Below are 55,719 nucleotides of genomic sequence, written 5' to 3' on the forward strand. Positions count from 1 at the left end.
GCGGATGATCCGCCGCGCGAGCGCGACACCGCGCACGAGGCCGTCGACATCGGCCGGATCCGACAGCGCACCGCTGTCGAACAGGATCGGCGCGGCCGGATCGTTGCCGCGCAGTTGCACGGAGCCGCGCGAGCGCGGCCTGAGTAGGCACGGGTTGATCGACAGTCCGTGGCCGGGCAGCGGCGCGCGGTCGACGTCGCCGACGAGCGTCGGCAGCACGTGGAACTGGATGTCCGGGCGGCCGCCGCCCGTCGTATCGACGAACGCGCCCGATTCGACCACGTTCGACGTCAGCAGGCCCGTGCGGCACAGCATCCACTGCAGCCCGTGCCGCAGCGCCTTCAGCCCGCGATCCTCGCCGAGCAGGCTGACCGGCGCGTGGCTGCGGCCGTAGATCGACACCTCGAGATGATCCTGATAGTTCGCGCCGACGTCACGGCTGTCGTGCAGCACGTCGATGCCGTGCGCGCGCAGGTGCGCGCCGGGCCCGATGCCCGACAGCATCAGCAGCTTCGGCGTGCTCAGCGCGCCGGCCGCGAGCACGACGTCGGCGCGTGCGGCGGCCGCGCCCGTTGCGCCGCCTTCGGTGCGCCATTCGACGCCGGCGGCACGCCGCCCGTCGAACCGGATGCGCGTCACGCGGCAGCCGGTCAGCACGCGCAGGTTCGGATGGGCGAGCGCCTCGGCGAGATAGGTGGCCGCGGTGCTGCCGCGCTGCCCGTCGAAGATCGTCGTGTGATAGAAGCCGACGCCGTGCTGCGCGGCGCCGTTGAAGTCGTCGTTGTACGCGATGCCGGTTTCCTGCGCCGCCTTCACGAACGCGAGGCTCAGCGGATGCCGGAAGCGCGTGTCGCCGACTTTCAACGGCCCGTCGGTGCCGTGGAACGGCTCGGACAGCCGCAGGTGCGATTCGGCGCGCTTGAACACGGGCAGCACGTCGTCCCAGCTCCAGCCCGTGCAGCCGAGCGCGGCCCAGTCGTCGTAGTCGTCGCGCGTGCCGCGCACGTACAGCATTGCGTTGACCGAACTGCCGCCGCCGAGCGTGCGGCCCTGCGGCACATAGGTCTTGCGGCCGGCCGCGCCGGGCTGCGGCTCGCTCTCGAACGTGACCGTGCGCCGTGTGCCGAGCACGCGGATGAACGTCGCCGGAATCCGGATGAACAGGCTGTCGTCCTTCGGGCCGTCCTCGAGCAGCAGTACGCGCCTGCCGGCCGTCACCAGCCGATGCGCGACCGTACAGCCGGCCGAACCGCCGCCGACGACGATGTGGTCGTACGTCTCCATCCCGCTTCTTCTCCTTGTTGTCGGGCGGCGGAACGCGTGCCGCCGCGCAGGAAGCCAGCTTAGCGAACGGGTTGCGGCCCCATTTGACCGGGACGGCCGCCGTGCTTGCCTCGCCCGGACACGGCGGCGGGTGGCGGCGCGCGAACGGGCGCTAGCGGGCGTCGGCGGGTGCGCGCGACGCGCTCGGCGTCTCGCCGAATCGCGCGCGGTAGCTGCGGCTGAAGTGCGCGCTGTTGTTGAAGCCCCAGCGGAACGCGATTTCGCTGACCGTCAGGTGCTTCAGCGACCGGTCGCGCAGGTCGGCACGGCACCGTTCGAGCCGCCGCGCGAGGATGTAGCGCGTGAGCGGCATCCCTTCGATCTCGAACACGCGCGCAAGCTGGCGCGGCGACAGGTTGATCGCCCGGCTCACCGATTGGCTGTCGAGATCGTCGTCGGCGAGATGGCTGTCGATGAAGGCCTTCGCGCGCGACAGCGTGTGGACGGTCGACTTGGTCGGCGACGTGTCGCCGTCGCGCAGCCGCAGCATCGACTGCACGAGCTCGAGGAGCGCGGCGGCGCGCCGTTCGCGTGCGTCGGGCGTCGGCTCGTGCGGCGCGGCGAGCAGCCCGACCACCTGCCGCACGGCCCACGACGTCACGCCGTCGTCGCGATCGATCTTGACGAGGCTGCGGTAGCGCCACGGGCCGACGCGCGCCTCGAACACGTCGCGCGGCACGTCGAGCACGGTCATCGCCATGTCGGCCGGAAAGCCGTGACCGTACGGCATCGACGTGTCGTACAGCACGAGGTCGCCGGGCGCGTGCTGCATGCAGTCGACGTCCTGGAACGTATAGCCCTGCCCCGCGTGCATCAGGCAGATGAAGATGGCGTCGCGCCGATCCGTGTGGATGTTGTGCGGCGTACGCACGACCGCATGCCGGTTCGCGACGATGTCGCATGCGCGGAACAGCCCGAGATCGCGCGTGCGCATCGACGCATCGATGCCTTCGGACGACTTTCCGCTGCATTCGATCCGCACGAGCGTGCGCGCGACATGGTCGACCCAGAAGTCGACGCGCTCGGCACCGCGTACGGCGCGCGTCGAGACCGTGGCGATCTCCGTGCTGGTATCCGGCATGACGTTCTCCCAATGACCGCCCGAGCGGCGCAGTCTCGGGCACGTCGAACGGCGCGGTCAATCCGTGAAAGACCCGGGGCCGGCGCGTCACGCGCTTGCAGCGGGGCGCGGCGGGCGGTTGCGCGATCGATGTCCGGCCGAGTCAACGGAAGCGGCCGTACGAGTCAAGACACGGCCATGATTTTCGGGCAGCCGGCCCGGGCTCACTTCGACGAAGACGAGGGCAGCCCGAGCGGCACGTCCCGCTCGTCACCCATCTTGCCGCCGCGGAACGCGACGCTCACGTAGCCGGCACGCCGTGCGTCGGTGACGTTCGCGTAGATCGACGTCATCAGCATCCCCGCGTCGCAGCCGAGCGCGATCGTGCGGTCGACGCGGCCGGTCGCGATGTTCACGGCGCGCAGCGACCGCATCGCGATGCCGCACGTGTCGGACAGCGCATAAACACCGACCAGCATGTGCGTCCTGGTGCGATACCACATCGGGATATCGACCACGCCATCGAGCTGGAGATGATCCTGGTCGTTGTCGTTCAGCCGTCCGACTTCGTTCAGCGTGATCGGGAAGGTGTTGCGGCCGTCGTCCCACGTGCCGGTCCCCGTTTTGCCGGCGAGGTTCAGCGCGATCGGGCAAGGCTTCGGCCGCGTCGGCGACGCGGCCGGCACGACCGGCGAGTCGGCCGTCGACGCGGGCTGCGATGCTTCGCACAGCGTCATGCGGCCGTCGGGCGTGCGCCGACCCTGCAACGGGATCGGCTTGCGATGCGCGTCGTAGTAATAACTGCCGTCGACGCGCCAGCGGCCTGCGTCGTTGCGGTTGATGGCGTCGTAGGTCTGCAGCGATACGTGAACGGGTGCGTGGCCGATCGTGCCCGTGTAGTTCGCGATTTCGTACCAGCCGGCGACGGACACGGCCGGCGCGCAGGCGAGCAGCGCGGCGATCGCCGCGGCGAGCGGGCGGGAGAATCGGGCGCGACGCGGGATGCGGTTCATCGGCGGTCCGGGTGCGTGGGATGCTCGCCATTGTATCCATCCGTGATTCCGCGATTGTCCGTGTCCGCGCGGACGGTGATACCGGCGTACATATGACACAGGCCGGCCGTGCAACCGCGCGAATCGCGCGACTTCTCCGGCCGGCCTGCTGCCGCAACGGGTCTCAGGGCGCGCTGGCCTCGTCGATCTGGTGGATATCGTCCTGATCGAGTTGCAGGCGGATCGCCTCGCCGAGCAGGTCGAGCTGCGCGAGCGACGTCGCGCTGGCGATCGGCGCGGTGATCGTCGGCCGCGCGATCTGCCACGCGAGCGCGATCGCGGCCGGCTGCGTGCGGTGCTTCGCCGACACGGCGTCGAGTGCCGCGAGGATGCGCAGGCCGCGTTCGTTCAGATAGCCGGCGACACGATCCCCGCGCACGCTCTTCTTCAGGTCGGCCTCGCTGCGGTACTTGCCCGACAGGAAGCCGCTCGCGAGCGCGTAGTAGTTGACGACGCCGAGCTTCAGGTCGCGCACGACCGGCTCGAGATCGCGTTCGTAGCCGGCGCGGTCGATCAGGTTGTACTCGGGCTGGATCACCTGGTATGCGGGCAGCCCGTCGCGCTGGCTGATCGCGGCGGCTTCGCGCAGGCGCGCGCCGCTGTAGTTCGACGCGCCGATGATGCGCACCTTGCCGGCGTCGATCAGCGTCTGATACGCGCCGAGCGTCTCCTCGAGCGGGGCCGTATCGGCGAGATCGCGATGCGAGAAATACAGGTCGATATAGTCGGTCTGCAGGCGGCCGAGCGAATCGTCGACGGCTTTCAGGATGTTGTCCTTCGTCAGCCCCGCGCGCGCGGCCAGCAGGCCGACCTTGGTCGCGATCACGACCTGCTCGCGCTTGCCGGAGCGCTTGAGCCACTTGCCGATGATGGTTTCCGATTCGCCGCCGCTGTTGCCGGGGACCCAGGCCGAATAGACGTCGGCCGTGTCGATGAAGTTGATGCCGGTGTCGGCGAGCGCGTCGAGCAGCGAAAACGACGTGCTTTCGTCGACGGTCCAGCCGAAGACGTTGCCGCCGAACGCGAGCGGCGAAACCTGGATGGTCGATGTGCCGAGGGTGCGGTATGCCATGTTCCTCTCCGATAACTGCGGGTGACGGGATTGAACTGCGGATGGGGCGATACGAATGCGGCGGGACGGCGGCGTGCGCGATGCGGTTCCGCCGTTGTCGCGGGACACCGGACATTCTCGCCGATCGCTCCGGTTCGTGCAGCCGGTGCGTCGCCGCGATGATGGATGGCTCGCGGCAGATGACGGATGCGTCGTCCGTTACGTGAGCGTTTCGTGCGGCTGCGTTCGATCGGGAGCGAATTTTTTACGGCGGCGTGTGCGACGAGGAGGCAGGCTGCGCGGGCGGGGTGCCGGCGCGGTGGGAAAGACGGGCGGCAGTCGGCCGCCCGTCCGAGGGGGAGCCGTCAGCGCAACTGCACCGCCGCGAGAAACAGCACCATGCCGCCGATCGCGCCGTCCAGCACGCGCCACGCAACGGCCTTGCGGAACCACGGCGCCAGCAGGCGCGCGCCGTAGCCGAGCCCGAGGAACCACACGACGCTGACCGTCATCGCGCCGATCGCGAACGCGAGCCGTGCGCCTTCCGGTTCGCGTGCGCCGGCCGTGCCGATCAGCAGGAACGTGTCGAGATACACGTGCGGATTGAGCCACGTGAACGCGAGCGTCATCAGCACGATCGCGAGCCCGCCCTGCGACGGCGGCGCGACCGCGTCGCCGCGCACGTCGAGCGTGGCGTGGCCCGGCTTGAACGCGCGGCGCAGCGCGTTGATGCCGAACCAGGCGAGATACGCGAGCCCGACATACAGCACCGCATGGACGAAGGCCGGATAGCGTTCGACGAGCACCGATGCGCCGCCGACGCCCGCGCCGATCAGGATCATGTCGGACAGCGCGCACAGCAGCACGATCTTGCCGACGTGCGCGCGCATGATGCCCTGACGGAGGACGAACGCGTTCTGCGCGCCGATGGTGACGATGAGCGATCCGCACAGGGCGGCGCCGTGGGAAAAAGCGAGCCAGTTCATGATGATGGGCAGCGGGATGGGCGTAGACGAATGAATCGGGTAGCGCTAGTCTGCGGGCAGCATGAAGATAAGAGAAGCTAATTCACCTAATGCGGATTAAGGAAATCTAATGCTCGACTATGCGTTGCTCGATGCCCTCGCGGCCGTGATCCGGCATGGTTCGTTCGAACGGGCGGCCAAGGAGCTGAATGTCACGCCGTCGGCCGTGTCGCAGCGCGTGAAGCTGCTGGAGGAGCGCGTCGGCAGCGTGCTCGTCAAGCGCGGGCAGCCGTGCGTCGCGACGACGTCGGGCGCGCTGCTGTGCCGGCATACCGAACGCGTGCAGTTGCTCGAGGCCGAACTGGGCGGCCGGATGCCGGCGCTGCCGGGCCAGATCGCGAGCGCGTGGCCGACGCTGCGCGTGGCCGTCAACGACGACAGCGTCGCGACGTGGTTCATCGATGCGGTCGGGCCGTTCTGCACCGAGCGCGAGACGTTGCTCGACCTCGTGATCGACGACCAGGATTACACGGCGTCGCGCATTCGCGACGGCAGCGTGCAGGGCGCCGTGACCGCGCAGGCCGAGCCGATCCAGGGATGCCGGTCGGAACGGCTCGGCCGCATCCGCTATCGCGCGGTGTGCTCGCCGGCGTTTTACGACCGCTATTTCAGCGCGGGCATCACGCGCGACGCGCTGCGCCGCGCGCCGTGCGTGATGTTCAATCCGAAGGACGGGCTGCAGGCGCGTTTCATCCGGCGCGTGACACGCGCGGATCTCGATCCGCCGCAGCACTGGATACCGCACGTGGCAGGCTATCTGCGCGCATGCGAAACGGGATTGGGATGGGGGATGTGCCCGGACCGGATGGTCGATCGCCAACTGGCGGCGGGTGAGCTCGTGGACATGTCGCGCGGGCGCACCGTCGACATCGATCTCTACTGGCAGAGCTGGCGCCTGTCGATCGGCTGGCTCGACGATTTCAGCGCGGCGCTGAAGACGCGCGCCGCGCTGTTTCTCGATTGATTCGGCAGGCGATGCCGGCGGCGCGCGAACCGTGCGCGCCGAGCGGGATCAGACGTGCTGCAGGCCGTCGAAGTCGACGATCTGCACGTGGCGGCCCTGCATTTCGATCAAGCCGCGCTTCTGGAACTTCGACAGCGTGCGGCTGACCGTTTCGAGCGTCATGCCGAGATAGCTGCCGATGTCTTCGCGCGTCATCCGCAGGTTGAATTCCGACGGCGAGTAGCCGCGCTTCAGGTAGCGCGACGACACGTCGAGCAGGAAGGCGGCGACGCGCTCTTCCGCATTCAGCGAACCGAGCAGCATCGTTTGCGACGTTTCGCGCACGATCTGTTCGCTCATCAGCTTGTGCATGCGCAGCTGCATCGAGCCGGCTTCCGAGCACAGTGCCTTGAGCGCGCTGTACGGGATCACGCAGACGGAGCTGTCTTCCAGCGCGACCGCAGTACGCGGGTGGGTATCGTCGCAGATGCCGTCGAGGCCGAGCGCTTCACCGGCGAGATGCAGGCCCGTGACCTGTTCGCGGCCGTCGTGGCGGGTCGCGACGGTTTTCAGCGAACCCGAGCGCACCGCGTACAGGTTGTCGAATGCGTCGCCTTCGCGGAACAGCGCTTCGCCGCGCTTGACGGGGCGTGCCGCGCAGATGACCGACTCGAGGCGGCTGAGTGCTTCGGGTGCCAGGCCCTGCGGCATGCACAGGTGCCGCATTGCGCACGACGAGCAGTGCGCGGCCTGGCGAGGCGCCCAGCTACCGGTGTGCGGCGTGGCGGCGGGACGTGTGGCGACGGGCGTCAGCATGATCGTTTACTCCGGCGTTGGATCGACAGAATCATTGTCCCACCGCAAGTTGACGCTGTCGGGTGACAAAACGTCGCGACCGGCGGCGCGTGCCGGATACCGTTCAGGCAGGCTGTTCGTCGACGTTCGCGGCCGCGGGGATCAACAGCACGGGCACGGTGGCGTGCCGCACGCATTGCTCGGCGATGCTGCCGAGCACGAGGCGGCGGAAGCCGCGGCGCCCATGCGTGCCGAGCACGAGCAGATCGGCGCCGAACGCCTTTGCGCCGTCGAGGATCAACGACGAGACATCGTTGAGCGACGTCGCTTCGTTCTGCCGTGTTTCGCCTTTCACGCCGGCGGCCTGCATCAGCTTCGTGAAATCCTGCGCGAGTGCGTTGCCCTGCGCGACGAGCTGATCGCGCAGCACGGACGGATCGTAGCCGGGCACGTTGTAGTAGATCGCGGCGTTCTCGACGACGTAGAACGGTTGCAGCTCGGCGCCGTGCGCTTTCGCGAGCGCCAGCGCGGCATCGAACGCGTGGCGGGACGTATCGCTGCCGTCGACGGCAACCAGAATACGCTTGTACATAGTGTCTCCGAATAGCGGGTTGAAACGAAGTCGGCCGGATGGCCGATCGGGCTGGGCAATGCGCGATGCTGCGAGGCAGGGTAAACCAACGGCGGGGACTTTGCAGTGCGGCGCCCGCCGGGTCGCGCGGCCGCACGGCGCCTGCCGCACCGCGCGACGCGGGGTGCGTCGCGTGCGGCTCGGTCGTGGCCGCCGCGCGCGTCGGCGGCGGGAACGCATGAGGACATGCACCAGCCGGGCGCGACAGACACGTCGATGCACCGCCCGTGTCGCCATTCAATCGCAACCGGGCCGTTTCGACATGACTTCGATCAACGCATGGGCATTGGCACGATTCGCGGCATGCATGAAGCCGTGGATGCCGATGCGTGAAATCGTTCAATCGAGCATCGGTCGCGCACGCCGGTCCGCCGCCACCGGTCGCCGACCGATGCCGTTGCGCAAACGAACGATCGATTCAAACGGCGCGCCGGCTATCGCGGTACGGCCGTCAGTTCGATGATGCGTTCCGGCCGCCGTCCATGGCCGGGCCAGTACGCGCTGCCGTACATCCTGTGAACGGGGCCGAACGGCGCGTCGCCCGGAGCCGGCGCGTCGAAGCCTTTCTCGATCACCATGTAGCCCGCGCGCGGCGCGAATGCCGGATGGTTGCCGCCGGGGCGGCTGTCGAACCCGGCGAAGCCGTCGCCGGCTTCCGGCATCGCGTTGACGAGCGACGCATTGCTGCGCGTGATCTGGTCGGGCGAGATCGGCCCGCCGCCGGCGAGGCGCGACGCCTCGCGGTTCTTGCCGTCGGTGTCGACCGTGCTGTCGTGCGTGTCGTCGTTGTCGAGCTCGATGCTGCGCGGATGCACACGACCTGTTTGACCGGATGATTCCATCGCGGCTCTCCTGGCGGCGAAACGCTCCGGATCGAAGCAAATCCCGTTCCGGGCACGACGGGAAAAGGCGCGCGAGCGACCGCCGCAGCCGCGCGGCGCGCACTGATTTGTCATGATTTATTTCAGCTAGAAGACACGTTTTCTACAGAGTATGATTCTTTTCCTGCGAAGCGGCGACAGGGGATGCAGACGCGCCGCCTCTGCCCGCGCCGGGGCGCCGCAGCACCCCTTGGAGACGGGTAGTGAACAACAAAGCAAGGGACTAGAGGTGGCGGATTCATGCAAGCGACTACTGCCTTCACGCACCGCGGTTATCTGTTGAATTGCGCGCCCGCGCGCGCCAGCGACGGGTCGTTCAAGCCCTACGTCGTGATCTCCCGATCGAGCGACGGGGAGCTCGTTGCGAACCGTTTTTTTCCGATCGAGCTCCAGTTCAACGACGAAGGCGACGCGATCGCGCACGCGCGCGACTGGGCCGTGCGATGGATCGACGCGAGCAGCGTCACGATGTGACGCCGCCGCGCCGGTGCAGCACCGGCCGTCCGGTCGAGCCCCGGTGTCCCGCTCCCGGACGAAAAACGCGGTAATCTTGCGGAACCCGTCACTTTATTAGCGGCCGTGCGACCGAGCGCGGCCGCGTGCATTGGCATATGTCGACATCACCCGCCCGTCAGTGGGGCCTCGAAGAAATCGTCGCCGGCTTGCGCGAGTCGCGCGAGGAACTCCATCGCACGCGCCATCCGCGCGGCATCCGCGAACTGCCGTCGCGCGATGCGATCTGCAAGATTGTGACCGGCCTGCGCGCGTCGATGTTTCCGACGCACTACGGCGCACCGGACCTGACCGACGAAAGCGTCGATTATTACGTCGGCCACACGCTCGAAAGCACGCTGCGCATCCTGGCCGAGCAGATTCGCCGTGCGCTGCCGTTCCTGCCCGAGCATGCCGATACGCCGTTCGCCGAGCTCGACGAACGCGCGTTCGAGATCGCGCGCGAATTCGGCCGGCAGTTGCCGGCGGTCCGCGCGCTGCTCGTCAGCGACATCCAGGCCGCGTATGCGGGCGATCCGGCCGCGCAGCACATCACCGAGATCCTGCTGTGCTACCCCGGCGTGTTCGCGATGATGCACCATCGGCTCGCCCACGCGCTGCACCGGCTTGGCGTGCCGCTGCTCGCGCGCTTCATCAATGAAATCGCGCACTCGGCCACCGGCATCGATATCCACCCGGGCGCGCAGATCGGCCCGAGCTTCTTCATCGACCACGGCACCGGCGTGGTGATCGGCGAAACCGCGATCATCGGCGAGCGCGTGCGCGTGTACCAGGCCGTCACGCTCGGCGCGAAGAGTTTCCCGGCCGATGGCGAAGGCGCGCTGGTGAAGGGCAATGCGCGGCACCCGATCGTCGAGGACGACGTGGTGATCTACGCGGGCGCGACGATTCTCGGCCGCGTGACGATCGGACGCGGCTCGGTGATCGGCGGCAACGTGTGGCTCACGCACAGCGTGCCGCCTGGCACCAGCGTCGCGCAGGGCAAGGTTCGCGAAGGCGGGAGCGCCGAGAAGCCGTAACGCGGCGGGCGGCGGCGCGCCCGCTTCGCACGGGCGCGCGCCGTGTGCGTCAGTGCTTGCCGTCCGGCGAGCGGTGCTTGTACAGCACGTCCTGGTCGACGCGGATCAGGTTCTGTCCCGCATCGACGACGAAATCCACGCCGTTGTACGCATTGCCGGTCAGCAGCAGGATCGCGCTCGCGACGTCGTCGGGGCCGGCGATGCGCGCGAGCGGCGTCGACGCGCGGCTCGCGTGTTCGAAATCGGCCTGCGTCTGGTCGTCGCTCGGCAGCATCAGCCCGGGGAACACCGCGTTCACGCGCAGCACCGGTGCGGACGACAGCGCGAGCATCTGCGTGAGGTTGCCGAGCGCGGCCTTCGCGACCGTGTAGCTGAAGTGGTCGCGGTGAAAGTTTTCCTTGATCTTCTGGTCGACCACGTTCACGACGACGCCCTGCGTGCCGGCGGCGCGCGCCCGTTCGTAGAATGCCCGCGTGAGCAGGATCGGCGCGCGGCAGTTGACGGCCCATGCCTGGTCGAACGCCGCGAGGTCGAAGCTCGGGAAATGGTCCTGCCAGAACACCGACGCGTTGTTGACCAGTACGTCGAGGCGCCCGAAGCGCGCATACACCTGGTCGATCAGCGCGGCGATCTGCGCGGCATCCGACAGGTCGGCCTGCAGCGCGACCGCATCGTGCCCGCTTTCGGCGATCGCGCGCGCGGTTGCCTGCGCCGCATCGGCCGAGCGGTCGTAATGCACCGCGGTGCGATAGCCGTGCTTCGCGAAATACTCGGCGAACGCGCGCCCGGCCCGGCGCGCGGCGCCGGTCACGAGCACGACGGGCGCGTGCGCCGCTTGCTTCGTCTGCGCCATCAGGTATTCGTGAGGTTGACTGAAGAAGGATTCGCGACGATCGACAGGAATTCGCGCCGCGTCGACGGATCGGTGCGGAACGTGCCGAGCATGCGCGACGTGACCATCTCGACGCCCGGCTTGTGCACGCCGCGCGTCGAGATGCACTGGTGCGCGGCTTCGAGGATCACGCCGACGCCCTTCGGCTGCAGCACGTCGAACAGCGTGTCGGCGATCTGCACGGTCATCTTTTCCTGGATCTGCAGGCGCTTCGCGAACGCATCGACGAGGCGTGCGAGCTTCGAGATGCCGACCACGCGATGGTTCGGCAGATACGCGACGTGCGCGCGGCCGATGATCGGCACCATGTGGTGCTCGCAGTAGCTCTCGAAGCGGATGTCCTTCAGCACGATCATCTCGTCGTAGCCGTCGACTTCGCTGAACGTGCGCGCGAGGATGTCGCGCGGCTCCAGCGCGTAGCCGGCGAAGAACTGCTCGTACGCGCGCACGACGCGCGCGGGCGTATCGATCAGGCCTTCGCGTGCGGGATCGTCGCCGGCCCAGCGCAACAGCACGCGGACGGCGTCTTCCGCTTCTTCGCGGCTCGGCCGGGTGACGGCCGGCTCGGGCCGCACGGTTTTCTTTCCCTTACCCATGTAGTGGCTCCATCGAAGGCCGCCTCCGGCGGCCGATATCCGGCCATTGTTTCATGCTTTCGCGGGTCGTGCGTGCGGCCCCGCGCTCACCCTTCGTCACTTCGGCCATTCGTCCTGCTCGTCGTTGAACAGCGACGCGACGACCCCGCGCAGCCAAGCGGTGCGCGGATCGTTGTGGTACTTGCGGTGCCAGTGCTGCTTCAGGTCGAAGCGCGGCAGCGCGAGCGGCGGCTCGACGGGCACGATGAACGCGTGCTCGGCCGCATACGCATAGCCGATCGCATGTGGCACCGTCGCGATCAGGTCGGTGCGGCTCAGGATGAACGGCAGGCTCATGAAGTGCGGCGTCTCGAGCACCGCGCGGCGCTGCATGCGCTGCTTCGCGAGATATTTCTCGAGCACCTCCTGGCTGCGGCCTTCGGCGCGCACCACCGCATGCCCGCAGGTGAGGAACTGCTCGACCGTGAACGGCGGCGCCTGCTCGAACGGATGGCCGCGCCGCATCAGGCACACGAACCGGTGCGTGAACAACCGCTGCTGGAAGAAGTTGTTGCCGTCGAGGTCGGGGAAGTAGCCGACCGCGAGATCGATCGACCCGGCTTCGAGGCCGCGCCCGACTTCGTCGTGCGCGAGCGAGACCGAACGCAGGTTCGCGTGCGGCGCGCGCGTCGCGAACGCTTGCAGCAGCTTCGGCAGGAACACGATCTCGCCGACGTCCGACAGCGCGATCGAGAACGTATGCGTGCTCGCGGCCGGGTCGAAGTCGTGCGGCGCGACGAGGCCGCGCTCGATCTGCGCGAGCGCGTCGCGAGCGGCCGGCAGCAGCGCGAGCGCGCGCGGCGTCGGCTCCATCCCGCGCGACGTGCGCACGAACAGCGGATCGCCGAAATACTCGCGCAGCCGCCCGAGCGCGGTGCTCACGCGCGGCTGGCTCACGCCGAGCAGGTCGCCCGCGCGGCTCACGTTGCGCGTGTCGTCGAGCGCGACGAGGTAGGGAATCAGGTTCAGATCGAGCGCTTCCATCGTCGGGCCAGTATCGTCAAAACGTATACAACATATCTCCTGAATCGCGTTGCCGCATAGTCGGGAAAGCGCTCAAATGTGTTCCATTACTCGAACCAATGTTCAGGAGACGAACAATGCGCACCCAGGTCGCCATCATCGGCGCCGGTCCGTCCGGCCTTTTGCTTTCCCATCTGCTGCGCCTGCAAGGCGTCGATTCCATCCTCGTCGAAGCGCGTTCGCGCGAATACTGCGAGAACCGCATCCGTGCCGGCGTGCTGGAGCAGGGGACGGTCGACACGCTGAACGAAGCCGGCCTCGGCGACCGGATGCGCCGCGAAGGGCTCGAACATCACGGCATCGAACTCCTGTTCGACGGCCGGCGCCATCGCATCGACCTGTCCGAGCTGACCGGCGGGCGCGCGATCACCGTCTACAGCCAGCACGAAGTCGTGCGCGACCTGATCGCGGCCGGCGTCGAGCACGGCCACCCGATGCACTTCGAGGTCAGCGACGTCGCGCTGCACGATGTCGAAGGCGAGCACCCGTTCGTCACGTTCAAGCATGCGGACGGCCGCGCGGACCGCATCGACTGCGACTACATCGCCGGCTGCGACGGCTTCCACGGCATCGCGCGCCAGACGATTCCCGCGGAGCGGCTGAAGACGTTCGAGCGTGTCTACCCGTTCGCGTGGCTCGGCATCCTCGCCGACGCCGCGCCGTCGCTCGACGAGCTCGTGTACGCGCATCACGACAACGGTTTCGCGCTGTTCTCGATGCGCTCGCCGACGGTCACGCGCCTGTACCTGCAGTGCAAGCCCGACGAGGATCTCGCCGAATGGTCCGACGCGCGGATCTGGGACGAACTGCACACGCGCTTCTCGAACGACACGGGCTGGACGCCGACCGAGGGCCGGATCACGCAGAAGAGCGTGACGCCGATGCGCAGCTTCGTGTCGGAGACGATGCAGCACGGGCGCCTGTTTCTTGCCGGCGATGCCGCGCATATCGTGCCGCCGACCGGCGCGAAGGGGATGAACCTCGCGGTGGCCGACGTCCGCGCGCTGTCTCGCGCGCTCGGCGCACGCTACCGGACGGGCGACGCGACGCCGCTCGACACCTATTCGGCGACCTGCCTCGAACGCGTGTGGCGCGCCGAGCACTTCTCGTACTTCATGACGAACATGCTGCACGCGTCGCCGGACGATTCGCCGTTCGTCAATCGCCTGAAGTTTGCCGAACTGAAATACGTGACGCGCTCGCGGGCCGCCGCGCAGTCGCTCGCCGAAAACTACGTCGGATTGCCGTTCGACGACGCGACGGCCCCCGAGGGAACCCGCCTTGACAACGCGCTGTGCGCGCCTCTATGATCGGCCCATCGTTCGCTAATCGAATCTAGGTTCGATTAGCGAACAAATGCCGGGATCGACGTCGGCCCCGGCGCGGCACGCGGCACGCGCGTGTCCCCTCGACAGGCCGCGCATCGAGCCGCGGGTTCGTATCAGGAAGAGACATGGTCAACAAGATTTTCGAATCGCTCCAGTCGGCGGTGGCCGACATCCACGATGGCGCGACAATCATGATCGGCGGCTTCGGCACGGCCGGCATGCCGTCCGAGCTGATCGACGCGCTGATCGAGCAGGGCGCGCGCGACCTGACGATCGTCAACAACAACGCGGGCAATGGCGAGACCGGCCTCGCGGCGCTGCTGAAGGCGAAGCAGGTACGCAAGATCATCTGCTCGTTCCCGCGCCAGAGCGATTCGCAGGTATTCGACGGGCTGTACCGGGCGGGCGAGATCGAGCTGGAGCTCGTGCCGCAGGGCAACCTCGCGGAGCGCATCCGCGCGGCAGGCGCCGGCATCGGCGGCTTCTTCACGCCGACGGGTTACGGCACCAAGCTCGCGGAAGGCAAGGAAACGCGTGTGATCGACGGCAAGCCGTACGTGTTCGAGACGCCGATCCACGCCGATTTCGCGCTCGTGAAGGCGTACAAGGGCGATCGCTGGGGCAACCTCGTGTACCGCAAGACCGCGCGCAACTTCGGGCCGATCATGGCCAGCGCCGCGAAGGTCGCGATCGTGCAGGTGTCGGAAGTCGTGCCGCTCGGCGCGCTGAACCCGGAACACATCGTGACGCCGGGCATTTTCGTCCAGCGCGTCGTCGAGGTGCCGCAGGCCGCGCACGCGGCCGAGCTGGCCGCCGAACACGCCGCTTCGCAAGCTGCCTGACCGAACTTTGTATGGGACCGGAGCAAGCGCTGAAGCGTCAGCCCCGGTCGCCAGGAGACCCGACATGAAACGACTGACCCGCGATGAAATGGCCAAGCGCGTCGCCCAGGACATCCCCGAAGGCGCGTACGTGAACCTCGGTATCGGCGTGCCGACGCTGGTGGCGAACCACCTCGACCCGAGCAAGGAAATCTTCCTGCACAGCGAGAACGGCCTGCTCGGCATGGGCCCCGCGCCCGCGCCGGGCGAGGAAGACGACGAACTGATCAACGCCGGCAAGCAGCACGTGACGCTGCTCACCGGCGGCGCGTATTTCCACCACGCCGATTCGTTCGCGATGATGCGCGGCGGCCATCTCGACTACTGCGTGCTCGGCGCGTTCCAGGTGTCGGCGACCGGCGATCTCGCGAACTGGCATACGGGCGCACCCGATGCGATTCCGGCCGTCGGCGGCGCGATGGATCTCGCGATCGGCGCGAAGCAGGTGTTCGTGATGATGGAGCACCTGACGAAGCAGGGCGAAAGCAAGATCGTCGCGCAGTGCTCGTATCCGGTCACCGGCGTGCAATGCGTAAGCCGTATCTATACGGATCTCGCGGTGCTCGACGTGACGGCCGACGGCCTCGCGGTGAGCGAGATCTTCACCGACCTGTCGTTCGACGAACTGCAGAAGCTGACCGGCGTGCCGCTGATCGACGCGACGCAGAAGGCGGCTGCCTGAACCGCCGGCGTGCCGGCGCGTGCGCTCGCGCGCAGGCCGGCCCGCTTGGGTGGACAATAGGCACACGCCGTTTCCCCAATCCGATGCCATGCTTGAAGACAGCGCCCGCCTGACCTCCCTCATCTGCGGCACCGAGCCGCTCAACCGGATCTGGTCGCCCCGCGCGACGATCCAGCGGATGCTCGACGTCGAGGCCGCGCTCGCGCGCGCGCTCGCCGCGCGGCAGGTGATTCCCGCCACCGCGGTCGCGCCGATCGAACGCGCATGCGACGCCGGCCGGCTCGACGCCGACGCGCTCGCGCATGGCGCGGCGCTCGGCGGCAATCTCGCGATTCCGCTCGTCAAGCAGCTCACCGCGCAGGTGAAGGCCGACGACCCCGAGGCCGCGAAGTTCGTGCATTGGGGCGCAACGAGCCAGGACATCATCGATACCGCGACCGTGCTGCAGCTGCGCGACACGCTCGACGTGCTCGAACCGATGCTCGACGAAGCGTGCGCGTCGCTCGCGGCGCTCGCGCGCACGCACCGCGCGACGCCGATGATCGGCCGCACGTGGCTGCAGCAGGCGCTGCCGATCACGCTCGGCCTGAAATTCGCCCAGTGGCTCGACGCGCTGCTGCGCCATCGCGCGCGCTTCGCCGAATTGCGCGCGCGGGCGCTCGTGCTGCAGTTCGGCGGCGCGGCCGGCACGCTCGCGAGCCTGCGCGAGCAGGCGAGCGGCGTCACTGCCGCGCTCGCGGCCGACCTGCGGCTTGAAGCGCCGGCCGTGCCGTGGCATACGCAGCGCGACCGCATCGCGGAAGCCGCGTCCTGCTTCGGGATGCTGACGGGCACGCTCGGCAAGATCGCGCGCGACGTGTCGCTGCAGATGCAGACCGAAGTCGGCGAGCTCGGCGAACCGGCGGCCGCCGGCAAGGGCGGCTCGTCGACGATGCCGCACAAGCGCAACCCGGTCGGTTGCGCGGCGGTATTGACCGCCGCGGTGCGCGCGCCGGGCCTCGTCGCGACCGTGTTCGCGGGGATGGTGCAGGAGCACGAACGCGCGCTCGGCGGCTGGCAGGCCGAATGGGATGCGCTGCCCGACCTCGCGCGCCTGACGGGCGGCGCGCTCGCGCAGATCGCGCAGATCGTCGCGGGGCTCGACGTCAATACCGAACGCCTCGCCGCGAACCTCGACCTCACGCACGGGCTGATCCTCGGCGAAGCCGTGATGCTCGCGCTCGGCGACCGCATCGGCCGGCTCGATGCGCACCATGTCGTCGAGCATGCGTCGAAGGAAGCGGTGCGCACCGGCGCGACGCTGTTCGACGTGCTCGCCGCCGATGCGACCGTGTCGGCGCACCTGTCGCGCGACGCGCTCGCGCGGCTGCTCGATCCCGCACATTACGTCGGCGAGGCGCAGGCCTATGTCGACGCCGTGCTCGCGCTGCATGCGGGCGCGCAACAACCAGGAGAACATTGATGCCTTTCGCCACTGTCAACGGCGTGAAACTGCATTACCGGATCGACCGTGCCGCGCGCGCCGACGCGCCGTGGCTCGTCTTCTCGAACTCGCTCGGCGCCGACCTGCAGATGTGGGCGCCGCAGATCCGCCCGCTCTCGCAGCACTTCAACATCCTGCGCTACGACACGCGCGGCCACGGTCATTCCGACGCACCTGCCGGTTCGTACACGATCGAGCAGCTCGCCGGCGACGTGATCGGCCTGCTCGACCACGTCGGCATCGACTGCGCGCACTTCTGCGGGATTTCGATGGGCGGGCTGACGGGCGCCGCGCTCGCCGCGCGCTACCCGTCACGCATCGTGCGCGCGGTGCTGTCGAATACCGCCGCGAAGATCGGTTCGCCGGAAGTGTGGGTGCCGCGTGCGCAGAAGGCGCGTGCCGAAGGCATGGCCGCGCTCGCCGACGCCGTGCTGCCGCGCTGGTTCACCGACGCATTCGTCGAACGCGAGCCGCGCCTGTTCGACGCGATCCGCGACACCTTCGTGCATACCGACAAGGACGGCTACGCGGCGAACTGCGACGCGCTGAACGCCGCCGACCTGCGCGAGGAGGTGAAGGGCATCACGCTGCCGGTGCTCGTCGTGACCGGCGCGAAGGACATGTCGACGCCGCCCGACCAGGGCCGCGCGCTTGCTGCCGCGATTCCCGGTGCGCTGCACGTCGAATTCGACGCCGCGCACATTTCGAACATCGAGTGCACCGACGGCTTCAACCGTGCGCTGCTCGATTTCCTGAACGCGTGAGGTAACGACGATGGACGACCAGGAACGTTACGAAGCAGGGATGAAGGTGCGCCGCGCGGTGCTCGGCGACGCGCACGTCGACCGCTCGCTCGAGAACCGCACCGAGGTGACCGACGAATTCCAGAACCTGATCACGCGCTATGCATGGGGCGAGATCTGGACGCGCGACGGCCTGCCGCGCCATACGCGCAGCCTGCTGACCATCGCGATGATGGTCGCGCTGAACCGCGGCGAGGAACTGGCGCTGCACCTGCGCGCCGCGCGCAACAACGGCGTGACGCGCGACCAGATCAAGGAAGTGCTGCTGCAGACCGCGATCTATTGCGGCGTGCCGGCCGCGAATTCCGCGTTCCATCTCGCGGACAAGATCTTCAAGGAACAGGACGCGGCCGCGTAAGACGGCCGGTCAGGCGCGGCCGGCTGAGGGCGGCCGGCCGCCGTCGCGTGGCTTGCCATTAGCGGGTCGCGCGACGGGATCGATGAACGTGCCGGCAGAGCATCGGCACGCGGCGCACCGGATGGCCGGTGCGCGAACAAAGAAAGGGCACGGCTTCATGCCGTCTTGCTCGTACCTATATCCAGGAGACTCGCGATGAATCGCGCACCCGTGGTCGATGTCCAGACCTTCATCAACGAGCAGCCGTTCGGCGGCTTTCAATGGCTCGTGTTCCTCATGTGTTTCGTGATCGTGCTGCTCGACGGCTTCGATACGGCCGCGATCGGTTTCATCGCACCGTTGCTGCTCGGCGAATGGAACCTGACCAAACCCGATCTCGCCCCGGTGCTGAGTGCCGCGTTGTTCGGCCTCGCGTGCGGCGCGCTCGTGTCGGGCCCGCTGTCCGACCGGCTCGGGCGCCGCTCGCTGCTGCTCGGCTCGGTGTTCCTGTTCGGCGTCGCGTGCCTGATGTCCGCCTTCTCGAACACGATCGGGCATCTGACGATCCTGCGTTTCATCACCGGCGTCGGGCTCGGCGCGGCGATGCCGAACGCGGTCACGATGATGGGCGAGTTCTGCCCGGACAAGCGCCGCGCCACCGTGATCAACCTGATGTTCTGCGGCTTCCCGCTTGGCGCCGCGTTCGGCGGCTTCCTGGCCGCGTGGATGATTCCGCATTTCGGCTGGCGCAGCGTGCTGGTGCTCGGCGGCGTGACGCCGCTGCTGCTCGGCGTGCTGTTGCTGCTGAAGATGCCGGAATCGGTGCGCTTCATGGTCGCGAGCGGTCAGTCCATCGACAGGATCCGCGCCACGCTCGCGCGCATCTCGCGCGACGCGCTGAACGCCGGCTCGTTCGCGATGACCGAAGCCGCGCCGCAAACCGGCAGCAAGGGCCTCGGCGTCGTGCTGTCGCGCTCGTACATCGTCGGCTCGGTGATGCTGTGGCTCGCGTACTTCATGGGCCTCGTGATCTTCTACGCGTCGATCAACTGGATGCCGATCCTGCTGAAGGATGCGGGGCTGACGCCGAAGAGCGCGACGCTGATCTCGGCACTGTTCCCGCTCGGCGGCGTGGGCGCGGTGCTGTGCGGCGTGCTGATGGACCGCTTCAACGCGAACCGCGTGATCGCCGTGTGTTACGCGCTGACGGCGGTGAGCGTGTACGCGATCGGGCAGGCGGCCGGCAACGTTGGGCTGCTCGTGCTGATCGTGTTCGTGGCCGGCGTGCTGATGAACACCGCGCAATCGTCGATGCCGGCGCTGGCCGCCGCGTTCTATCCGACCGAAGGGCGCGGCACGGGCGTCGCGTGGATGCTCGGCGTCGGCCGCTTCGGCGGGATCGCGGGATCGTTCCTCGTCGCCGAACTGACGCGCCGGCACTTCTCGTTCGCGGGCGTGTTCGCGACGATCGCCGTTGCGGGCGTGCTCGCGTGCGTCGCGTTGCTGATCAAGCAGACGGCGCGGCCGCATGGCGTCGCGCAGCCGGCCGGCAAGATCGAGTCGCTCGGGCATTGAGCGACGCAAGGGCCGGTGCGTTGCGCCGGCCCCGCTTCCAGCGGCCCCGCTCGGGCCGCTATTCTTCCGCGTCGTGTTCCTTGACGAAATTGCGCAGATACGCGCGCAGTGCGGCCTCCCGGCCGCGATGATCGTCGTGGTTCGCGGCGCCCATCTCTTCCTCGTCGCCGAACAGTGTCGGCGGCGCGCAGTAAGTGCCGACTTCGATGTTCTCGCGCAGCACGCGGATATCGTGCGTGAGCGGGTGATACTCGGCGATCCAGTGCACGCCCTCGATGTGTTCGCCCGCCCTCAGCAGTGGCTTCATCGGCTTGTCTCCCGACAGCTGCGGCGCAACCGGCGAAGCGGTTGCGCGCGCCCGTACCAAAAGGGTACGCCTGCCTTGCGCGAATCTCAACGGGCGCGCCGTGAGCGCTTACTGCGGCAGCAGGTGCGCGACGAGCGGATACAGAGACAGGATCAGCAGCACGGCCATCGTCACGTTGAAGATGCGCAGCGCGCGGGGATTCGACAGGAAGCGGCGCAGGCCGAGGCCGAACGCGGCCCACAGGCAGATGCACGGGAAGCCGATCAGGATGAACACGACGGACATCCATGCGGCATTCATCCCGTAGTCGGCGGACAGGCGGACCGTCGTCGCGGCGGTCAGCACCATCATCCAGGCTTTCGGGTTGACCCACTGGAACGCGGCGGCTTCGACGAACGTCATCGGCCGCGGCTTGGCGCCGTGCGCCTTCACCTCGCCCGACGTGCCGATGCGCCACGCGAGGTACAGCAGGTACGCGACGCTGGCGGCCTCGAGGATCGTATACAGCAGCGGCAGGCGCTTGAACGCCTCGCCGAGGCCGAAGCCGACGCTGAGCATCAGGATCGCGACGCCCATGCTGATGCCGAACAGGTGCGGCATCGTGCGGCGGAAACCGAAGTTGACGCCGGATGCGAGCAGCATCGTGTTGTTCGGGCCGGGCGTGATCGACGTGACGAGCGCGAACAGCATGCCGGCGGGCAACGCGCTGAGGGTGAGGAATTCCATCGCGGATTCTCCATTTCTGTTCTGGACTGGGATGGAGGTCAGTTTAGCGACGGTTTTCTGTACAGTACCGGTACAGTTATGTGGATGGATGCCGGTACGGGGGGCTGCTTGGGGGCTCGGTGTGGTGCGTGTTTGTTGGCTCTCAGAAAAGATGTCCGCAGTCTCAATAAGTTGTCTTTGAATAATTGGCTACCTTTCATGCGTTGGGAATGTAACCCGTGTGGATAGGCAGAAAATGATTGGGGAATATTTTGCAATGACGGCCTACGACGCAATGTTTAGTCGATGGTGTCAGATCGATGTCGCCGCATTGACGACGCTCAATCGCCGTTTCACGTCACTTAATGCCCGGGTCCACCCCCTCTTTCTCAAACATGCTTTCGTGCCAATAGAACTGCTTTCCTTTTATCCATAAAAACTTTTTACTCTTAGACAAGACAGCTAACGGACGAAGAGGTATTTGATATCGCCAAAGCAAAGAAATCAAATCCCATAGTGAATCTCTGCTCAGTAGGCGAGCGTCAAGACAGACTTGAATTCCTCTTCCAACGCCAGTCACATCCTTCACGGGCCTTATATCCCTGAGCCCGGAAAAGAAGCGTGCCTCATCGCCGGGCGAATAAAATTTTGATAACTCAAAATCTATTTTCATTTGGTCTCTCCGTCTAACTATCGGCGCTTTCCGCCAGGGTAGACGTTCTCATAGCTACCATCCGGTGCTTGTACATCCCAGTGCGGCCCGCCGTGAGCGCCAGAGCCCCAACCGGTGGGAACCCATATATTACCGTCCGCATCAACCCAACCCGAGCCCCGACCATTAGATGACTTGCCCCACCTTGGACCTTTCTTGGGTTCACAAAATCCTTCTGCTTCGCCCGGTTTTCCCGGTGCCTTTGCGCCATTTGGATCGGATGCGTCCTTTGGTGGATCGCCCGCCGCAACGCTGACTGCCGCACAGGCCCACGGCATAATGATACAGACGGTTGGCGGAATGTTTACTTAAGGCCTTGACGATGGCGAGTTTGATGCCCCAGGGAACGGATCAACACCACCATTTTGTCGCCGCGGATAGCCAACTGGGCCGCCAGAAGCGGGAGGCACGGGCATCGGTATAGTCACCTGTAGCCCCGTCGAGTCAATGTACCGAGTTGGTTGTCCGCCCACATACGCGTACGTGTTAATGCCACCGGCTAGTCCGATGGGGTCCGATTGCAAGTAGCGCCCAATAGACAGATCGTAGTCCCGATACCAATTTTGAGCTAGTTCGGTTTCCGAATCGAAATACTGTCCCGGAAATGGGATGCTGCTCAGCGAAGTCTGAGTCGACGCCCAATTGGATCCTCTCCAGTTGACGTTCGCCCATGTCGTACCTTGTACCGCGACAGGGTTGCCGAAGGGATCAGACAGGTTATCCCACACAACGTTCGCTGAGGCATCGGTCATCTGACGGGGAGTGCTCAACTGATCGGTATGATGTAGTAAACAGCGGGAGTTGCCTTAGTCGAATCGACCATTGCCACTGGCGTATCGTCGAGCCAGATGTACTCTCGCAATGGAACACCCGCAGTATTTGCCTCCAGCAGAAGATGTCCCTCGCTGTTATAAACGAATTGGATTGTGTCTGCGCCGGCAACCTTCTGCACACGCTGCCCGAAAGCGTTGTAGAGGTACGCACCTACGGCCGTGCCGTTCAGGGATGCGCCGGCATTACGGCCGGCGGCGTTCACATTGAGCACATATGTGGCGCTGGAGTCTCGGAAATCCTGCGTTACTTGTCCACTCGCTCCGTACATAAAGGTACGTGAGCCACCTGCGGTGGTGGTTATCGAATTTAGCCTGTGGACCGGCCAACTTAAAGTCGCACTGGCAGCTGTGACGACCCTGAAGCCACATCGGCTGATGTTGGTCGCGACCGCTGGACTGTTCACATGTCGCGTGCAATCTAGCAAGGTTGAACCCATATGGCACGAGCAGTGTCGGCGGTGCAGGCCGCCGAAACGCCCGTTCATGGCGCCGCTGGCCGCCAAGTTCCATCGGGATGCCTAGGCAGGACCGTGACATTCCCAAAGACGACTTTTCTGAGAATTTCGGGGCCAAAGACACCTTTTCTGAGAGCCCACACGTGTTTGTAAAACCAGGAGATTCCGGTGCATCCCCCGATGTCGTTTTTATGGCCAGCATCTACTCCGACTACGCGGCTTCGTCAGGCCCCGGCCAGTGTGGACAGAGCCTTCTCCGATATTTCACCCAGAAAAATGATAGTTTCATATCCATAGATCATCTTTCATTGGGTGGAAGATTAAGTGGACAGACTGGAAGCAATGTCGATCGTGCTGCTCACGATCGAAAAAGGTAGCCTCACTGCGGCCGCGAAAGCCTTGAATATGCCGCTGCCGACCGTGAGCCGGAAGGTCACGGAACTCGAAGCGTATCTCGGCACGAAATTGCTGCATCGTTCAACGCGCAAGTTGACCTTGACCGATGCCGGCCAAGCATACGTCGCGTCTGCCAGACGCATCATGGAAGACATCGAGGAAACCGAACGCGCCGCGGCTGGCGAGTACACCACTCCACGGGGAGAGCTGGTGCTCACCGCGCCGGTGCTGTTCGGCCATGTGTACATCTTGCCCATCGTCACGGACTTCCTGGCTGCCTATCCCGAGATCAACGTCCGGTTGGTTCTCTCGGATCGGAACCTTCATCTCTACGATGACCACGTTGACATGGCAGTGCGCATCGGCACCCTGCCGGACAGCAACATGATTGCAACGCGTGTCGGCGCCATGGATACACTCGTGTGCGCTTCGCCGGCCCTGCTGGCTGCGCACGGCAAACCAAAACACCCGAGCGACCTGGAAAAGCTTCCGTGCGTTGTCTTCGCCGGCCCTTCCACCGCAACATGGTGGTTTCGGGATCCGTCGACCCAACGTGATTTCAACGTCAACATCACTCCGCGCCTGTCCGTGACCACCGCCGAGGCAGCGGTACAGGCGGCGCTCCGTCACACCGGTTTGACGAGGGTGTACCGCTACCACTGCGATGCCGCGCTCCGCACCGGGGAGCTTGTCCACGTCCTTCCGAAGTTCGATGTCGAGTCGATTCCTGTCAGTCTCGTCCACGGAGAGCGCGGGCTGTTGCCGCTCAAGATGAGAGTCTTCCTCGACTTCGCAACCGACCGGTTGCGCTCGGCGATGTCGGAGCTGGGTAAGGCCTGACGAGCGTTCGCTCCAAGGAGTGCGCTCTTTCCAATTCCTCAATACTTTCACTGGATGGAATGTCGGTTCTCGAAAATAGCCAATTATTGTTTTGGGTGGAAGTCACTACTATCTCTCCTACCGAAGCCACGGTGGCTCGGATTAACGGAGAAATCTCATGGCCCGCCTTGCAATCCCCTCGAAAGAAGCCGCTCCCGCCAAAGCGCAACCGATCCTCGCGAACTACGAGAAAGTTCTCGGTGTGATCCCGAACTTCTTCGCCCTGATCTCGCAATCTCCCGACGCACTGAAGGCGATCGCCGACATGCACGGCGCGCTCGGCAAGAGCCTCGGTCACAAGACCCGGGAGCGCATCCACGTGATGACCGCCGAAGTGAACGGCTGCAACTACTGCCTGTCGGCCCACACCTACCTCGGCGCCAAGCTGCAGGGGCTGACGCCGGAAGACATGGAGCTCAATCGCGACGGCCATTCGACCGATCCGAAGGCCGACGCCGCGCTGCAGTTCGCCTACAAGATCGCCATGTCGCGCGGTCACATCGAAGACGCGGATGTCGAAGCCGTACGTGCCGCGGGTTACACCGACGAGCAGATCGTCGACATCGTCGCCGAGACCGCGTTCAGCTTCATCACCAACCTCTTCAACAACACGTTCAAGACCGACATTGACGCGACGTTCCCGCCGCTTCGGACGCGGGCCCGTCAGGCCGCCTGAAGTCCGGGTGGTCCGGGCGTCCTATGAAGCGTCCGGCTGCCTGGCCTCGATGGCTGGCTGCTCCGTTCTGGCCACGCGCAATTCCCTATGCGCGCGTGGTTGGTCGGAACGCTTCTATTGATGCAATCCGCTGGATGGTCGCGCCTGGTAGCGAAGCAGCTTGGTCATCTCGGCGATGCCGACATCGCTGCAGTGAGGCATGCGGGCTACGACGACGCACCGAGCGTCGAAATCGTTGCACTCGCCGCCGTGAATGTCTTCACCCACGACCTCGACGAAGTGGCTAAAACCCACATCGACTTCCCCGTTGTGGCCGATCTGGCAGATCGACTGCATGTAGCAGAGACCCGATGAATCATGGACCATCCGCGCTTCGTTGATCCGCGTATAGCGAACGGACGAGCAAGAGTCATTTCAGATGCGACGTCTCAGTTCGCGTTTTCCAGGGTATTTGATGGCGCGATAAAGCGGGTATCAAAGCAGTGGCGGCCCGGGATGAGCGGCAGGAAGGCATTCCGCTACATGGAACGTGTGCTGAAGCCGGAACTCGACAAGCACCTGATCACGTTTCCGCTGATACGCCTCGGCGAAATGACCATGTACTGCGGATTGTTCGAGCAACGTGGCGCCACTGGCGGGCTGGATTTCTTCTTCTTCGTCTGTTCGTCGGCTGTGCGGCCGGAAGACGGTCTCATGTACCGGATCGAGGTTAGCCAGCATGCAATGCAACGGATCATTCAGCGGACGGGCCGAACCGGCGAGGACGAGATCCGCACGCGCCTCTATACCGCCATGGCAAATATCTATTGGTTGCAGCCGTGGATCTACCGGGACAAATGGTTGCAGTTGGGGCTCGCGTGCGAAGAAGGCGTATTTGTTGGCGAAGTGCGAGACGACTGCTACAGCATCAAGACGTTCATCCCGGCGATCGACAACGGCAGACCGTCGCGATGGCGCGATTTGCACGCCGACCTGTGGCCCCGGATCCAGCGACGCGTTCCCCGCGACAAGACGTACGAAGCGGATCAACGCTCGATTGGCGACTGGTACTTCTTCGCGGACGGGCTGACACGGCGTCATCCCTTTCTGCTGAGGCCTTATGTACCGGGACACGATTATCTCGACGCGGCATGGGCGAGTCGTCCGGTTTGATTCTGGAAATATCTGAAAGGTTAGCCGGAGCGTCACATGCCGCGCATGGAAAAAGGCCGTTCAATGCGTGCGATTCGCCCGCCGATGCCCTATGTCGCCCCGGAATCACCAGACGCCATCGGAAGCTGGCGACGAGACCTACTCCGGAGCGTGTTCCCTGCCTTCCTTCGAAAGTTCGAGCAACGCGGCCATGGCCCGCTTGTACGGCCCGAGATCGCCGTTTGCCGCCTGCAGGATGAGCGCTCCTTGCAGGCGAGCAACCCAGTCCTCCGCGAAATGCCGCGCCCGCGCCGGCGACATGCCACTTTCACGCGCCAGGGCTTCGATGGCGTCGATCCAGTGCGAAAACGCCAGCAACAAACCCTGTTTCGCAACCGAGCCGATGTTGGCCGTGGCGAGTTGACCGAGCACGCAGGGGGCGCGCCCACCGACGTACATCTGGTCCAGCGTGGCCACGATTTTGCGAATGCGGGCTTTCAGCGTGCCGGACGAGTGCGCCGCGTTCAGGATTTCGCTGTCGATTACCGCTGTCGCGCGCTCCAACACGGCCTCGGCCATCTGCTCCTTTCCCTCGGGGAAGTGGTGATAGAGGCTCGACTTGCCGAGACCGGTTGCGCGCGACAGATCGGCGATCGACGCCCCGTCGAAGCCGCGATCCCGGAACACCGTGAACAGCCGGTCAATGATTTCGTCTTTCGATGCCTGAGCGGTGGCCATAGATCTTTTCGCTTCCCAAAAAGTACTGATCGTTCGGTACAGGCGGAAGGGTAAGTTGCCTTGCTCGTTAAATCAACCTTGACGCCCATCATTCCCGGATGTACTGTACCGATCGTTCGGTACAGAAAACTCGGGCCGACGCCTCATTCCGTGATCCAGGAGATTTTCGATGTCCACACGCGTGACCTATCAAACCGCCTCCGTCGCCGATCGTCGTACCGGCTCGGCCCTCAATCTGTTCTACCGGGAAGCCGGCCAGAAGGACGCGCCCGCGGTGCTGCTGCTGCACGGTTTCCCGACTTCGAGCCATCAGTATCGCGGGCTGATCGAGCGTCTCGCCGACAAGTACCGGGTGATCGCGCCGGACCTGCCCGGTTTCGGTTTCTCCGACGCCCCGGAAGCGAAGGCGTTCGGCTACACCTTCGACCATCTCGCGGAAGTGATCGAGCGCTTTACCGACACGCTCGGCCTGACGCGCTACGCGCTGTACGTTTTCGATTACGGCGCGCCGGTGGGCTTCCGTCTGGCTGCGTCGCGCCCGGATCGCGTGTCCGCACTCGTCTCGCAGAATGGCAACGCGTACGAGGAAGGCCTGAGCGACGGCTGGAATCCGATGCGTGCATACTGGCAGAACCCGTCCGATGCGAACCGTGAGCAACTGCGCGGTTTCCTGACGGCCGGTACCACGCAGTTCCAGTACCGGCATGGCGAGGCGGATACGTCGCACATTGCGCCGGAGAGCTACACGCTCGACCAGCACTTCCTCGACCGCGCGGGTAACGACGAGATCCAGCTCGACCTGTTCGCCGACTACAAGGCGAACGTCGCGGCCTATCCGCGCTTCCACGAATACTTCCGCACGCATCGTCCGCCGACGCTGGCGGTGTGGGGCAAGAACGATCCGTTTTTCCTGCCGGCGGGAGCCGAGGCGTTCAAGCGCGATATCCCCGATGCCGAGGTGCATTTCGTCGATGGCGGTCATTTCCCGCTCGAGTCGCATCTGGACGAAGTGGCCGGCATCATTCGCGCATTCTTCGCGCGCACGCTGGACGTCGCACAAGGTCAGGCGCTGTTTGGCGGACTGGACGACGTGTCTGCGTCGGCGGAGGCCCAGCCGCTGTTCGACGCGATGCGCGGCGTATTCGGTTTCGTGCCGAATCTCGGCCACGCGCTTGCGGTCGAACCGCCTGTGCTGTCGGCTTACCTGCAGTGGCTCCATGCTCTCGGTGCGACGTCCCTCGATGCGGTGGCGCAGCAGGTCGCAATGGCGGCCGCGAGCCGCGTGAATGCCGCGGACTACGGCGTGGCCGTCCACGCGACGCTGGCCGGCAAGCTCGGTGTCGCCGCGGACGTGGTCGACGCATTGCGTACCGGCAGCGCGCTTGCCGATCCGAAGCTCGAAGCGGTGCGCCAGTTCGCGACAGCCATCGCATCGAAGCGCACGCAGGTATCGGATAGCGACGTGAACGCGCTGAAGGCGGCGGGCTTCGACCGCCGCGCGGCGGTGGCGATTGCGATGGCCGTGGCCGGCAAGACGCTCGTCAACACGGTCGCGCACCTGTCGAAGATCGAGATCGATGCGGGTTTCCTGCCGGACCCCGCTGCCTGACCTGCTGCGGCGGGGCGGCCGTAAATGGCCGCCCGGCAAGCAGCCTCGAGGATCGAGAGCATGTCGGGTAGTCAGCTCGACCGCGCGCGACGCGGCCGCGATGATCCCGGACACACGCCGGATCGTCTCGACGAGATCGCGTTGCTGGCGCATCTCGCTATCGACGGCGGGCCAGATGCGGCCCGCTGTCGGTTGACCGATCGCCGCCGCCGGCCCGACTTTTTCACGTCGGCCCGCCGGTCGCGCGTGCCTATTCGGTCTCCAGCGTCGACGCACCGGGAACGACGTGCGAGGGACCCGGTCGAAGCACGATCAACAGCGCACCTGCCGCCATCAGGCTCGATAGCGTATAGAGTGCCGGTGTCGTCGAATGGATCGTATCGTGGACCCAACCGATGAAATACGGGCTGACGAAGCCGGCGATCTGCCCGAGCGAATTGATCAGTGCGACTCCGGCCGCGGGTGGGCGATTGGGCAGCGACGACGTGAATGGCCAGAACATCGCGATGCCGGTCAGCGTGCCTGCGGTCGCCAGCGTCAGGCCGACGATCGACAGGATCATGTCGCCGCCCGCGCCGCCCGTGAGCAAGAGTCCCAGAAAGCCGATCAACAACGGCACCCCCAGATGCAGACGGCGCTCTTGGCGGAAGTCGGCGGAACGGCCGACGACGACCATCGAGATACTCGCCGCAAGATAGGGCACCGCGCTTGCGAGGCCGATCTGGCCCGGCTTCGTGACGCCGAGCGCGTGAATGATCGTCGGCAGCCAGAAGTTCATCGCGTAGGCGCCCATCTGGATGCAGAAGTACACGAAGCCGAGCGACAGGACTGTTCGGTCGAACAGCACATGGCTCGTCGAGCCTGTCGGGTGTGCGGGCAGGGCACGCGTGCGCGCGTCTCTGTCGAGATCCTCGCGGACCATCTGCTTTTCGGCATCAGTCAGCCAGGACACCTGTTCGACGCGATCACGCAGCACGAACAGCAGCAGGATGCCGAACAGGACGGTCGGCGCGCCCTGCAGCAGATAAAGCCACTGCCACGCGGACAGGCCGGCGCGACCGCCGGCGAAATAATCGAGCATCCAGCCGGACAACGGTCCGCCGACCGCGCCTGACACCGGAATCGAAACCAGAAACAGCGACAATACCCGGCCGCGATGCTTGGTCGAGAACCATTGCTCGAGATACAGCACGATGCTCGGAAAGAAGCCGGCTTCCGCCACGCCGGTCAGAAATCGCAGCGCATAGAACGATGCGGGTGTCTTCACCGACAGCAGGGCGGCCGACAGCGTGCCCCATGAAAGCATCAGGATGCACATCCAGCGGCGCGGCGACACGCGGCGCAATACCAGGCTGCTCGGCACGCCTGCACACACATATCCGACGAAGAATACGCCGGCTCCGATCCCGAACGCCGTGTTGCTCATTCGGAGTTGATCGAGCATCTGCAGCTTGGCAAAGCCGACGTTGATGCGATCGAGATAGTTGCACATGTAGCAGACGAACAGGATCGGGATGATGCGTAGCGTCGCGGTTCGATACGCGCGCTCGAGCGCGGCCGGCCGATGCGTCGGCGATGATGAAAAGGCGGGGGACATGTCGAATTCTCCGTGCAGGAAGCGGGCCGGAAGTGACCGGTTGCCGCGTGCATTCAGTGGCGTAGCGACGGAATCGCGTCGAGGATCTGCGGCGGGTACGCCGGACGGTCCGGCATCGCGTCTTGCGGCGGGTGGCGAAGCAGCAGCGACACCGCGTTTGCAGCCGCGCGCGCCTCGAGGTCGACCTCGAGGCCGGCCGGCAGGTCCATGTGCACCGGCAGGCCGATCTCGTACAGCACGGCCGGGCCGTCCCCCACGCGGGCACGGGTGAGCAGACCGGGAAAGCCGGTCAGTGCGCTCGCGTGCGCGGCCAGCAGCGGCGCGAGGTCGCCGCCTGCGAGGACCGTATCGAACCCGTCCGGCTCGACGATGAACCGCTCGATCGCCTGCTCGACCAGCAGATGCTCGAGCTGAACGTCCGGGTACTGCAACGCGGTCTCGGACACGATGTCGCGCCACATCCCCATCACGTCCAGGCGATCCGACCGGTCGACCGAGGTCAGGCGTCGTGAGCGAGCGCCGGCCAGCCTGAAGGCCCGGTGCGCGAGGCGACGGATGTCGCTCTCCGTATAGCGCTGCGTATACCAGCCCACGAGCTCGCGTTCGCCCGCGACGACGCCGCTCGTATGCGTGTTCTTCGTGCCGCGCGACGCATCGCCCAGAATCAGGCAATCCGTTGCGCGTGCATGCCGCGTGGACACGGGAGAAAACCGCTTCAGCTCGGCCGGGATGGAGATCGCATGAAGTTCGGTATGCAGCCCGGCTACCTTGGCGAATGCGGCGACGGCCGTCGCATGTCTCGCGCCGGGTGTGGCAAGCACGATGTCCGATTCGAAACAGGCCGAATACGCGCCGTCATCGGGCGTGCCCGCGTCGACGCACGTGTAGTCGAGCGCGCCGTTGCGCGACTTGAGATCGTCGAGCAGCGCGATCACGTGACGGACGAGCGGGGCGGCGCGATTCGCGCCGGGAATGATCAGGATATGCATGATGAGAGACCTGTGCCGTTGGCGGCATGCGTGACGATTGCTGCGTCACGCATGACGAAAGACCGAGGGGACTGGCGTGGGACGAAGGAGCGGCAGGGACGCCGATCGCCGGATAGGCGAGGGCGTGCTGCGTCACGCGCGCGGTACGCGCGTGACGAACCACTCCGGCCTTGGCGATGCAAGGCAGGGTGCGACCGCGACGGCAGTCGATTGGAAAATCAGGCGAGGGCGGCCGATTCCCGGACGAGGCCGGGCTGTTCCGCGAAGTAGTGGTCGAAGCGGTGCATGCTCGCGTCGTCGCGGAAGCTGTAGGTCTTCAGAAGCCAGCGCTTGAGCGCGTCTTCGTGATCGTTGACCTCGATCAGTTCGCGGTTGTGGAGCGCATCCTGATTCGCGAACGAGAACAAGTCGCCGGTGCGGATCTGCACGCGTTCCTTGTTGGCTTTCACGATCGCGTTTTTCAGCGACAGCAGTGCGTCGATTGCGCCGAGCGGCGCGCCCGGGGCGTAGGTGGTACGCGTGTCGTAATAACGGAAGCTGTGCGCGTTCTCGAGGATCACGTGCCGGTCCGACACCGTCTGATTCAGGTTCGAATCACGGGAGTATTCGTCGTACGGCGTGATGAAGTGCGGTTCGCGCAACAAGGCCTGATGCGCCTCGCTGATGTGATCGAGCAGCGCGCGGCCGTCGAGGAAGCCCGTGTAGATGCGATTGGCGTCGTTGCAACGCATGCCGAGCAGGCTGAGGTAGTCGGCCCGCACCGGGTGAGCCGTGCGGTCGTTGTGGAAGAACAGTTCGCCGTCCGTTTTCTGCGTCTGGGTCTGGCTATATTTCTTGTGGGCGTAGACGTCGTGGAAGAAGTCGCCGTTGTTGCGGGTCTGGTACGCGAGCAGCGGGGTCCGCGTCAGTTGGGCGAACAACTCGAGCAGCGCCTCGCCCACGTAGGACTTCTTCTTCGCGTACTTGTCCTGGACCGGATCATTCTGATCGAAGACCGGAATCGTGTCGTCGAGCGGGACATTGCGCAGCAGATGCGCGTAGCGCTTCTGGCCGGTTCGTTCGTTGCGGATGGTTTCGCAGACGTTCAGAAAGAAGACCGGAATGCTGCCGTTCTCGACCAAGGCGCCGATACCGCGATGAAACCCCGAGTAATCCTGGTAGGGGCTTTTATCGATTTTTCGTAGCGCGGTCGATAGGTCGCTTTTTTCTTGGTCGGAAAATTCAAACGTCGACTTCATAATATCCTCGATAAGGTAAGAAACTTCAACGCGAATTTCCAGCCCGGCCGGGCGGGAACACTACATCGCGCCCGGCATGAGGGTTCATGACGGGCACCGAATTCTTTGTTTCCGTATTCGAGAATTTCTGGTCGCAGGCGAGCCGGTTCCTTGCCAACGGAACGTTCTCCTGGCGACAGGCGTGCAAAAGCAGTCTGTTTTTAAACAAACATTGAATATTTAAATTTGATAATTTAAGGACTGCTTTTTAATGGAATCGTAAAGTTTCGATCCGTTTGATGGTCTTCATCTGGTTTATCTCTCAGGTTCTATTGTGGGTGGTTGGTGCGCAACGACGTGGCGCGCTTTATTGGAGTTCAGACTATCACCGGATTGCTGGAGACGTTACTCGAACATTTGTGGGCGTTGAATTGTTTCCAATGGGAAACTCTTGAACCGAATCGGCGCGACGAAAAGTCGTACGCATGCCTGATCGACGAGCGACCCGGACGGGCGAATGCGAGGAAGGGGGGATTGAGGCGGGGCTGCGAGACAGGGAAGCGCGAGGCAGCGCGGCGCCAATCGACGCGCGACGGGCGTCGATTGGCCGGCGCGTGACTAGTTGCCGAGCGCGCGCATTTCCGTCGCGAAGAAGCGGGTGAGATCCTGAACGAACATCCGGACACGAGGCGACAGGAAATTGTCTTCGCGATACAGCACGTAGGCCGTGCGCACTTCGGACGCCCAGTTCGGCAGCAGCTGAACCAGCTCGTTGCTGGCGATGGCGTCCCGCACGACGTAGCGCGGCAGGTAGGCGACGCCGACGCCGGCGACGGCCGCGTTCAGCAGCGCGACGCTGTTGTTCGAGCGCAGGATGCAGCGCACGCGCGTCTCGAGCTGGCGCTTGCCCTGCCGCAACTGCAGCGCGGTCGTGTGCGCGGGGCCGCGAAACAGCAGGAACGGGTGTCGAGCGAGATCTTCCGGGCGCGTGACCGGCGGGTGTGCGGCGATGTAATCCGGTGACGCATAGATGCCCCAATGGATGTCGGTCAACGCGTGCGTGTTGGTGCCCGGCTGCTCCGGGTTGTCGCGGCTGATCACGATCGCGACGTCGATGTTCTGCTCGCCGAGGTCGACCATCCGGTCGGTCAGCTCGAGGTCGACCTGGACGTGGATGTTGTTCGAGATGAAACGGCACAGCGTCGGCACGATCGCGTGATTGCCGAAGGTCATCGGCGCGACGACACGGAGATTGCCGATCGGCTCTTCGTGATACTGGCGCACGAACGCGTCGGCGCCGCGCACTTCCGCGAGCAATCGCGAACAGTACGCGTAATAGGTGCGCCCGACCTCCGTGACTTCGATACGCCGGGTCGTACGTTTCAGCAGCGTGACCCCGAGCCCGGTTTCCAGCCGGCTGATCTCCTTGCTGACGGCCGACTTGGACAGGCCGAGCACTTTCGCCGCCTCCGTGTAGCTCAACGTGTCGACGATCTTCGCGAAGATCGCCATCGAATTCAGTTGATCGAGCTGATTCACTTCGTTTCTCCATGGAAACAAACGCTCGAAATATAAACGATTTGTTTTCGACTGTATGCGTGCCGTGTTACTTTTTTTTGCATACGACGGCGATGCATTCATCGAGGCCGCGCCGATATCCCAATGCCAGAAAAAGGGTGAGCATGAACCACGGACAAACATTGAGCCAGAAGGTATTGGCGAAGGCGAGCGGTCGGACGCATATCACGCCCGGAGAGGTGATCTGGGCCAAGGTGGACATCCTGATGTCGCACGACCCGTGTTCGCCGGGCGTGATCAGCATCTTCAAGAAGGAGTTCGGCGCCGACGCGCGCGTATGGGATCCGGCGCGCTTCGTGATGATCCCGGATCACTTCATCTATACGGCCGACGTGCTTGCCAACCAGAACGTCCGCGTGATGCGGGAGTTCGCGCGCGAGCAGCAGATCAAGCATTTCTATGATGTCGGGACGCCGAAGTATCGCGGCGTCTGCCATATCGGCCTCGCGGAAGGCGGCCACAACCGGCCGGGCGAAGTGTTGCTCGGCACCGATTCGCACACGGTCACGTCGGGTGCGTTCGGCACCTTCGCGGTCGGCCTCGGGATCACGGACGCCGCATTCGCGCTCGGCACGGGCGAGATCCCGTTGAAGGTACCCGACACGATCCGCGTCAACTTTCACGGCGAACTGCCGCGCCATGTCCTCGCGAAAGACCTGATTCTCGCCGTGCTCGGCGAACTGACGATCGACGGGGCGACGTATCAGGCGATCGAGTTCGGCGGTGAAGTCACCGATGCGCTGTCGGTCGAAGAGCGGATGACACTCTGCAACATGGTCGTGGAATGCGGCGCGAAGAACGGGATCATGGTGCCGAATCAGGCAACGCTCGACTATCTCGCCGCGCGTAACGACATCCCGTTCGAGGTCATCACGCCCGACGCGAATGCACGGTATGCGCGCGTACTCGACATCGACGTATCGAAGCTGCAGCCCCTCGTCGCGAAACCGCATTCGCCGGACAACGTCGACAGCGTCGACAACGTCGGCGATATCCGGATCGAGCAGGCGTACATCGGTTCGTGCACGGGCGGCAAGCTCGAGGATTTCGTCGCCGCTGCGAAGGTGCTGAAAGGACGCAAGGTCGCCGTGCCGACTTTTGCCGTGCCGGCGACGAAGGAAGTCTTCCATGGCATCGTGACGACCCAGATCGGCGACACGTCGATCTACTCGATCCTGACCGATTCGGGCGTCACGCTTTCATCCGAGCCGAGTTGCGCGGCATGTTGCGGCGGCCCGGTCGACACGTTCGGCCGCGTCAACGAACCGCTGTCGGTGGCGTCCACCACCAACCGGAACTTCGTCGGCCGCATGGGCAACAAGCGCGCCAACATCTACCTCGGTTCCCCCTATACGGTGGCCGCGGCCGCGGTGGCCGGCCGGCTCGTCAATCCCAACGCATTTTTGTGAGACCCGACAGATGACCGAAAAAACGATTCGGGGCATGGCCTACGTGCTCGGCGACAACATCGATACCGACCAGATCCTGACGGCCGAGTATCTGAAGATCAATCCGTCGAGCGCGGAAGGGTATGCTCAACTCGCGTCGCTCGCGATGTGCGGGCTGCCGGAAGGTTCGATCCCGTTCATCGATCCGGCGCTTGGCAAGTCGCCGTACAGCATCGTCGTTGCCGGGCAGAACTTCGGCTGCGGCTCGTCGCGCGAGCATGCGGTGGTCACGCTCGGCGCGGCCGGTGTCAGGGCCGTGATCGCGCAGTCGTACGCACGGATCTTCTTCCGCAATTGCGTATCGACGGGGCAATTGCTGCCGGTCGCGTCGAAAGAACGGCTGTGCGAGCGGATCAGGACCGGCGACATCATCGAGATCTCGGTCGACGATCAGGTCGTCCGGATCGACGACGGCCAGCCGGGTGCGCCGATCGAGCCGGTCGGCGAGCTCGCCAACATCGTCGATGCGGGCGGATTGTTCGCCTACGCGCGCCTGGTGGGCAAGATTCCGGCGCGCGTGCCGGAAACTGCCTGATCCATCCATCCATCCGTCCGGGCCGTCGGCCCGGCGGATCGCCGGCCGTCTGTCGATGCATCCGCACGACAGACGGCCGTTTTCGTTTGACGGTTCGGGTTTCGGTTGGTGCGCGTGCGCTCGAACAGGCGTGATGCGTGTGGTGGGGGCCACCTGGCCACGCCGCCGACGGGTTCAACGGACGGACGTCGCGGACGGCAACGACGTCGTCAGCAGCGCGTTGACGTTCGCGAGTTCGGCGTCGGTCAACTGTCCGGCGGCACGGGAGAGTTCGAGCCAGTGCAGCATGTAGTCGTAGCGGGCGCGGCTGAATGCGGTGCGCGACCGATACTGCTTGTCCTCGGCGATGAGCACGTCGGTGCTGGTGCGATCGCCGATCTCGTAGGCAGTCTTCGCGGATCGGGTCGAGGTCCGGGTCGAGACGACCGCCGAGCGCAGCGCCGCGATCATGTCTCTCCCGTTGAGCAACGACAGATACGTCTGCCGTGCATCGAGGACCGCGTTTTCGCGTGCATCGAGCAACGCGTTGCCGGCGCGGCTTTCGAGCGCGAGCGTTTCGCGCTTGCGACTCTGCACGTAGCCGCCGGTGAAGATCGGGATCGTGATCTGCACGCCGATCACCGACGAGTTGCCGGCGCCGCCCGCGACACCGATGCCGTTCTGGCTGGGCAGTGTCGCCGAGTACATGTATCGCGAGTTGCCCTGGCTGCTGTGGTTGAAGGTGGCGATCAGATCGACTGTCGGCAGGTCGGCGGACTGCGCGCGGCGGGTTTCGCGGCTGGCCATCTCGCTGTCGATCTCGCAAGTGGCGACGTCGAGGTTGCGTTGCCGCGCAAGCGTGGTCCACTGGTCGAGATCGGCCGCGGCGAGCGGCGATACCGACGCATCGTCGGGCAATGCGGCCAGCGAACCGACCGGATGGCCGACCAGCTTGTTCAGGCGTTCGGTGCGGATCTGATAGTCGTTCAGCGCGCCGGCTCGCTCGGCCCGCGCGAGGTCAAGCGCGGCACGCGCCTGATCGAGATCCACGACGGTCTGCGTGCCCGCGTCGAAGGCGGCCTGGGCGATCTTGAGCTGCTCATCGAGTGCCGCCTCGTGCGCGCGCGAAAACGCGAGCTGATCCTGCGCTTGCAGCACGTCGAAGTACGCGCGCGCGACGTCGATCATCAGGGCTTGCCTGGCCTTCTCGAACACGATCTCGCTGCGCGCGACCTTCAGCTTGCCGATCTCGTAACCCTGCCAGTCGCCCCAGTGGAACACCGGTACGACGAGCGACGCGCCATAGCCATTGGTCGTGTATTCCTGGCGAGGCAGGTCGGACACGCTCGCCCAGGTCGATCCGACGCCAAGCGCCGCCTGCAGGCGCGGCAACAGCGCCGCGCGTGCCTGCGGCAACGCCTCGACGCCCGCCGCTCGCTGAGCGCGCGCGGCGGCGTAACCAGGATCGCTCGCCTGCGCGTCCTGCCACGCGCTCATCAGGTCGGTCGCATACGCGGCTTGCGCGCACGCGCCCAGCACGAGCAGCGCGCAGGCTTTCAGGGATGTCGAGAGTCGTCCGGTCATGCGATGAGGCCTCCTGAGCGTCGACCGTTCGAGGGCCGTTTGCTCCGGACTCTAACGCAGAACGGACAGCCTGCAGCGCCTGCCGAGCGTTGACTCCCTGGCGAAATGATTGTCCTCTGAGAGAAACAATCGACGTGCTGACGATCCAATTGTTCGAAGGAAAACGGGTGCGTGCTATCTTGGCCCTGCATCGAAAGCCGGGCCCGTCGCGTCGCGTTGGCCTGATGCCGCCGGCGGAATCCGAATCCGTACGCAACCGTTAGAACAGGACAGAAAAATGACAACGTTCAGCCTTACTTCGCCGGAATTCGCCGAGCAGGGCAAGCTCGCCAAGGCACACGAGTACAACGATTTCGGCGGTGACGGCGACAACCGATCGCCGGCCTTGCGCTGGATTGGCGTGCCCGCCGGCACGCGGAGTCTCGCGATCACGCTGTACGATCCGGACGCGCCGACGGGCAGCGGGTTCTGGCATTGGGTTGCGTTCGACATTCCTCCGGATACCGAAGGATTGTCCGCCAACAGCGGCGCGAAGGATGGCCGCCTGCTGCCGGCCGGCGCGATCCAGAGCACGAACGACTACGGCGTTCAAGGCTTCGGCGGCGCATGCCCGCCGCCGGGCGCGGAACCGCATCGATACGTGTTCACCCTGCACGCGTTGTCCGTCGAAAAGCTGGGTATCGACGGGACCACGCCGAACGCGGTCGCCCGGTTCCTGATTCACGCGAACACGATCGACAGCGCGTCGACGACCGCCTACTACGGACGTTGAGCGCCCGGGCCTCGATCGCACGGAATCCAACCAGAGAAAAAGGGGAAGCACGATGCGTCGCGAATCGTGGGTAGCGCTCCACGTCGATTCGGCCCGGGCGGCGTGGAAGCGTGCGTTGCCCGTGGTCGCCATCATCGTCGCGATCCTGGCGGTAGGCTGGTGGTGGCTGAAGCGGCCAGCCAGCAAGCAGGCGTTCATCAATGCCACCGTCATCGTCGTGCGCGCACCGATTGCGGGGACGTTGTCGTTCGTCCCCGGTGTCGAGGTCGGCAATTTGGCGAAAGCGTCGCAGCCGGTCGCGACGATTGCCGGCGACCTGTCGAACCCGCGTGCATCGGAGTTGCGGGTGCTCGAGCAGCAACTGAAGGTGCAGAGCAGCGATCTCGCGCAACGCGAGCGCAGCCTCGCCTTGCGGATCGCGGATCGGCAACAGCAGCAGGATCAGTACCGCAGCGAAAGCCGCAGTCAGCAGACGCTGCAGGCGCGCTACGCGGGCGCGCAGATCGCGCAGGCGCATGCGGAGCTTTCTCGCCTCGATGCAATGTCGGCGTTGTCGGAAGCCGACATGCGCCGCGCCACCGCGTTGTTCGAGAAAGGCTACCTGAGTCGCGCCGGATACGACCGCAGCATCGCGAATGCGCGGGTGAGCGTCGCGCAGGTGCAGGCGCAGCGCGCACAGGTCAGCCAGAGCGAGGCCACGTACGCCGCGGCACGCGTCGGCCTGCAACTCGACGGACCGCGCGCGCTGAGCGAGCCCGAACAGCGCAACCGGCAACTGGAACTGGAACTCGTCGATCTGCGTCAGCAGTTGCAGGAAACGAAGGCACTCGGCGCGTCGACGAACGAGGAGCTGGCCCGCGTCAGCGCCGAATACGCGCGTCAGCGCATGGCAACGCTCGTCGCGGACCGGCCGAGCGTCGTCTGGTCGCTCGATGCGCAGAGCGGCGAAGCGCTGACCGCGGGGGCGCCGATCATGCAACTGATCGACTGCAACGACGTGTGGGTCGATGCGTTTTTCGACGAATCGGACGTGCGCGACCTGAAGGTCGGCGCGCCGGTCAAGGTGTCGCTGTCGCACGATGCGCGACATTGGACGGGGGTGATCGAGACGGTCCGGTCAGGCTCCGGCCGCGTGACGGTTGGCCAGTACGTCGCGGCACCGCCGCCCGAAATCGCTCGCCGGCAACTGCCGGTCAAGGTGGTCACGGTGCGTGTGCGGGTCGACTGGAAGCGGGCGTTGCAGCCGAGCCAGTACTGCCTGGCCGGCCGCAGCGTCGAGGTGAGCATCTGACGCGCATGTCGCGGCGACGGCGAGTCGCCGCGCTGCCCACGACTTCAACCAGAGGAGACTGGATTCATGTTACCCAACGCACATGCCGCGCAGGTCTTGAAAAACGGTGGCGTATTGATGGTGCCCACCGACACGAACTATGCGTTCGCGGCGGATCCCTGGAACGAGCGCGCCTGCGCGCGTCTGTACGAGATCAAGAAGCGCGACGTCAAGAAGCCGCTGACGCTTTTCGTGTCCGACCCGCAGGAGCTGTGGGCATATGCGAGTCTCGAAGCGGAGCAGGCCGATACGGTGCGCATGCTGATGGAACGGTTCTGGCCGGGGCCGCTGAATTTCGTGTTGCCGAAGTCGGCACGCGCGCCGGATCACCGCTACCTGAAGGAGGATTCCATCTCGGTCGTCTGCAACCGGAATCCGGTGCTGAACGAACTGATCGGAACGTTCGGACGGCCGCTCGCGATGACCTCCGCGAATCTCTCGGGCGTCGAGCACGATTGCCTGATCGACTACGATCTCGCCACGCGGACCTTTCCCGATGCGGTCGACTTCATTGTCCCGCCGGCGCCCGGCAAGCCGACGACGACGAAATCGAGCACGATCGTATCGTTGCTCGACGGTACGCTGAAAGTCCTGCGCCAGGGCGACATCGTGATCGCCTAGCGATTGCGCGCGACGATGAGCGATCCGGTCCCGACTCCGCCGCCCGGCCTCCGCGACATCCGGTTGTTCGTGCTGTACCGGGTCGTCTCGCGGTTGTACTTCCATTTGCCGGTGCTGTTCCTCCACCTTTACCTGGTGGAACTCGGGTTGTATCGCGTGATTGCACTGCTGGCCATTTACGGGCTGGTGACGACCGTCACGTCGGGGCTCGGCGGAAAGCTGCTCGGCGTGATGTCGGAAAAAAAGTCGTGGCGGCCGGCGAAACCATGAAGGCAGGCGGAATCGTGCTGTTGCTCGCCGGCACGCGGCTCGCGGATGTCGACATGAACCTGCTGGTGCTGGCGCAGATCGTCGGCGGCACCGGATTCAGCGTCGCGTTGTCGACGGATTCAAGCCTGCTGCGCACGCTGGCGGGCGCGGCCGGCGACGCGACGCTGTTCATGCGCACGCAGACGCGCTCGCAAAGCCAGATGTTCATCGCGACGCTGGTGGCCGGATCGACCGGCAGCATCCTGTTCGACTATCAGCCGTTCTGGCCGTTCTATGCGTCACTCGCGGCAAGCATCGCGTCGACGCTGCTGGTGCTGATGATTCGCGAGCCGCGGGCCGAGCCGCGGCCGGCAACGGAAGCGGCGACCGAGGCGGCCGTGCTCGACCCGAGACAGCGTTTCTGGATGGGCTTTTACTCGTTGTCGCGCGCGTTCACCCTCGCTCCGTTCGTCGGTTTCCTGCCGTTCTATTTCATCATGGTCGATGTCGATCCGCTTCTGTTCGGCGCCGTGCTCGGCCTGTTTACGCTGTCTGCGTTCGCGACTTCACTGGCCGTGAACGGATTCATTGCACGCTTCGGCGTGAAAGCGCTGATGATCGCGACGCTCGCCTGCATGTTCAGCTCCATGCTCGTGCTCGGGTGCAGCGACGTGCTGGCCTACCACGGCATCGACTATTTCGTGTCGGGGCTGGTCGGCATCAGCCTGCTTGGTCTCGGCTCGGGCGGCGTGCGGCCGGCGACGATGGCGAATCTCGACCTGTCGGCGCTCGACCCGCTTGCGCGGGTCGCGATGTTTGCGCGCATGGAACGCAACTTCGGGGTGGCCAACGGGATATTGCTCGCGATCGGTGCCTATCTGCTCGCCGATGCCGGCTTTCAGGCACTGATGCTGTGGTTGAGCGGCCTGTACCTGCTTGCGCTGGGTGCGCTGTTTCATGCGAACCGGGCGGTCGACACCGGCGAGGCCACACCTTGAGTCATGCGCGCGTGCCCGTCAGGGGCGATATCGACCGGCGGGCGCACCGCATGCGAACGGCGCTCGCCGCGTGCATGCGGTGGCTTGGTGCGATGTCGATCGCGGCGACCGGCTGTCTGACGCTGACGGGCTGTGCCGACACGCCGGCCGATTCGACGGCGACGTATCGCAGCGATGCGCGCACGCTGGAGGTCGCGTCGATCGGCAGTTTCCATATCGGCGGACATGCGGCAGAGCTGTCCGGCCTGCCGTCGCGCAGCATCGTATTCTCGCCCGGGGCGCCGCCGACCGTCGTCGACCCGAACGGCACGTTCGAAGTCGGCCAGATGTATGTGCAGTACGTGAAGCTCGCCCATCCGCGCAAGGCGTTGCCCGTGTTGTTGTGGCACGGCGGCGGCCTGACCGGCGTGAACTGGGAGACGACGCCGGACGGGCGCGACGGCTGGCAGATGGCCTTCCTGCGCGCGGGCTACGACGTGTATGTCAGCGATGCCGTGGAGCGCGGGCGGGCGTCGTGGGCGCGTTACCCGGATCTCTATCCGGACGAGCCGTTCTTCCGGTCGAAGCGGGAAGCATGGCTGCTCTTCAGGATCGGGCCGTCCTATTCGGATACGCCGGCGTCGCGCGCGGCCTACCCGGAGTCGCAGTTTCCGGTCGACGCTTTCGATGCGTTCAGCAAGCAGTTCGTGCCGCGCTGGGCCACCAACGACGCATTGACCCAGGCCGCCTACGACGCGCTCGTGCAGCGCGTATGCCCGTGAGTCGTCATCGCGCACAGCCAGGCCGCGAATTTTGCGTTCGTGGCCGCATTGCACGCACCCGACAAGATCCGCGCCATCGTCGCGCTCGAGCCGACCGGTATGCCCGACACGAAACAGGCCGACCTGCACGCAATCGCCGCGATCCCGCAATTGTTCGTATGGGGTGACAACCTGGACGGATCGGCGTTCTGGCGTGGTTTGACCCGCGTGTCGTTGCGCTACGAGCGGGCGCTGGCGGAGCAGGGCGGGCGATTGGAAACGCTGTCGCTGCCGGCGCACGGTATCCATGGCAACTCCCACATGCTGATGCTGGACCGCAATTCCGACCGGATCGCCGCGATGGTGCAGGCATGGCTTGCCGTACGCCTGCCCCACGCCGACCCGTAAGCGACCGCCGCCGACAGCGTGGACTGTCCGGCGCCACCGATGACCGAATGCAACCGAGGAGCACTTATGGAAGATACGTTTCGACTGACGGGGAAGGTGTTGTACCTGACTCGCGATCCGGACACGATCGATGCGCAGTTCGCGGGGCGCGCGCTGACGCGGCAGGAGGCCGGTGCGTTGCGCGATGACGTGTCGACCGACGAGATCACGCCGGTCACCGTCATGCTGACCTACGACGAGCGGCTCGGCGAGTTTCCGTACGTCGGCTTCAAGGCGGGCGGCCGCTTACCGATCGGGAATCACGCGGTGCATGACGGCGGCTTCCAGGTGACCGTGGCCGGCAAGCGATACGGCAAGGGCTCGTCGCGCGAATCGGCACCGCTGGCCGAACTGTCGGCCGGCATCCGCCTGATCGTCGCGGAAAGCTTCGAGCGGATCTACCAGCAGAACTGCGACAACATCGGCATCCTCACCACGACCGATTTCTCCGTGCTGGACCGCCTGCTCGCGGGTGAAGCGATCCCGATCGACGTGTTCCTGCAGGGCCGGGATGCGCTCACGCAACGGATTATCCGCAGCGGCGGGCTGCTCGCCTACAGCAAGACCGTCCGATGGCCGAACGCGGACGAGCGCACCGTGCCGGCCGACGGGGGCGCGGGCGCGGGCGCAGCGCACGGGCCGCGTACGCTCGTCGAGAAGATTCTCTCACGCCACCTTCATCCGGAAATGCAGGGGGCATCGCGAGGAGACGGCGTTTTCGTCGCCGCGGACTGGCGCTTCAGCCACGACTACTTCACCGGCATGTGTGCGTATCTGATGCACCGAGCGTTCGGCAAACCGGCGCAGCTGCACGATCCGGACCGCATCATCGCGTTCCACGATCATCTCGCACTTGCGCGGCAGAGCATTCCGCACGTGAGAGACGGGCTGCTGCCCGGGATCGCGAATCTCGTCGCCGGGCACAGCGAATTCGCACGCGATTACCCGGTGCGCGCACACGGTGCGTTGCCGGACGCGCCCGGCTCGGAAGGCATTTGCCATTCGATGATGGCGGAGCAGTACGCGTTGCCGGGGCAGATCGTCGCGGGCACCGATTCGCATACGCCGCACGCGGGTGCGTTGGGTAGCCTGGCATTCGGCGCCGGCGCCACCGAGATCGCCAACAGTTGGGTCACGGGTTATGTTCGCTGCCGGATTCCGGAAACGTTGCGGATCGAGGTTGACGGCGCGCTGCGTCCCGGCGTGACGGCGAAAGACATCGTGCTCTATCTGCTGCAGATGGACGAGATCCGCTCCGGCGGCGCGATTGGCCTGGTATTTGAATACGGCGGTTCAGCCGTGCGCGCGTTGCCGGTCGACGAGCGCGCGACGCTGACGAACATGGTCGCCGAACTGGGCGGGTTCACGGGGATCGTCGAACCCGATGCACGGACCGTTGCGTTCCTGAAAGAACGTCGCGGCGTGGACTTCGTGCTCGAGCCGTGGATGAGAAGCGACCCCGATGCCGTCTACCGCGACGTGATCCACATCGATGCGCGCGAGATCGAGCCGATGCTGGCGCGGCCGGGCGACCCGAGCAACGGTGTCGCGGTGAGCGGGCTGGTCGATAACGTCGCGATCGACGTGGCTTACGGCGGATCGTGCACGGCCGGCAAGCAGGCGGACTTCGACTTTTATCACGAAGTGCTGCGGTGGGGCGTCGATCGCGGCATGCGCGTGGCACCGACGACACGCTTGTTCCTGCAGTTCGGCACGATGCACGTGCGCGAATACTGCGCGGAACGCGGCTATCTTCCCACGTTCGAGCAGGCCGGCGTGACGCTCGTGATGCCGGGCTGCGGTGCGTGCGCGAACTGCGGGCCGGGTCAATCAGCCACCAAGGACGATGTGACGATCAGTGCGATCAACCGCAATTTTCCGGGGCGCTCCGGCCCCGGGGACGTATGGCTGGCCAGTCCGTACACGGTTGCCGCGAGCGCGCTGGCCGGCCGTATCGTGACGTTCGAAGCGCTGCGCGCGCTGCACGCCGCGTGAGCAAAGCGGCTTCTTCGCGGTTGAAGCGTGCGGTTTCGACGGGGGCGTTGAACGCCGGCATCGAGTCGACCGTGGATCGCGCGATGGTGTGGGTACGGCTGGGTGCGTGTATGCCGGTATGCCAGGCGGCCGCGCAGCGCCGCCATGAAATGGTGGAGATCCATGGGAGGCGTTGCGTTGCGAGTGAGGTCGGGATTAGACGCAACCGGCACTCGATCGGGGTTACCGCCCGCCATGTCGTCGTGAGGCGGCGAACATACGCGCGTGAGGATTTGCTGTCGCGATACCGAACCGGCGGGCGGCGCGCGTAACGCATCGCGATTCGAACGCATGATTGACAGGCCGCACGAGGTTGACTAGATTCACCCCATGAACGCACGTTTCGTCACGACCACCACGACCGCCAACGGCGGGCCGGGGGGAGGTTGCACGTCGTAGATTCATGCGTCACATCATCCCCAGGAGCCCCGCCGGCAACGGACGGGGCTTTTTTCATGCTCCGTTCGACCGGCACCCCAGTCAACGGAGAACGTGATTGACGATTTCGATCATCGAGTGCTTGGCAGCAGACTCGATCTGTTTCACCAGCAGGATGAAAGTCCGGGCGCCATCTTCTGGCATCCGCGCGGCATGGTCCTTTACCGGACCGTCGAGGAATACATCCGCGCCAGGATGCGGCAAGCCGGCTTCGCCGAAGTCAGGACACCGCAGATCGTGTCGCGCGGCCTGTGGGAGCAGAGCGGCCACTGGGAGAAGTTCGGGAAGAACATGTTCTCGCTCGAGAGCGACAGCCACCCATACTGCCTCAAGCCGATGAGCTGCCCGTGCCATGTGCAGCTCTTCAGGAAGGGCGTTCGTTCGTATCGCGACCTGCCGGTCCGCTACGCGGAATTCGGCGCGGTGCACCGCGCGGAGCCGTCGGGCGCGCTGCACGGGCTGATGCGCGCCCGCGCCTTCACGCAGGACGATGCGCATGTGCTGTGCCTGCCCGATCAGGTCGAGGTCGAAGTCGCGCGATTCTGCGTGCTGCTGAAGACGATCTACGCGGACTTCGGGTTCGACGGGTTCGACGTCGCGCTGTCGACGAGGCCGGCGGTTCGCGCGGGCGACGATGCGGTCTGGGATCGGGCGGAAGCGATGCTGGCGTCCGCCGCCCGAGCGGCCGGCCTGGATTTCGCGATGCTGCCCGGGGAAGGCGCGTTCTACGGCCCCAAACTCGAGTTTCATCTGCTCGACCGTCAGGGGCGGAAGTGGCAGTGCGGGACGATCCAGCTCGACTTCGTGTTGCCGGAGCGGCTTGGCGCAACCTATGTCGCGGAAGACGGCGTGCGCGCGACGCCCGTCATGCTGCATCACGCGGTGCTCGGCAGCCTCGAGCGGTTCATCGGCATCCTGCTCGAGCATTACGAGGGATGGTTGCCGACGTGGCTGGCCCCCGACCAGATCGTCGTCGCGAACATCGGGCAGGACGAACGCGCATTTGCGGACAACACGGCGTTCGCGTTCGAGGACATCGGTTGCCGGGTGCTGCGGGATTTCCGTGCCGAGCGCTTGCCGCGCAAGATCTTCGACGCGCGGGAACTCGCCGCGCCGATCGTCGCGGTGGCCGGGCGGAAGGAAGCGCTGGCCGGCGAGGTGTCGCTGCGGATGAGGAACGGGGAGCAGCACGTGCTGTCGATCGACGCTGCGCTTGTGTACCTGAAGCAGCATGTGCGTGCACCCTCCGCGACGCGTGTGTTTCGCTCGCCGGTTTGACCCGGCGGCAGGCCCGTCCATGTGAAGAACGCGTTGGATGGGCGGGCCGATCGCCGTCGTGGTGAGCGGCTCGCGTATCGATGCGGGTGCCGGCGACGGCGCCGTGCTACCCGCGTGCGATGACCCGCGCCTTCACGCACTTGAGCCACAGCCGGGCGGCCCCGACACCGCCCGCGACCGGAATCCGCGGCAGCAGGAACGGATCGTCGGCCGCGCCGGCACATCCGCGCCGGGTCGTCGTCGCATTGTCGTATCCGGCGTCCGCGACCTGGTCGCGTACCCGCGCATCCAGGTCGCCGTACGGGTAGCAGAACGATTCGACGGGGTGGCCGCTCAATGCCTCGAGGCGCCGCTTCGACTCGCTTACCTGATGATCCGACTCGAACCCGGGCACCTGCGACAGCGCGACGTGATCGAGCGTATGCGAGCCGACTTCATGGCCATGGTCGCGCCACATGAGCATGTCCTCGCATGTCATCAGCGGTGAGCGCGCGGTGTCGTCAGCCGCATCCCAGTCGTTCTGGCCGCCGAAGCGGCCGGCGACGAAATAGCAGGTCGCGGTGAACCCGAGTGCGTCGAGCACCGGCATCGCATGGGTCAGTACGTTGCGAAAACCGTCGTCGAACGAAATGCCGAAGACCTTGCCGCTGCGCTCGCCGCGCAGATACGGCCGCAGTTCACGCACGCTCAGCCCGCGGTAGCCGAGCCGCTTGAACAGCGTCATCTGGCGGCGGAACGCGTCCGGTGCGACGCTCAGGCCGCGTAGCCGGTCGGCCGGCGGCGGCAACGGGCGTATCTGGTGATACATCAGGATCGGATGGCGCGTGGCGGAAAGAAACATCGGCAGCCCGGGAAAAACGCGGCGTTACGCGGCCTTGCGGAAGATCCGCAGGGTCTTGAATTCGCCGATCTCGACGAAATCGGCGTTTGCCGCCCACTGCGCGATGATCGGCTCGGCCTTGCGGTATGCCGACGAGCCCTTGTAGAACAACAGGTGACCATTGGGCGCGGTATGGCGTGCGAACAGGTCGAGCACCTCTTCGTCCGTTTTCGCGCCATAACGGCTGTTCGACTCGTCGCGGAATTCGCACAGATGGAACAGCGTGACGACGTCGAATGCCGGCAGCAGGCCCGAATTGCTCGTATAGATGTCGCCGAAATACGCGAGGTAGGTCTTGCTGATCTCCGGTTGCCGCGTGACGAGCTCGACGTACGACTTGTATTCCTTCGGCGATGCCGTCACGCCGAAAACGGTGTTGTTCAGGTGCGGCCGCGCGCATTCCATGCCGACATGGTGATGGCCGCCGGTGCCGAAGTGATAGATGCGCACGCCCCTGAGACGCACGGATTCCAGCCATTCGACGAAGTGCACGTCGCACGGACATTCCTGCGTCCGCAAATCCCAGTACTTCTTCCAGATATTCATTGCCATCAAGCGGACCTCATGGATGTCACCCAGCGGTAGGGGTTGTGTCGAATCGATTTCTGATAGACGGACAGCGTCGCGTCGACGAAGGTGTCGAACGAGAACTCGCGCTTGCCTTTCAGCCGCGCGCTGCGCCCCATCGAACGGACGCAGCCGGGTTCGCGCACGATCGCGCGCAGGATGGCCTCGATCGCTTCGGGCTCGCGCGGCGGGACGACCCAGCCGTCGATGCCCGGCTCGACGTTCTCGGGCAGCCCGCCCACGCGTGTGACGATCGCGGGGCAGCCGAGCGACATCGCTTCGCGGCACGCGTACGACAGGCTCTCGTGGTACGACAGCACGAACGACACGTCGACGATCGCGAACGGCGCCCGTACGTCGTCGAGGCGACCTGTGAACGCGGTGCGCGACGCCATGCCGTGCCGCGCGATCTGTTCGCGCTGCTCGCCGGACGGCTCCGCGCCGACCAGCAGCACGCGAAACCGCTCGCGCTCGCTTTCGGGCAGCCGGCCCAGCGCCGCGATCAGGTCCATCCAGCCTTTCTCCGGCGCGGTGCCGGCGCTGCTGCCCAGCACGATTGCGTCCGCGCCGGACGGCCCGAACAGCGCGATCTTGCGGCGGCGGATTTCGTCGCCGGCCAGCCGTTCGGCGGCCGGGCGGCGCACGCCGTGCTTCACGACCGTGACGTTTCCATACGGCGAACGCAGCGCGAGCATGCTCGCGACATAGTCGCTGACCGCGATGGTGTGGTCGGTGGCGAGCCGTGCGCGCAGCAGGTTGCCGAAACTGTCGGCCCGATAGGTGTTGTGCTTGGTGAGCACGACCGCGGGCCGGTAGCGGCACCCGAGCAGCGCGAGCATGACCTGCCGGTGGTCGGCGGACCCGTTCACGTGGATGACGTCGAAGCGCTCGGCGACGATGCGCCGGCGCAGCCGGACGATTTCCTGGCACAGCCGGTTCCAGCGCGGCTTGAATTCCATGTCGAAGATGGCCACGTCGGGGCTGTCGTTCAACAGACGCGACAGGCGGCTTCCCGCCGGCGACGCGACGGTCACGCGGTGATGCCGGCTCATCGCGGCGGCGAGATCGCGTACGTAGGTATCCTGGCCGCCGCCGTAGTCGCCGTGGAAGTTGGTGTACAGAATGTTCATCACGATGCCGCTTTTCCTCGATCGCCCATTAAAAGGACTACTGATGAAATGAATGGCTCAACCCGTCGGGAGCAATGACTCGAACACGGTGCCGCGTTTGCGGCTCGCGATCGCGGATCGACGCCCGGGCATGGCGCCAACGCGAATCATTTCCAAATATTACATATCGTTTACGTATCGTAGTGTCGAGGTCTGCGCATCTTTGTGAGAATGTGTCGCGATCGCTTGACCGTCTCGGCCGCCTGCGCGGAGCGTGGCGCTGACGCGTGCGTGCGCGTAACCCGTTTGCCACGGCGGCGCCGACCGATTTCTCGCCGCTCGGCCGGGCTGTTCCACGCCGGCCGGCCCTCGCCAGGGGCGTGCTGGATCGCGACAAAACCTGTTTTGCCGGCGACATCCGGACACAGATCAACCGGCGCCGCTTTCAGATTTGAAAGCCGGTGCGCCATTTGCGTTAGAATGCCCCCCCTTGTCCGCCCTGGCGACCGCCAGGGCGGACTGGTCGCCCGCGTGGCGGCACAGGTTCCGATTCGCAGCCGGACGCGAATGATTTGCCAGCCGTTAGCAACATACGTTTTGTGATTTGGATTACTAATGAAGAAGAAGCACAACATTACCAAGTACATCGTCATTGCGATGATGCTTGGTATCGCCGTGGGTTATGCATGCCACAGCGCGTTTCCCGACCCGAAGATGGCGAAGGAAGTCGCCGGTTACGTGTCGTTGCTGTCTGATGTATTCCTGCGCTTGATCAAGATGATCATTGCACCGCTGGTCTTCGCGACGCTGACCGTCGGCATTGCGCAGATGGGCGACGGCAGCGCGGTGGGCCGTGTGGGCGTCAAGGCGTTCGGCTGGTTCTTCATCGCGTCGTTCACGTCGCTGCTGCTCGGCCTGCTGACCGCGACGATCCTGCAGCCGGGCAGCCACCTGAGCCTGCCGCTGCCGCCTTCCGATGCGGCCCTCAACCTGAAGACGGGCGCCTTCACGCTGAAGGACTTCGTGGTCCACCTGGTGCCGAAGTCGATCGCCGAGGCGATGGCGAACAACGAAATCCTGCAGATCGTCGTGTTCTCGATCTTCTTTGGCACCGCGCTGTCCGCGCTCGGCGACGCGGGCAAGCGCCTGACCGGCGTGATCGAGGATCTCGCGCAGGTGATGCTGAAGGTGACGGGCGCGGTGATGTGGTTTGCGCCGGTCGCGGTGTTCGCGGCGCTCGCGTCGACGATCACGACCGAAGGGCTCGGCATCCTGCTGACGTTCGCGAAGTTCATGGCGAGCTTCTATCTGGCGCTCGCGCTGCTGTGGGGCGTGCTGACGCTCGCCGGCGTGACGTTCCTCGGCAAGCGTGCGTTCACGCTGATCCGGCTGATTCGCGAGCCGTTCCTGCTGTCGTTCGCGACGGCGAGTTCCGAGGCCGCGTATCCGAAGCTGCTGGACGCGCTCGACCGCTTCGGCGTGAACCGCAAGATCTCGAGCTTCGTGCTGCCGATCGGGTATTCGTTCAACCTCGACGGCTCGATGATGTACTGCACGTTCGCGGTGCTGTTCATCGCCCAGGTGTACGGCATTCATCTGCCGCTGGGCACGCAGATCACGATGCTGCTGATGCTGATGGTGACGTCGAAGGGGATGGCCGGCGTGCCGCGCGCGTCGCTGGTCGTGATCGCGGCGACGCTCAACCAGTTCAACCTGCCCGAAGCCGGGTTGCTGCTGATCATGGGCGTCGACATGTTCCTCGACATGGGGCGCTCGGCCACCAACGCGGTCGGCAACTCGATCGCGGCCGCGGTGGTCGCGAAGTGGGAAGGGCAACTCGGCGAACCGCGCGACGACAATGATTCGGACGCCGGCACGGTAACCGAGGTAAAGGTGCGGGAGACATCGGCATGATGCATGGCAGCGCGGCGACGCGTTGCCTGATCCGCAGTCGATGACAATCGCCGGCCAGGATTCGCGACGGATTCTGGCCGGCGATTTGTTTTGCGCAATGATTTTGCGCCGCATTCGGCGGCCTTTTTCGATTCTCCGCTAAAAGCGTTTGCCGTTTCAATCCGTCGCCGCTGGACGAGCGGCGATATTCCCGCAGGCGAACGCCCGATTCTCCCCATTCCCGTGCCGGTGCGTAAGTGAACATTCACTGTCGCGCACTCGTGCTTGCCGCAAGCACGAGCGGACCGCAATTTTTTTCGATTTATATAACGCTATTCTCGCCCTGCTCATTATCGAACGCATGCCGTACGTAATACCGATTGCGCCGGATGATTCACGGGAAGAATTTACGCATTGCGGATTTCAAGCCATCTGGCCGGCCGGTCCCTCAGGTGAATGTCTGCATCATTCAGGAGAGCAACCGTCATGGTCGCCAGCAAACGAATCCAGGCTGCGCTTGTTGCCGCGGCGATCGCCGCGATTGCGCCGGCCGCGCACGCGGGTAATACCACCGACTGGCTGGCGAACACCTACGGTACGCTCGCGGCGCACGTCGGCAACGTCGCGCGCGCGATGTGGGTCGCGCCCGAAGGCGTGATCTATACCGCGTCGATGTGGGACGAGGATGAAGGCGGTGTGGCGATCTACCAGAACGGCAAGAGCATCGGCTCGATCGGCACGCATTCGGAATTCCAGGGCAGCGCGATCACCGGCAACGCGACGTCGCTCTTCGTCGCGCTGCAGCCCGGCAAGACGTACGGCAGCGGCGCGGTGGGGCGCTACAACCGCGCGACGAAATATCGCGACCGCGTGATCCAGATCAGCGCGGCGACCAACCAGCCGCGCATCGACGTCGTCACCGGGCTCGCGACGGCCGGTTCGCTGCTCTATGCCAGCGACTTCTACGGCAATCGCGTGCGCGTATTCACCACCGACGGCGTGTGGCAGCGGGACATCGACGTGTCGGCGCCGGGCGCGCTCGCGGTGGACGGTGCGGGCAACGTGTGGGTCGCCCAGAAGAGCGCGGGCTCGATCGTCGGCTTCAGCCCGGCGGGCGCGTTGCTGAACACGATCCGGATGCCGGCCGGGTCGCGGCCGTCGGCGCTGTATTTCGATGCGGCGGCCGGCCAGCTGCTGGCGGGCGACGAAGGCCCCGACCAGAACATCAAGCGCTATACGGTGGCGGGCCGACCGGCGCTGGTCGGCACGTTCGGCGTGCGCGGCGGCTATCTCGACACGACGACGGGCATCAAGGGGCAGGTCGGCGCGCAGCGCTTCACGCGCATCGTCGGGATCGGCAAGGACACCGGCGGCAACCTGTACGTGCTCAACAATCCGTGGGGCGGCAGCTGGGATCTCGGCCGCAACGGCGCGACCGACATTCATGCGTACAGCGGCACCGGGAGCCTGCGTTATACGCTGCAGTCGTTGAATTTCGAAGGCATCGCCGCGCCGGATCCCGTCACGGACGGCGCGCTGTTCTATGGCGGCACGCACGTGTACAGCGGCACCGCGGGCGGCAAGTTCGTCGCGAACACCGTCGATCCGTTCGCGTACCCGGCGGACCCGCGCATCAACATGAGCGACACGCAGCGCGACGAACACTTCGGTCTGCTCACGTCGGTGGGCACGAACCGGATTCTCGTCGCGGCCGGCCAGAATCCGCCGGTCTTCTACTTCTACCATTTCAACGCGGCGAACGGCTATATCGCGATTCCGGACGGCTCGATTCCGGGCCCCGCATTCAACACGACGCAGCGCGTGACGAGCGGCTTCAGCATCGACAGCAAGGGCGGCGTGTGGGCGGGCCTCGACAAGACCGGCGCGATCACGCATTACCCGCTGACCGGCTTCGACGCGAACGGCAAGCCGTCGTGGGGGCCCGGTGTCGCGACGCGCATTCCGGCCAGCATCCTGCCGCTGACGCGCATCGTCTATCTCGCGGACAGCGACACGATGGTGCTCGCGCAGGGTGCGCCCGGCAGCAACGACTGGACGTCGATCGGCACGCGCATCGAGGTGTACCACGGCTGGAGCGCGGGCAACACGACGAAGCCCGATCCGGTGATCACGCTGCCGCACAGCGGCGCCAAATCGATCGACGCGGTCGGCAATCATCTGTTCGTCGGCTACTGGTTCAGCAGCAGCGGACCGCTGTGGCCGAACGTCGACGCGTTCAACCTCGCCACCGGCAATCTCGACACCACGCTGGTCAATGCGAGCCCCGCCACGGTCGATACGAGCAGCGCGATCGACGCGATGTACAGCCTCCGCGCGTACCGTCGATCGAACGGCGAGTACGTGGTGATGAAGAACAACGTGAAGGGGAACAGCATCACCGTGTACCGCTGGACGCCTTGATGTGCCGGGCGTGCGGCCGCGTTGCGCGGCGCGGCATTCCCCAACCTCCCGACGCGGAAACGCGGTTCCGTGCACAATGACAGCGGCACACGCAGGCGCTGCGTGTGCGTGCACGATGAACCGGCGCGGCGCTCCATGCCGCGCTTCTTACGCTCGAAGCGACGATAACGATGAAGATGAAGACGACACCGAACCGCCTGGTGCTGATTGCCGCGCTGGCCGGCGCACTGTGCGGCCCTGTTCACGCGCAGACGGCCGCGACCGTCGCGACCGTCAACGGCACGCCGATCACGCAGGCCGACGTCGATACGCTGCTGCGTGCGTCCGGGCAACCCGACTCGCCGCAGGTCCGGCAGGCGATCAAGAACCAGCTGATCACGCGCGTGCTGGTGCAACAGGCCGCCGAAAAGGCGAACTACGGCGACAAGCCCGAGGTCAAGGCGGCGGTGCAGCAGGCGAAGGTGACGGCCGAGGTGCAGCTGTACCTGCGCGACAACGTGAAGCCCGAGCCGGTGACCGACGAGCAGGTGAAGGCGCGCTACGACGCACTCGTCGCGACGCTCGGCAAGAGCGAATACAAGCCGCGCGTGATCGTCGTCAAGGATCCGGTGACGGCCGCGACCGTGCTGAGCGAACTGAAAGCGGGCAAGTCGTTCGACGGGCTCGCGCGGCAGTACAGCATGGCGCCGAGCCGCGACAGCGGCGGCGAGCTGCCTTGGGTGAGCTTCAACACGCCGGCGGCGGAAGGCAAGACGGGCGGGTTACCGCTGCCGGTCGCGCAGGCGCTCGAGAAACTGGCCGTCGGCGCGACGACCAAGGATTCGATTCCGGTCGACGGTGTGCGGGCGATCGTGAAGCTGGATGCGAAGCGGCCGACGCAGGTGCCGGGTTTCGAGGCCGCGAAGCCGGGACTTCAGCAGCAGCTGCAGGCGATCGCGGTCGAGAAGGCGAGCGCGCAGATGATCGGCGATCTGCTGAAGGACGCGAAGATCACGCAGTAACGCGACGGCGATATCGCGCGCGTCATGCGCGCCAGATCAGGTTCGCGCTCGTGGCGGTTTCCGACGCGAGCCGGAAGCCGAGCCGTTCGTAGAGCCTTCGCGCCGGGTTGCCGTGCAGCACGCTCAGCGAGACCGGCACGTGCTCGCGTGCGGCGTCGGCCAGCAAGGCGCGCAGCACGGCCTCGCCGATGCCGCGGCACTGGTGCGCGGGGAGGATCTGGATCTGGTGGACGTGCCACTCGACGGCGGTGCGCGTCACCTTCAGCAGGCCGATCGCGGCGGCACCTTCGCAGACGATCATCGCGTCTTCGAAGTGGGTGCGGATGCGCTGGTCGTGCGCTGCGTCGTCGGTCGGTGCGCCGACCCGCTGCAGGTGCTCGGTCATCGTCAGTCGACGGAGCGTCAGCAGGAAGGGGAGGTCGGCGGCGGAGGCAGGACGCAGATCGATCGCCGTTTTCATGATGGGTGACGGATTGCGTTGGGCATTGGAGCGGCGACGCGGATCACAGGCCGGGCAACTGAATCTGCCGGCCGGCCGGACGATGTTCGAGGACATCCGTGACTTCGTATTCGGTTTTTGCCCCGTCCGAAGTTTGCCATTGCTGCATGCGGACATTGCAGACGAGCACGTCCCCCTTGCTGAAACTGATCTGGCTGTTGTTCACGCGCGACAGGAAGCCGGCATCCGTGATCGCCGCATGAATCGTCGACGTGCCGTCGTGCAGCCGCCATTTGTTGTCGTCCTTGAACGCGAGCGACACGATCGAGAACGCCATCTTGCGATGCTCGTCGAGCAGGAGCGCATCGGCTGGCTCGGGCGCGTGAAACCACGCAATTTCGTGGCGGGCGACCGTCTCGAACACTTGCGTATCGGTGCCGGCCGCGAACATCTCGATGCCTTCGTGCGCGAGCGGCGCAAGGACCTGCGCGGTTGCGTGGCGAACGCGGACGTCGCGCAACAGCGTGAGGACGGGCAGGTCGATCTCGAGTTCGTCGCCGTCGACCTGCAGCACCGCGCCGTGGTCCTGCACCCGCACGTGCCGGATCTCGCGTCCGCGCTGCCACTTGAGGACGGCGAAAAGCCCCTTGCTCGCCTTGGGCGCGGCGATGCCGAGCGCCGTCAGGATCGTGACCGCATTGGCGAGCGCCGTGCCTTCGTTGCCGCTCAGCATGTCGCGCATGCGGCCGAGCAACGAGGTCGCGAGCGTGAAGTCGATGCCGAAGCTGCCGGTCTTGAAGCTGCCGCGCACATTCACTTGCGGCCGAACCTGATCGCCGCACAGTGCACGCGTCGACGCGTCGAGCAAATCGCCGAATGCAAGCAGCGCGGGCGCGAGTTCGCGCACGTCCATCTCGGACGATTCGAGCGCGGGGCCGTCGTACGTGACGCGAAATCGGCTCATGGCATCAAAGGGGCCGAGATCGGCCGGGCCGGGACGGTTTCCATTGCATGTGGTCATGTCGAATGCGGGCTGGAAAGGTGGACGATACCCGAAACGAGTGCTTCCGGATGTCTTTCATGATGGGGGTGAACGACCTGCCATGCGCGAATTTGGCCATTCGGCCAGGGGGACACGCGGACGTGTCCCGACAGCATCCGGCCACCCGCGAACTTTTCCGATATCTTCCCGGTCCCAACCG

General features: G+C 65.4%; 57 protein-coding genes (1 of these 57 running past the window's edge). 29 read left to right on the forward strand and 28 right to left on the reverse strand.

The genetic code is table 11. The annotated features are described in order from the left end of the window. The 5 genes from VXM69_RS02095 to VXM69_RS02115 form a co-directional block, all read right to left on the reverse strand. Positions 1-1,284, reverse strand: the 5' portion of a protein-coding gene (locus VXM69_RS02095) for a GMC family oxidoreductase (RefSeq protein WP_034189761.1). 282 nt of this gene lie to the left of the window's left edge; only the first 1,284 of its 1,566 coding nucleotides appear in the window; the start codon lies at positions 1,282-1,284; the stop codon falls past the left edge of the window. Between the two features lie 151 nt (positions 1,285-1,435). After that, on the reverse strand, positions 1,436-2,404 hold the full coding sequence (locus VXM69_RS02100) for a helix-turn-helix domain-containing protein (RefSeq protein ID WP_367188904.1): 969 nt from the start codon (positions 2,402-2,404) through the stop codon (positions 1,436-1,438). Positions 2,405-2,607: 203 nt separating this feature from the next. Continuing rightward, a complete protein-coding gene (locus tag VXM69_RS02105) occupies positions 2,608-3,396 on the reverse strand; it encodes a hypothetical protein (RefSeq protein ID WP_185733140.1) in 789 nt (262 codons plus the stop codon). Between the two features lie 163 nt (positions 3,397-3,559). Further along, on the reverse strand, positions 3,560-4,507 hold the full coding sequence (locus VXM69_RS02110) for an aldo/keto reductase (protein WP_226252439.1): 948 nt from the start codon (positions 4,505-4,507) through the stop codon (positions 3,560-3,562). Between the two features lie 344 nt (positions 4,508-4,851). Beyond that, on the reverse strand, positions 4,852-5,472 hold the full coding sequence (locus VXM69_RS02115; RefSeq protein WP_069705957.1) for a LysE/ArgO family amino acid transporter: 621 nt from the start codon (positions 5,470-5,472) through the stop codon (positions 4,852-4,854). Positions 5,473-5,581: 109 nt separating this feature from the next. Here VXM69_RS02115 and VXM69_RS02120 point away from each other — a divergent pair, with 109 nt between their 5' ends. Further along, positions 5,582-6,475 carry a LysR family transcriptional regulator ArgP gene (locus VXM69_RS02120; RefSeq protein ID WP_034189757.1) on the forward strand — a complete coding sequence of 298 codons (894 nt, stop codon included), beginning with the start codon at positions 5,582-5,584 and terminating at the stop codon, positions 6,473-6,475. 48 nt (positions 6,476-6,523) lie between these two features. Here VXM69_RS02120 and fnr read toward each other — a convergent pair whose 3' ends face one another. The 3 genes from fnr to VXM69_RS02135 form a co-directional block, all read right to left on the reverse strand. After that, positions 6,524-7,270 (reverse strand): fumarate/nitrate reduction transcriptional regulator Fnr, encoded by a 747-nt coding sequence (fnr, locus tag VXM69_RS02125; protein ID WP_034189756.1) that lies wholly within the window; start codon positions 7,268-7,270, stop codon positions 6,524-6,526. Positions 7,271-7,373: 103 nt separating this feature from the next. After that, positions 7,374-7,841, reverse strand: a complete 468-nt coding sequence (locus VXM69_RS02130; protein ID WP_034189755.1) for a universal stress protein — start codon at positions 7,839-7,841, stop codon at positions 7,374-7,376. A 473-nt stretch (positions 7,842-8,314) separates the two neighbouring features. Continuing rightward, complete coding sequence (locus VXM69_RS02135) at positions 8,315-8,722, reverse strand: DUF3005 domain-containing protein (protein ID WP_367188905.1); 408 nt, start codon at positions 8,720-8,722, stop codon at positions 8,315-8,317. Between the two features lie 279 nt (positions 8,723-9,001). Between VXM69_RS02135 and VXM69_RS02140 the strand changes: the two genes are divergently transcribed. After that, the gene (locus VXM69_RS02140; RefSeq protein WP_034189753.1) at positions 9,002-9,235 is read left to right on the forward strand and encodes a hypothetical protein; all 234 of its coding nucleotides are present in this window, start codon (positions 9,002-9,004) and stop codon (positions 9,233-9,235) included. Between the two features lie 137 nt (positions 9,236-9,372). Then, on the forward strand, positions 9,373-10,293 hold the full coding sequence (gene epsC, locus VXM69_RS02145) for a serine O-acetyltransferase EpsC (RefSeq protein WP_034189752.1): 921 nt from the start codon (positions 9,373-9,375) through the stop codon (positions 10,291-10,293). A 49-nt stretch (positions 10,294-10,342) separates the two neighbouring features. Here the strand turns inward: epsC and VXM69_RS02150 are convergent, their stop codons facing one another. From VXM69_RS02150 to VXM69_RS02160, 3 genes are all read right to left on the reverse strand, one after another. Next, the gene (locus VXM69_RS02150; RefSeq protein WP_034189751.1) at positions 10,343-11,146 is read right to left on the reverse strand and encodes an SDR family oxidoreductase; all 804 of its coding nucleotides are present in this window, start codon (positions 11,144-11,146) and stop codon (positions 10,343-10,345) included. Next, positions 11,146-11,781, reverse strand: a complete 636-nt coding sequence (gene folE / locus VXM69_RS02155) for a GTP cyclohydrolase I FolE (protein WP_034189750.1) — start codon at positions 11,779-11,781, stop codon at positions 11,146-11,148. The genes VXM69_RS02150 and folE overlap by 1 nt, the downstream gene beginning before the upstream one ends. Positions 11,782-11,877: 96 nt before the next feature. After that, complete coding sequence (locus tag VXM69_RS02160) at positions 11,878-12,804, reverse strand: LysR family transcriptional regulator (RefSeq protein ID WP_034189749.1); 927 nt, start codon at positions 12,802-12,804, stop codon at positions 11,878-11,880. Between the two features lie 116 nt (positions 12,805-12,920). Between VXM69_RS02160 and pobA the strand changes: the two genes are divergently transcribed. The 7 genes from pobA to VXM69_RS02195 all read left to right on the forward strand — a co-directional run bounded on the left by pobA (position 12,921) and on the right by VXM69_RS02195 (position 19,932). Further along, complete coding sequence (gene pobA, locus VXM69_RS02165) at positions 12,921-14,153, forward strand: 4-hydroxybenzoate 3-monooxygenase (protein ID WP_034189748.1); 1,233 nt, start codon at positions 12,921-12,923, stop codon at positions 14,151-14,153. A 143-nt stretch (positions 14,154-14,296) separates the two neighbouring features. After that, positions 14,297-15,013, forward strand: a complete 717-nt coding sequence (locus VXM69_RS02170; protein ID WP_021157587.1) for a 3-oxoacid CoA-transferase subunit A — start codon at positions 14,297-14,299, stop codon at positions 15,011-15,013. A 64-nt stretch (positions 15,014-15,077) separates the two neighbouring features. After that, positions 15,078-15,734: a CoA transferase subunit B gene (locus VXM69_RS02175; RefSeq protein WP_034189746.1), complete on the forward strand. Its 657-nt coding sequence runs from the start codon at positions 15,078-15,080 to the stop codon at positions 15,732-15,734. An 88-nt stretch (positions 15,735-15,822) separates the two neighbouring features. Next, positions 15,823-17,196, forward strand: a complete 1,374-nt coding sequence (locus tag VXM69_RS02180; RefSeq protein ID WP_059556390.1) for a 3-carboxy-cis,cis-muconate cycloisomerase — start codon at positions 15,823-15,825, stop codon at positions 17,194-17,196. Then, positions 17,196-17,981, forward strand: coding sequence for a 3-oxoadipate enol-lactonase (gene pcaD, locus VXM69_RS02185; protein ID WP_049029382.1), 786 nt, complete (start codon positions 17,196-17,198; stop codon positions 17,979-17,981). The genes VXM69_RS02180 and pcaD overlap by 1 nt, the downstream gene beginning before the upstream one ends. Before the next feature lie 10 nt (positions 17,982-17,991). Then, a complete protein-coding gene (gene pcaC, locus VXM69_RS02190; RefSeq protein ID WP_034189743.1) occupies positions 17,992-18,378 on the forward strand; it encodes a 4-carboxymuconolactone decarboxylase in 387 nt (128 codons plus the stop codon). Positions 18,379-18,573: 195 nt separating this feature from the next. Beyond that, complete coding sequence (locus VXM69_RS02195; protein ID WP_367188906.1) at positions 18,574-19,932, forward strand: MFS transporter; 1,359 nt, start codon at positions 18,574-18,576, stop codon at positions 19,930-19,932. A gap of 58 nt (positions 19,933-19,990) precedes the next feature. Here the strand turns inward: VXM69_RS02195 and VXM69_RS02200 are convergent, their stop codons facing one another. The 6 genes from VXM69_RS02200 to VXM69_RS02225 form a co-directional block, all read right to left on the reverse strand. Beyond that, entirely contained in the window at positions 19,991-20,239 is a 249-nt protein-coding gene (locus VXM69_RS02200) for a hypothetical protein (RefSeq protein ID WP_034189741.1), read from the reverse strand. 108 nt (positions 20,240-20,347) lie between these two features. Next, on the reverse strand, positions 20,348-20,965 hold the full coding sequence (locus tag VXM69_RS02205) for a LysE family translocator (RefSeq protein WP_049029386.1): 618 nt from the start codon (positions 20,963-20,965) through the stop codon (positions 20,348-20,350). Between the two features lie 337 nt (positions 20,966-21,302). Continuing rightward, positions 21,303-21,617 carry a hypothetical protein gene (locus VXM69_RS02210; RefSeq protein ID WP_367188907.1) on the reverse strand — a complete coding sequence of 105 codons (315 nt, stop codon included), beginning with the start codon at positions 21,615-21,617 and terminating at the stop codon, positions 21,303-21,305. Between the two features lie 17 nt (positions 21,618-21,634). Continuing rightward, positions 21,635-21,934 carry a polymorphic toxin type 37 domain-containing protein gene (locus tag VXM69_RS02215; RefSeq protein WP_226252436.1) on the reverse strand — a complete coding sequence of 100 codons (300 nt, stop codon included), beginning with the start codon at positions 21,932-21,934 and terminating at the stop codon, positions 21,635-21,637. Positions 21,935-21,964: 30 nt separating this feature from the next. Next, entirely contained in the window at positions 21,965-22,408 is a 444-nt protein-coding gene (locus tag VXM69_RS02220; protein ID WP_226252435.1) for an RHS repeat-associated core domain-containing protein, read from the reverse strand. A gap of 14 nt (positions 22,409-22,422) precedes the next feature. After that, entirely contained in the window at positions 22,423-22,692 is a 270-nt protein-coding gene (locus tag VXM69_RS02225; protein ID WP_367188909.1) for a hypothetical protein, read from the reverse strand. 576 nt (positions 22,693-23,268) lie between these two features. Between VXM69_RS02225 and VXM69_RS02230 the strand changes: the two genes are divergently transcribed. The 4 genes from VXM69_RS02230 to VXM69_RS02245 all read left to right on the forward strand — a co-directional run bounded on the left by VXM69_RS02230 (position 23,269) and on the right by VXM69_RS02245 (position 26,047). Then, positions 23,269-24,180: a LysR substrate-binding domain-containing protein gene (locus VXM69_RS02230; protein ID WP_124670728.1), complete on the forward strand. Its 912-nt coding sequence runs from the start codon at positions 23,269-23,271 to the stop codon at positions 24,178-24,180. Between the two features lie 157 nt (positions 24,181-24,337). Next, positions 24,338-24,895, forward strand: coding sequence for a carboxymuconolactone decarboxylase family protein (locus VXM69_RS02235; RefSeq protein WP_069705952.1), 558 nt, complete (start codon positions 24,338-24,340; stop codon positions 24,893-24,895). A gap of 117 nt (positions 24,896-25,012) precedes the next feature. Continuing rightward, complete coding sequence (locus VXM69_RS02240) at positions 25,013-25,249, forward strand: hypothetical protein (RefSeq protein WP_367188910.1); 237 nt, start codon at positions 25,013-25,015, stop codon at positions 25,247-25,249. A 3-nt stretch (positions 25,250-25,252) separates the two neighbouring features. Beyond that, positions 25,253-26,047, forward strand: a complete 795-nt coding sequence (locus tag VXM69_RS02245; protein WP_124609194.1) for a hypothetical protein — start codon at positions 25,253-25,255, stop codon at positions 26,045-26,047. Positions 26,048-26,185: 138 nt separating this feature from the next. On the opposite strand, the gene VXM69_RS02250 is transcribed toward VXM69_RS02245, so the two are convergent. Further along, complete coding sequence (locus VXM69_RS02250) at positions 26,186-26,764, reverse strand: TetR/AcrR family transcriptional regulator (RefSeq protein WP_034189735.1); 579 nt, start codon at positions 26,762-26,764, stop codon at positions 26,186-26,188. A 169-nt stretch (positions 26,765-26,933) separates the two neighbouring features. Here VXM69_RS02250 and VXM69_RS02255 point away from each other — a divergent pair, with 169 nt between their 5' ends. After that, positions 26,934-28,373 (forward strand): alpha/beta fold hydrolase, encoded by a 1,440-nt coding sequence (locus VXM69_RS02255; RefSeq protein WP_367188911.1) that lies wholly within the window; start codon positions 26,934-26,936, stop codon positions 28,371-28,373. A 250-nt stretch (positions 28,374-28,623) separates the two neighbouring features. Here VXM69_RS02255 and VXM69_RS02260 read toward each other — a convergent pair whose 3' ends face one another. The 4 genes from VXM69_RS02260 to VXM69_RS02275 form a co-directional block, all read right to left on the reverse strand. Then, positions 28,624-29,970 (reverse strand): MFS transporter, encoded by a 1,347-nt coding sequence (locus VXM69_RS02260; RefSeq protein WP_367188912.1) that lies wholly within the window; start codon positions 29,968-29,970, stop codon positions 28,624-28,626. A gap of 53 nt (positions 29,971-30,023) precedes the next feature. Beyond that, complete coding sequence (locus tag VXM69_RS02265) at positions 30,024-30,959, reverse strand: isocitrate/isopropylmalate family dehydrogenase (protein WP_049033750.1); 936 nt, start codon at positions 30,957-30,959, stop codon at positions 30,024-30,026. A 218-nt stretch (positions 30,960-31,177) separates the two neighbouring features. Continuing rightward, on the reverse strand, positions 31,178-32,080 hold the full coding sequence (locus VXM69_RS02270) for a TauD/TfdA family dioxygenase (RefSeq protein WP_226227098.1): 903 nt from the start codon (positions 32,078-32,080) through the stop codon (positions 31,178-31,180). Positions 32,081-32,794: 714 nt separating this feature from the next. Then, positions 32,795-33,715: a LysR family transcriptional regulator gene (locus VXM69_RS02275; RefSeq protein ID WP_034189731.1), complete on the reverse strand. Its 921-nt coding sequence runs from the start codon at positions 33,713-33,715 to the stop codon at positions 32,795-32,797. 143 nt (positions 33,716-33,858) lie between these two features. Between VXM69_RS02275 and VXM69_RS02280 the strand changes: the two genes are divergently transcribed. Both VXM69_RS02280 and VXM69_RS02285 read left to right on the forward strand, forming a co-directional pair. Further along, positions 33,859-35,163 (forward strand): aconitase/3-isopropylmalate dehydratase large subunit family protein, encoded by a 1,305-nt coding sequence (locus tag VXM69_RS02280; protein ID WP_367188913.1) that lies wholly within the window; start codon positions 33,859-33,861, stop codon positions 35,161-35,163. Positions 35,164-35,173: 10 nt separating this feature from the next. Beyond that, positions 35,174-35,737: a 3-isopropylmalate dehydratase gene (locus VXM69_RS02285; protein WP_049033752.1), complete on the forward strand. Its 564-nt coding sequence runs from the start codon at positions 35,174-35,176 to the stop codon at positions 35,735-35,737. A gap of 174 nt (positions 35,738-35,911) precedes the next feature. Here VXM69_RS02285 and VXM69_RS02290 read toward each other — a convergent pair whose 3' ends face one another. Further along, the gene (locus VXM69_RS02290; RefSeq protein ID WP_034189728.1) at positions 35,912-37,300 is read right to left on the reverse strand and encodes a TolC family outer membrane protein; all 1,389 of its coding nucleotides are present in this window, start codon (positions 37,298-37,300) and stop codon (positions 35,912-35,914) included. 277 nt (positions 37,301-37,577) lie between these two features. Between VXM69_RS02290 and VXM69_RS02295 the strand changes: the two genes are divergently transcribed. The 9 genes from VXM69_RS02295 to thrS all read left to right on the forward strand — a co-directional run bounded on the left by VXM69_RS02295 (position 37,578) and on the right by thrS (position 46,207). Continuing rightward, a complete protein-coding gene (locus VXM69_RS02295) occupies positions 37,578-38,072 on the forward strand; it encodes a YbhB/YbcL family Raf kinase inhibitor-like protein (RefSeq protein WP_034189727.1) in 495 nt (164 codons plus the stop codon). A 52-nt stretch (positions 38,073-38,124) separates the two neighbouring features. Further along, the gene (locus VXM69_RS02300) at positions 38,125-39,363 is read left to right on the forward strand and encodes an HlyD family efflux transporter periplasmic adaptor subunit (protein ID WP_049033755.1); all 1,239 of its coding nucleotides are present in this window, start codon (positions 38,125-38,127) and stop codon (positions 39,361-39,363) included. Positions 39,364-39,429: 66 nt separating this feature from the next. Continuing rightward, entirely contained in the window at positions 39,430-40,023 is a 594-nt protein-coding gene (locus VXM69_RS02305; protein ID WP_367188915.1) for an L-threonylcarbamoyladenylate synthase, read from the forward strand. A 15-nt stretch (positions 40,024-40,038) separates the two neighbouring features. Then, positions 40,039-40,293: a hypothetical protein gene (locus VXM69_RS02310; protein ID WP_367188916.1), complete on the forward strand. Its 255-nt coding sequence runs from the start codon at positions 40,039-40,041 to the stop codon at positions 40,291-40,293. Next, entirely contained in the window at positions 40,290-41,270 is a 981-nt protein-coding gene (locus tag VXM69_RS02315) for an MFS transporter (protein WP_367188917.1), read from the forward strand. Before VXM69_RS02310 ends, VXM69_RS02315 begins: the two co-directional genes overlap by 4 nt. 50 nt (positions 41,271-41,320) lie before the next feature. Then, the gene (locus tag VXM69_RS02320; RefSeq protein WP_367188918.1) at positions 41,321-42,031 is read left to right on the forward strand and encodes a hypothetical protein; all 711 of its coding nucleotides are present in this window, start codon (positions 41,321-41,323) and stop codon (positions 42,029-42,031) included. 39 nt (positions 42,032-42,070) lie between these two features. Then, entirely contained in the window at positions 42,071-42,418 is a 348-nt protein-coding gene (locus tag VXM69_RS02325) for a hypothetical protein (protein WP_367188919.1), read from the forward strand. A 66-nt stretch (positions 42,419-42,484) separates the two neighbouring features. Next, positions 42,485-44,452, forward strand: coding sequence for an aconitase family protein (locus VXM69_RS02330; protein WP_367188920.1), 1,968 nt, complete (start codon positions 42,485-42,487; stop codon positions 44,450-44,452). A 555-nt stretch (positions 44,453-45,007) separates the two neighbouring features. Further along, positions 45,008-46,207: a threonine--tRNA ligase gene (gene thrS, locus VXM69_RS02335; RefSeq protein WP_367188921.1), complete on the forward strand. Its 1,200-nt coding sequence runs from the start codon at positions 45,008-45,010 to the stop codon at positions 46,205-46,207. A gap of 106 nt (positions 46,208-46,313) precedes the next feature. On the opposite strand, the gene VXM69_RS02340 is transcribed toward thrS, so the two are convergent. Genes VXM69_RS02340 through VXM69_RS02350 form a run of 3 tightly spaced genes read right to left on the reverse strand, consistent with a single transcriptional unit; the run spans position 46,314 to position 48,784 of the window. Beyond that, a complete protein-coding gene (locus tag VXM69_RS02340) occupies positions 46,314-47,048 on the reverse strand; it encodes a polysaccharide deacetylase family protein (protein ID WP_367188922.1) in 735 nt (244 codons plus the stop codon). 24 nt (positions 47,049-47,072) lie between these two features. Then, positions 47,073-47,639, reverse strand: a complete 567-nt coding sequence (locus VXM69_RS02345; RefSeq protein WP_301741300.1) for a hypothetical protein — start codon at positions 47,637-47,639, stop codon at positions 47,073-47,075. Beyond that, positions 47,639-48,784, reverse strand: a complete 1,146-nt coding sequence (locus VXM69_RS02350) for a glycosyltransferase (RefSeq protein WP_367189215.1) — start codon at positions 48,782-48,784, stop codon at positions 47,639-47,641. The genes VXM69_RS02345 and VXM69_RS02350 overlap by 1 nt, the downstream gene beginning before the upstream one ends. A gap of 594 nt (positions 48,785-49,378) precedes the next feature. Between VXM69_RS02350 and VXM69_RS02355 the strand changes: the two genes are divergently transcribed. From VXM69_RS02355 to VXM69_RS02365, 3 genes are all read left to right on the forward strand, one after another. Then, on the forward strand, positions 49,379-50,677 hold the full coding sequence (locus tag VXM69_RS02355; RefSeq protein ID WP_059556376.1) for a dicarboxylate/amino acid:cation symporter: 1,299 nt from the start codon (positions 49,379-49,381) through the stop codon (positions 50,675-50,677). A gap of 465 nt (positions 50,678-51,142) precedes the next feature. Then, a complete protein-coding gene (locus VXM69_RS02360) occupies positions 51,143-53,077 on the forward strand; it encodes an SMP-30/gluconolactonase/LRE family protein (RefSeq protein ID WP_367188923.1) in 1,935 nt (644 codons plus the stop codon). A 170-nt stretch (positions 53,078-53,247) separates the two neighbouring features. Next, the gene (locus VXM69_RS02365; RefSeq protein WP_049028225.1) at positions 53,248-54,078 is read left to right on the forward strand and encodes a peptidyl-prolyl cis-trans isomerase; all 831 of its coding nucleotides are present in this window, start codon (positions 53,248-53,250) and stop codon (positions 54,076-54,078) included. Between the two features lie 22 nt (positions 54,079-54,100). On the opposite strand, the gene VXM69_RS02370 is transcribed toward VXM69_RS02365, so the two are convergent. Beyond that, positions 54,101-54,538, reverse strand: coding sequence for a GNAT family N-acetyltransferase (locus VXM69_RS02370; RefSeq protein WP_367188924.1), 438 nt, complete (start codon positions 54,536-54,538; stop codon positions 54,101-54,103). A gap of 43 nt (positions 54,539-54,581) precedes the next feature. Then, positions 54,582-55,538 carry a hypothetical protein gene (locus VXM69_RS02375; RefSeq protein ID WP_034189717.1) on the reverse strand — a complete coding sequence of 319 codons (957 nt, stop codon included), beginning with the start codon at positions 55,536-55,538 and terminating at the stop codon, positions 54,582-54,584. Positions 55,539-55,719 lie beyond the last annotated feature (181 nt).

The organism is Burkholderia sp. Ed8, from assembly GCF_040761425.1.
In the GTDB taxonomy this organism is placed as follows: domain Bacteria; phylum Pseudomonadota; class Gammaproteobacteria; order Burkholderiales; family Burkholderiaceae; genus Burkholderia; species Burkholderia seminalis.

What these genes read in the sequence shown, in the direction of transcription:
- VXM69_RS02305 (WP_367188915.1), top strand. Translation starts at nt 39,430, where the DNA reads ATGTTACCCAACGCACATGCCGCGCAGGTCTTGAAAAACGGTGGCGTA.
- VXM69_RS02110 (WP_226252439.1), bottom strand. Translation starts at nt 4,507, where the DNA reads ATGGCATACCGCACCCTCGGCACATCGACCATCCAGGTTTCGCCGCTC.
- VXM69_RS02300 (WP_049033755.1), top strand. Translation starts at nt 38,125, where the DNA reads ATGCGTCGCGAATCGTGGGTAGCGCTCCACGTCGATTCGGCCCGGGCG.
- VXM69_RS02370 (WP_367188924.1), bottom strand. Translation starts at nt 54,538, where the DNA reads ATGAAAACGGCGATCGATCTGCGTCCTGCCTCCGCCGCCGACCTCCCC.
- VXM69_RS02105 (WP_185733140.1), bottom strand. Translation starts at nt 3,396, where the DNA reads ATGAACCGCATCCCGCGTCGCGCCCGATTCTCCCGCCCGCTCGCCGCG.
- VXM69_RS02365 (WP_049028225.1), top strand. Translation starts at nt 53,248, where the DNA reads ATGAAGATGAAGACGACACCGAACCGCCTGGTGCTGATTGCCGCGCTG.
- pcaC (WP_034189743.1), top strand. Translation starts at nt 17,992, where the DNA reads ATGGACGACCAGGAACGTTACGAAGCAGGGATGAAGGTGCGCCGCGCG.
- VXM69_RS02320 (WP_367188918.1), top strand. Translation starts at nt 41,321, where the DNA reads ATGCGAACGGCGCTCGCCGCGTGCATGCGGTGGCTTGGTGCGATGTCG.
- VXM69_RS02310 (WP_367188916.1), top strand. Translation starts at nt 40,039, where the DNA reads ATGAGCGATCCGGTCCCGACTCCGCCGCCCGGCCTCCGCGACATCCGG.
- VXM69_RS02195 (WP_367188906.1), top strand. Translation starts at nt 18,574, where the DNA reads ATGAATCGCGCACCCGTGGTCGATGTCCAGACCTTCATCAACGAGCAG.
- VXM69_RS02255 (WP_367188911.1), top strand. Translation starts at nt 26,934, where the DNA reads ATGTCCACACGCGTGACCTATCAAACCGCCTCCGTCGCCGATCGTCGT.
- VXM69_RS02340 (WP_367188922.1), bottom strand. Translation starts at nt 47,048, where the DNA reads ATGTTTCTTTCCGCCACGCGCCATCCGATCCTGATGTATCACCAGATA.
- VXM69_RS02100 (WP_367188904.1), bottom strand. Translation starts at nt 2,404, where the DNA reads ATGCCGGATACCAGCACGGAGATCGCCACGGTCTCGACGCGCGCCGTA.
- VXM69_RS02205 (WP_049029386.1), bottom strand. Translation starts at nt 20,965, where the DNA reads ATGGAATTCCTCACCCTCAGCGCGTTGCCCGCCGGCATGCTGTTCGCG.
- VXM69_RS02175 (WP_034189746.1), top strand. Translation starts at nt 15,078, where the DNA reads ATGAAACGACTGACCCGCGATGAAATGGCCAAGCGCGTCGCCCAGGAC.
- VXM69_RS02350 (WP_367189215.1), bottom strand. Translation starts at nt 48,784, where the DNA reads ATGAACATTCTGTACACCAACTTCCACGGCGACTACGGCGGCGGCCAG.
- VXM69_RS02355 (WP_059556376.1), top strand. Translation starts at nt 49,379, where the DNA reads ATGAAGAAGAAGCACAACATTACCAAGTACATCGTCATTGCGATGATG.
- VXM69_RS02180 (WP_059556390.1), top strand. Translation starts at nt 15,823, where the DNA reads ATGCTTGAAGACAGCGCCCGCCTGACCTCCCTCATCTGCGGCACCGAG.
- VXM69_RS02220 (WP_226252435.1), bottom strand. Translation starts at nt 22,408, where the DNA reads ATGACCGATGCCTCAGCGAACGTTGTGTGGGATAACCTGTCTGATCCC.
- VXM69_RS02210 (WP_367188907.1), bottom strand. Translation starts at nt 21,617, where the DNA reads ATGAAAATAGATTTTGAGTTATCAAAATTTTATTCGCCCGGCGATGAG.
- VXM69_RS02160 (WP_034189749.1), bottom strand. Translation starts at nt 12,804, where the DNA reads ATGGAAGCGCTCGATCTGAACCTGATTCCCTACCTCGTCGCGCTCGAC.
- VXM69_RS02235 (WP_069705952.1), top strand. Translation starts at nt 24,338, where the DNA reads ATGGCCCGCCTTGCAATCCCCTCGAAAGAAGCCGCTCCCGCCAAAGCG.
- VXM69_RS02245 (WP_124609194.1), top strand. Translation starts at nt 25,253, where the DNA reads ATGGACCATCCGCGCTTCGTTGATCCGCGTATAGCGAACGGACGAGCA.
- VXM69_RS02375 (WP_034189717.1), bottom strand. Translation starts at nt 55,538, where the DNA reads ATGACCACATGCAATGGAAACCGTCCCGGCCCGGCCGATCTCGGCCCC.
- VXM69_RS02115 (WP_069705957.1), bottom strand. Translation starts at nt 5,472, where the DNA reads ATGAACTGGCTCGCTTTTTCCCACGGCGCCGCCCTGTGCGGATCGCTC.
- VXM69_RS02265 (WP_049033750.1), bottom strand. Translation starts at nt 30,959, where the DNA reads ATGCATATCCTGATCATTCCCGGCGCGAATCGCGCCGCCCCGCTCGTC.
- VXM69_RS02295 (WP_034189727.1), top strand. Translation starts at nt 37,578, where the DNA reads ATGACAACGTTCAGCCTTACTTCGCCGGAATTCGCCGAGCAGGGCAAG.
- fnr (WP_034189756.1), bottom strand. Translation starts at nt 7,270, where the DNA reads ATGCTGACGCCCGTCGCCACACGTCCCGCCGCCACGCCGCACACCGGT.
- VXM69_RS02135 (WP_367188905.1), bottom strand. Translation starts at nt 8,722, where the DNA reads ATGGAATCATCCGGTCAAACAGGTCGTGTGCATCCGCGCAGCATCGAG.
- VXM69_RS02330 (WP_367188920.1), top strand. Translation starts at nt 42,485, where the DNA reads ATGGAAGATACGTTTCGACTGACGGGGAAGGTGTTGTACCTGACTCGC.
- VXM69_RS02140 (WP_034189753.1), top strand. Translation starts at nt 9,002, where the DNA reads ATGCAAGCGACTACTGCCTTCACGCACCGCGGTTATCTGTTGAATTGC.
- VXM69_RS02315 (WP_367188917.1), top strand. Translation starts at nt 40,290, where the DNA reads ATGAAGGCAGGCGGAATCGTGCTGTTGCTCGCCGGCACGCGGCTCGCG.
- VXM69_RS02260 (WP_367188912.1), bottom strand. Translation starts at nt 29,970, where the DNA reads ATGTCCCCCGCCTTTTCATCATCGCCGACGCATCGGCCGGCCGCGCTC.
- VXM69_RS02170 (WP_021157587.1), top strand. Translation starts at nt 14,297, where the DNA reads ATGGTCAACAAGATTTTCGAATCGCTCCAGTCGGCGGTGGCCGACATC.
- VXM69_RS02290 (WP_034189728.1), bottom strand. Translation starts at nt 37,300, where the DNA reads ATGACCGGACGACTCTCGACATCCCTGAAAGCCTGCGCGCTGCTCGTG.
- pobA (WP_034189748.1), top strand. Translation starts at nt 12,921, where the DNA reads ATGCGCACCCAGGTCGCCATCATCGGCGCCGGTCCGTCCGGCCTTTTG.
- pcaD (WP_049029382.1), top strand. Translation starts at nt 17,196, where the DNA reads ATGCCTTTCGCCACTGTCAACGGCGTGAAACTGCATTACCGGATCGAC.
- VXM69_RS02200 (WP_034189741.1), bottom strand. Translation starts at nt 20,239, where the DNA reads ATGAAGCCACTGCTGAGGGCGGGCGAACACATCGAGGGCGTGCACTGG.
- VXM69_RS02280 (WP_367188913.1), top strand. Translation starts at nt 33,859, where the DNA reads ATGAACCACGGACAAACATTGAGCCAGAAGGTATTGGCGAAGGCGAGC.
- VXM69_RS02285 (WP_049033752.1), top strand. Translation starts at nt 35,174, where the DNA reads ATGACCGAAAAAACGATTCGGGGCATGGCCTACGTGCTCGGCGACAAC.
- VXM69_RS02345 (WP_301741300.1), bottom strand. Translation starts at nt 47,639, where the DNA reads ATGGCAATGAATATCTGGAAGAAGTACTGGGATTTGCGGACGCAGGAA.
- folE (WP_034189750.1), bottom strand. Translation starts at nt 11,781, where the DNA reads ATGGGTAAGGGAAAGAAAACCGTGCGGCCCGAGCCGGCCGTCACCCGG.
- VXM69_RS02360 (WP_367188923.1), top strand. Translation starts at nt 51,143, where the DNA reads ATGGTCGCCAGCAAACGAATCCAGGCTGCGCTTGTTGCCGCGGCGATC.
- VXM69_RS02130 (WP_034189755.1), bottom strand. Translation starts at nt 7,841, where the DNA reads ATGTACAAGCGTATTCTGGTTGCCGTCGACGGCAGCGATACGTCCCGC.
- VXM69_RS02120 (WP_034189757.1), top strand. Translation starts at nt 5,582, where the DNA reads ATGCTCGACTATGCGTTGCTCGATGCCCTCGCGGCCGTGATCCGGCAT.
- epsC (WP_034189752.1), top strand. Translation starts at nt 9,373, where the DNA reads ATGTCGACATCACCCGCCCGTCAGTGGGGCCTCGAAGAAATCGTCGCC.
- VXM69_RS02150 (WP_034189751.1), bottom strand. Translation starts at nt 11,146, where the DNA reads ATGGCGCAGACGAAGCAAGCGGCGCACGCGCCCGTCGTGCTCGTGACC.
- VXM69_RS02250 (WP_034189735.1), bottom strand. Translation starts at nt 26,764, where the DNA reads ATGGCCACCGCTCAGGCATCGAAAGACGAAATCATTGACCGGCTGTTC.
- VXM69_RS02215 (WP_226252436.1), bottom strand. Translation starts at nt 21,934, where the DNA reads ATGCCGTGGGCCTGTGCGGCAGTCAGCGTTGCGGCGGGCGATCCACCA.